This window comes from Komarekiella delphini-convector SJRDD-AB1 (assembly GCF_014831675.1).
GTDB lineage: Bacteria > Cyanobacteriota > Cyanobacteriia > Cyanobacteriales > Nostocaceae > Komarekiella.
Map to the genome: position 1 here is coordinate 57,672 of NZ_VJXY01000019.1, position 57,671 is coordinate 115,342.

A 57,671-nucleotide genomic window follows, 5' to 3' on the forward strand; every position below is an offset into this window, starting at 1 on the left:
CATCATTAATACCATCTCCAATAAAAGCAACCTTACTATGCTTACTGGCTGTGCTGAGTATTTTCTCAATGGCGCTGACTTTTTCTTCTGGTAATAACTCTGCTTGGTAGGAATCTATGCCAATCTGTTGAGCAATACGGGAGGCGATCGCCTGATTATCTCCAGTTAACATTACTGTTTTCTCTACACCCATTTGCTTTAATGCTTGAATAGCTTGCTTAGCGTCTTCCTTCAATTCATCAGCAATCACAATATACCCAGCATAAATATGATCAACTGCTAAATGAACAACTGTTCCTTCTATCTGGCAGATATCATGAGCAATCTTCTCTTTATGTAATAGGCGATCGCTTCCCGCTAGAACTATCCGATTTTCTACTTTAGCTCTAATTCCATAACCTGCAATTTCCTCATAATCTCTCACTTGAGATACTTCGATATTTTCACCATAAGCATCACGTATAGATTGAGCAATAGGATGATTTGAATGTAACTCAACCTTGGCAGCTAATTGCAGCAATCCTGACTTACTAAAACCATTTATTGGCACAATCTGTACTACTTTAAATACTCCTTTAGTCAATGTTCCAGTTTTGTCAAAAACAACTGTTTTGACTGTATTTAACGCATCCAAAAAAGTAGAACCTTTCACAAAAATTCCCCGTTTAGCCGCACCTCCAATACCCCCAAAGTAACCCAACGGGATACTAATCACTAATCCACATGGGCAGGAAATAACTAATAAAATCAAAGCACGATAAACCCATTCTGAAGAGGTTGCTCCAGGAATGAATAAAGGAGGTAAGATTGCAACTGCCAGAGATGCAAAAACTACTATCGGTGTATAATATCGAGCAAACTTAGTAATAAACTTCTCTGTTTCTGCTTTTTTGCTTCTAGCATTTTGCACTAAATCTAAAATCTTGGCGATGGAAGATTCATCAAAAAGTTTTGTTACTTTGATTGTTAAGACACCCATTTTATTGAGCATTCCAGCTAACACCGTTTCTCCTAACTTTACCGTTCGCGGTACAGATTCTCCAGTTAATGCAGATGTATCAACTTGTGACTTGCCTTCTATAATTTCACCATCTAAGGGAATTTTTTCTCCTGGTTTGACGATGATAATATCCCCAATATTTACTGTTTCCGGTGATACTTTTTTCAGTTCTCCCTCTATTTGGATATTGGCATAATCTGGGCGTATTTCTAAAAGCGCTTTGATGGAATTACGGGAACGATTGACGGCAATATCTTGGAATAATTCGCCAATTTTGTAAAATAGCATGACTCCGACAGCTTCGGGTAATTTATGAATTGCGATCGCTCCTAATGTAGCTACAGTCATCAAAAATGTTTCATCAAATACTCTGCCTCGAAGTATATTACGCCCAGCCGTTTTTAAAACACTCCATCCACTCAATAAATAGGCAGGAATAAAAAGTAAATATTCGCCTAGAGAATAAAGTGTATTGTGTAATTGAGCTTCAAAAATTACACCAGGTATATACAAACTTAAAATTATAACTAGAGGAAATACCTCACTTTTAAAATTGAATTCTCCACTATGGTTGTGATTATGACTATCATCATGATTATGATTATGGGCATGGTTACGATTCTCATCATGGTCATGTTCACATCCACAACCACCGGAAGATTCTGAATGTATTTTTTGCTTCATTTTTGTTGAATTTGGATATATGAGCTTTTGTTCAAATTTAATAAACATAATAAGTTTTTACAAGTCATTTAATTTAAGATTCCCGACTTCTTAAAGAAGTCGGGAATCTTGTTGTTGTTTAAAACTTACTTGACCTGCAACAGTTAATCGGATAACCTTAGCATTTAGGTACATTATTCAAGGAAACCGATGAACAGAAAATTAATACTTAATTTACTTTCCAGTTCCTCAATTTTTGTGTCGCTAATGTCTACGTTGGCAGCATTTAATCCTGCCCACGCTAGTATTACTCAGCGATTAATGCACACACAAGATGGTCGTACTTGTATCACTAACCCACATGGTGGAACAAATTTTGTGTGCATTCGAGATTCAGAAAGAAAGCAAGCGTATTCCTCTACACGTTCCTCAACTATTACCACATCAGTATCAGATGAGAATATTGCCATGTTGAACTTTACCGACGAGGAAAGCGATGCTGCAATTAAACTATTTCAATGTGACTGTCCATACTGTATAAATTCTTTGCGTCAGTTGCGTGGTACAGGGAACTTAGTGTACTAAAATTTATTAGCCCTTGTAGCGATCGCTATAAGTTCTGCTAAATAGACGTGATTAATCTGTAAAAAACCAAAAAAAGCATTTTTATTTTTAACCAAGTATCACCACTATATTTTGTCAAACATAATGAGATGTTCGTAGTAAGCACTTTAGTGCTTAAAAAATCAAGGACTAAAGTCCTTAATACGAACACCTATGACCATCAAAATGCATGAGACAGACCACGATTTTTGAGAATCTTGTGACTTTTATCAGGTATTAGGTATTAGTTATTTACCTTGTCCTTAGTCTCAGTCACCTTTATTCAACTACCTCATTGACTGGGAATCTATCAATCAACTGCATCGCCCGATAGGCATTGCGCTGAAAAGATGTCGGCAAATGGGGAACATGGGGAATCTGCGATAATAAATCCAAAGTCCGGCGTAAAATTCTCACTACATCGCCTTCATCTAAGCTGGTATTTTCGCAGAGTTCTGTCCACTCCATTCCCAAAGCCCACTGTTCTACTAGCGCAATTAATTCAAATTCCAACCATATAGGTAGCGCTACGTTATATCGGCGTTGTAGTTGGAACATCTGGCGGCGAATTCCGCGCAATTTTGCCAAAGCTTCAGCTACTTGATTACTCAGCTCGAAATTAACCTTACTGTCTGGACGGGGAGTTTCTGTCACCAAAGCCGCGATAGCAGCTGCTAAATGTTGCGGATCTAAGTTGTCCAATTCACCGCTAGCGAATGCTAAACCTAGCCACAATTCATTTTCTCCCCGAATTGCAGCAGCGATACGTCCTAACTCTGTGGGTACTAAGTTATCCAAACAACCAAAGTGTTGGAGAATTTCAATTAAATTAGTAAATTCTTCCCAATAACGTTGAGATTGTTGCTCTACTTGAGCTTGCATCACTTGAAGTTCAGCCTCTAATTCAACATAACGCGCCCTGCGTTTAAAAATAGTGGCGGCATTGCCTGATTGATGTAAAGGATGAGATTCTAATTGCTCTTGGAGTGCGGTTACTCGACTGAGTTGTTCTGCTACTTCTGGAGCTAGATGCAGAGACTCCTCTGGTTCAGGGATGCGCTGGGCGATCGCAAATGTCTCTTCATTACCACGTCGAGATTGTCCCGGTTTAAAAGGCATCTCTGGCGGTGGTAGTACTTCGGGTGGGATGTCAACTCGTGGTAGTTCGGCATATAAATCGACTACATCTGCTGTGGTGGCTACATACCAGCGGTTATCTAGCCCTAAGCATACCAAGTAAGGAGCTTGACCAGAACCCGGTGTTTTCCCTACTAAAACTGCTGTAACGGGCGAAGGCACGGTAATGTGTTTTCCTTTAAGACTCAACAGGGTTCCCGACACTGCAAAGTCCAACATCATTCCTAATTGTTCTTGTCGGTCTTCCTGCGCTTGCTCTTGTAGGGTTTTTAATATCTGACGTTCAACTTTCAAGCGTTGCCGCAATTTCTCATACACAGCTAGTTCATTTTCATCAACCGCTGCGATTTGCTCCTGTAATTGGACTAACTGATTTTGGAGTTCGGCAATTTCCTCGTAATCTGGTCTTAAATGTAAAGTCGCCATGTACTGCCCAAAACTGCGTTCTATCAGTTCTCTGGCTTGCTCCAGAGTATGAGTTTGCAGTAAGTTCAAGACCATACCGTAGCTGGGCGTAAACTGGCTAACCAAGGGGTCTGGCTTGGATGTAGCCAAATACGCTGCTTCTTTCGCGCCTTCAAAGGGGGTTTGGACTGTTACCACATGACCTTGTTTATCCATACCCCGCCGACCAGCTCGGCCTGCCATTTGCAGGAATTCGGAAGCATTTAACAAGCGGTGTCCAGTGTCAGTACGTTTGGAAAGGGTAGAAATAACTGTTGTCCGGGCGGGCATATTAATTCCCGCTGCCAGTGTCTCGGTAGCAAATACAACTTTAATCAGCCCTTGCTGAAATAATTCCTCTACTAACACTTTCCAAGCAGGTAATATTCCGGCGTGATGTGCGGCAATTCCCCGATATAGAGGTGCAATTTGTCCAGAACGTCCAGCTTCAGGATTGCGGGTTAAAAAGTCATCAATTTGTTGCCGCAAAATTTGGGACTCGTCATTATTTACCAGCCATAAATCACCCACTTCTGCCACTGCTTTATCGCATCCCCGGCGGCTGAAGATAAAGTAAATCGCTGGTAGCATATCCCTTTGCTGTAGCTGGCTCAGGGTGTAAATTATTCCAGGAGCCTCTGGTCTTCCAGCTCTGCCTCTGTCTCTTTCTCCCCCTCTGGCTCTCTTCTTTTGAAGGCGGGGATTGATTTTAGTTTTGCTATCATTCAGTAGAGGAAATAGCCCTTTAGGATTGCAATAGTGAAATTCCAGGGGTACTGGGCGGAAATCAGAGTAAATCAGGTCAGTTGGGCCGTGAACGCGATTTAACCAGTCGGTGAGTTGATCGCTATTGGCAACCGTTGCTGAAAGGGCTGCCAGTTGAACTTCACGGGGACAATAGATAATTGATTCTTCCCAAACTGTCCCCCGTTGGCGATCATTCATGTAGTGGCACTCATCCAACACTACCGCTTCCACGTCTACTAACGAGATACCAATTTGCCCAATGGGTGTCCCATAAAGCATATTCCGAAAAATTTCTGTAGTCATCACCAAAATCGGTGCATCTCTGTTAATGGAAGCATCTCCAGTTAACAGTCCGACGAGATCAGGCCCGAATTTTTCTCGGAAGTCACGTAATTTTTGATTTGACAGCGCTTTTAAAGGAGTAGTGTAAAATACACGTTTTCCTCGCGACAAGGCGCGATAAATGGCGTATTCCCCTACTAATGTTTTGCCCGAACCTGTGGGCGCACATACGACTACGGAACGTCCGGCGTTGATGGACGCGATCGCATCCTGCTGGAATTGATCCAATTCAAAGGGAAATATCGACCCTAGGTTAAGTTCTGGAGAAGGCGCAGGATAATTCACTCAATCAAATTTGCAACCGGATTGTTTACTATATTAACGGCTATTTTGTCAACTTCGGCAGGGGGATTGGGGATTGGGTACTAGGGACTGGGGATTAGGGATTAGGGATTGGTTGTTAAGTATTTAAGTATTGGGTCTTAAAGATCGAATATTTAAGTATTGGGAAACTCTTCCCCAGCCCCCAATACCTCATTTTCCCATCTCTTGCGATCGCTCTGTGGCTGCTTTGACTGCTTCAATTAAAGCTGAGCGAAATCCTGCCTGTTCTAGCTTGACAATACCCGCAATAGTTGTACCACCGGGACTGGTAACACGATCTTTAAGTTCTGCTGGGTGCATTTTGGTTTCTTGCAATAGCCTTGCTGTTCCCAATACAGTTTGCAAGGCTAGTTGATTGGCAACTGTTCTAGGTAAACCTGCGGCTACTCCGCCATCGGCGAGTGCTTCTATCAACAATGCCACATAAGCCGGGCCACTACCAGATAGTCCTGTTACCGCATCCATTAAAGTTTCTGAAACTTCCACAACTTCGCCGACAGCTGAAAAAACTTGCTGTGCTATTTGGTGGTGCTTGATGTTGGTGTAAGCACCGAAACAAACGGCGGTAATTCCTGCGCCTATGGTTGCTGGAGTATTGGGCATTGCTCTAATCACTGGCAATTGCTCAAACGCAGCTTCTAGCTGACTTAAGGGCACACCCGCTAAGATCGAAATAATTAGGGGTGAGTGTTCTATAGTGATTATATCTGCTAATTCTTGGGCGATCGCACTGAAGATTTGCGGTTTCACTGCCAAAAAAACAACTTCTTTTGCTTGTGTGAAAACTAAGCGATTATCTGCCGTTACAGCAACATCATATTGCTGCTTTAAAAAATCCTGGCGCGAGGGTTGCGGTTCGCTGACTATGACTTCTGATGGTTGATAAATTCCACGCGCAGTAAGGCGGGACAACAGCGATTCTCCCATTACCCCACCACCAATTAAACCAAATTTAATAGTCATTGTTTAACAGTCAAGAGTCTAAAGTCAAAAGTCCAGAGTCAAAAGTTTTTGATTCTTGACTCTGGACTCTTGACTCTGGACTAATTTAATTTTATTGTGCCATCCGGTTAGATTCGTTGCCCCAAGTTTGATTGGGACTTGCGGGACGAGAGGGGCGTACTGGTGGTTGTGGTACTTCATGAAGAACTCCACCTTGGGTGCTAACTTGCACACAGCTTGGCGTAAACAAAAAGATGCTCTCACCGATGCGCTCTTGATGTCCATCTAATGCGTAAGTACCACCTGCTACAAAATCTACTGCCCGCTGGGCTTGATCCGGATCCATAATTGTCAGATTTAATACTACTGACTTGCGTTCTCGCAACGCTTGAATTGCTTGGGGCATTTCTTCAAAAGTGCGCGGTTCAAGTACTAAAACTTCTGAAATCCCGTTAATTGCTCCTGGCATACCAATAACATTCCCCATTGGCTTTGTTGAACCTGCTGCTATCTCATCACCCATTGTAGGCACTGGTTCGCGCCAGCGTCGATTTTGAGCTGTGCTTTCTTGTGGTGCTGGCTGGGGATTCTCTTGCTGATACAGATTTTGGTAGCTATCTGTATCTGCTTCTTCTTCGTAATACTCGTATTCTACCTGTTCATTTAGACCCACAAAGTCTCGAAGTTTAGAAAAAATATTGTTCATTGTGTACTCTCCTGGTGCAGAAATCCTTCATTTTTATGGCTGTAAATTAATTGAGCCAGCTACGATCGCTACATGGGTGGATCTATTCAGCAATTCTACTGCTGTTTGTAGCTTCTATTACATCTTATAGTGATGAACAGGCACTCATGAGAAGTCTGTTCAATTTGGGACGGAATAATGAGTAAAGATTATATCCTAAGGATTGCCCCAAAGAAAGTTCTTTTCACCTCATTTTTCCTTGGTGATTGCTCTTGTCAATACTATAGCCTTTGTCTCCTATTGCACCAGTCTGATAAAAAAATTTTGTCCATCAAATCTTTACTATTGATACTCAACCAAAAGAGAAATGTCCAGTATTTAGGGACGAATCGCTAAATAAGATAGTTTTTAATCGTACTATCGTTACACCTGTTAGCACTTAATGCTCTACCGAAAGGTGGATGTACAATATACCTAGCGGCGATCGCCAAATAAAATGGTTCCTAATCGTACCATCGTTGCACCTGCTTGCACTGCTAATTGATAATCACCTGACATACCCATCGACAAGTGCTGCATATTAATGTGAGACCAGCTTTGTTCCTGGATTTCCTTGGCCAAATCACGATTTCGAGTAAACACATTCAGAATTTGGGCATCATCCAACCCTAAAGGCGGAATTGTCATCAAACCCTGAATTTGTAAAGTTTTGCATTGATTTAGTGCGGATAAGTCAGCTAGCAGTTCTGGCACACTCCAACCCGACTTGTTGGGATCAGGAAGAATTTTCACTTGCAGACAGACTTGAGGACTAACTCCTAGCTGTTGCGCCAATTGGTTTAAGCGCTGTGCTAGCTTCAAATTATCTACGGAGTGAATCCAGTGAAAATGTTCAAGGGCTTTTTTGGCTTTATTGCTTTGCAAATGTCCAATAAAGTGCCAGGTAATATCCGATAAGTCGTGTAACTCGGCTTGTTTGCTGGCAGCTTCTTGGATACGACTTTCGCCAAAATCACGAATTCCGGCAGCATACGCAGACCGAATAGCCTCAGCAGAAACTTGCTTGCTAACAGCAATCAACCTGACTGAAGGTGGAAGTGAGGAGCGAATGGTAGCTATACGTTCGATTAGCGAACTACTCATTGGAATGTGCGTTGGAAAACACTCTGAAGCTGATCGTACTCCTGAGATTGCCCAGTGCGCCGCAGAGTACGTAAGCGATTTTCCAGCATCATTCTAGCCTCGGTACGTCCTATAGGCTGAAATTTAATCCCTTTAACGTCATTAACGTCATTTGCTACCAAGAAAAATAAACGTTGGGCATAAAGTGTAGTGAAAAGATCCTGGTTCTCATCAACCATACAGATCCTATAGAGCAGACCCCAAGTTGGATGATTTATGTAAGTTTCTGAGTTCTCTGGATTCATTTAATAGTCAAGGTAGGAGTATATATATCTTTTCGCAGTCAATTACAAACATTCAGACGATAATACCTTCCTTTCGCCAGAATATTTGCTTAAAATGCGAAACTGCGGTGATGAAGACCTTGATCTAGTTGCTAATTGGCAGATAAAGCTAGTGGTAGCAAGGGAAAGTGGTACAAAACAGGCGGGTACTTGAAGCGCCTTTAGAGAGTCCAGAAGAGTCTAAAACCTACGGCTGGGGTGAAAATCTCTACCCAATCTGTTGACTCTGGATTGTTGACTTTTGACTTCACGGAGCGGAGTAAGTCTTGAAAGTTTAGGGTGGCAGAGAAAACGCCCTATGATACCAAAAACAAAAGCCAATCTACTTCTCTCCATAGTGCCACAATTGTCGCTTTATGGCGCAAAATTGCTAACGGTAAATTTGTGAAGCGATTTGCTTTAGTTACCCAGCGTTTAGCTATTTGCTTGACGGATTTATGTTGTTGAACAAGGGTGTACACAAAACACTAACAGCGATCCCCGCCCCTAAGTCCTAATTGTTAGCTCTTTTAAGGTGGTAAAAAATCCTAAAAATTTCTTGAATTTTGGGCTTTTCATTTTCGTGTCTATGTGCATTGGTGAACCCAGAGGGTGGTTTAAAAGTCAATTTTTTAACCACTAAAACACGTTCGCGTTGGCGTAGCCTCTGTCTACGACACGCTACGCGAACGTAGAGAAGCGTCTCGCAGAGAAGACACCAAGATAAATACATTATCAAACCTCGGTTCCGATAATCAGCCGTACTCCCCAAAATAAGATTAAAGTTGCAATGGCAAGCCAGTCCCACGCTCTTAATTTTAAGTCTTGCCACTGCACTCGATGTTCGTTGGGACTGGTAAAACCGCGCACCATCATTGCATTAGCCATTTGCTCAGCTCGTAAGAGCAGATTTTCTAAAAGTCTTTCTGCGATTGTTATCCAAACCTTGACTGCTCCTTTTAATCCCAGCTTTTTCCAATTAATTGCCCTTGTCATCACAGAGCGAAATAAATTCTGTACTTCTTCTAAAACTAGGGGAATAAACCGCAAGGACAAAGTTAAAGTTAAAGTAATTTCCGTGACAGGCAACTTTAGTTTTCGCAGGGGTTGCATTAAGCTTTCCATGCCAGATGTGATTTCTTCTGGTGCGGTTGTTAGTAAGTACAAGTTAGTGCTGTAAATCACAGTAAACAAAATCGTACTCAGTCGCACCGCCAAATCCAAAGAGTGACGAGTTACTTTGACTGGGCCTTTGTGAAATAGCACGTAGCTGTATTCTTTTTGATTAGCTGCTAACTCTTTGGCAACATTGGAAGTGTTAGAAGTTGATGGCTGAGTTAAGATTTGTTCGTTAGCTGGTAGGCGTGGCTGATGGTTTACACCCAGTCCATCAGGACTAATAGCTGCGATCGCTAAGACAAAAAACGACAGCATCAATAGCCAACCCATTTGCTGTCGCCATACTCGTCGGGGAATCCTGGCGACTAAGGTGGCGATAATCAACAGTGCCACTAGCAGTACACGCCAAAAAATATTAGCAAAACTGTAGCTTGTTAAAAAGCTCATCAACCAGGCAAATTTGACTCGCGGATCGATTTTATGTAGCCAAGTTTGTGGTTGTTCTAAGTAAAGTCCAAGTGGCAGCGATCGCAGTAAATCCATTTTTTAGTCATTAATCATTGGTCATTAGTCATAAGGACAAAGAGAGAAGTCTGAGCGGAGGCTTCCTCCGATCAGAACTTCGGAAACAAATGACAAACGATTATTACACGCGTGTAGCACGATTAACACTACCACTTTCGACATCACGGACTTTTTTACTCCGCCAGAGTAGACGAATGGGAGTGCCTTTAAATCCTAATTGTTGGCGGAATTGTCGTTCGATGTAGCGACGGTAGTTATCGTTAAAGCGTTTTGCCTCATTGACAAATAAGGCGATCGTTGGTGGTTGGGCGCTGACTTGTGTACCATAATAAATCTTGCCCTGACGCCCACCGCGTGATGCTGGCGGCGAATGCCAACTAACGGCGTCTGTTAAGACTTCGTTAATCACTGATGTGCTGACACGGCGCTTGTGTGACTCAGCCGCCTGATTTACTAACTCTAAAATCTTGTCTACTCGTTGTCCTTTCAAGGCACTCACAAAAATAGTTTCTGCCCATTCGGTAAAATGTAACCGTTCTTGCAGAGTTTTTTCATAATCGTAGATGGTGTAAGAGTCTTTTTCGACAGCATCCCACTTATTCACAACGATGATGCAAGCTCGACCTTCTTCAATAATCCGTCCAGCTAATTTTTGGTCTTGCTCGGTAACTCCGTCTAGGGCATCTAGTACTAATAAGACCACATCGGCGCGGCGAATTGCTTTAAAGGCACGGTTAATGCTGAAGAATTCCGGGCCGTATTCCACATTTTTCTTTTTGCGAATACCTGCTGTGTCAATCAAACGGTAGGTTTGCTCACCACGTTCAACCACGGTATCAATTGCATCACGAGTTGTCCCGGAAATCGGGCTGACGATTGCCCTCGCTTCTCCAACAAAAGCATTTAGCAAACTAGATTTACCCACATTTGGGCGTCCGACAATTGCGACTTTAATCTCATTAGTTTCCGGTACTTCGCCGACGGGAGGAATGTGATTAATTAACTCATCTAATAACTCACCTGTACCGCTGCCATGAATTGCAGAGACAGGGAAAGGTTCACCCAATCCCAATTCCCAAAATTCAGATGCTTGCATTAAGCCTTGTTCTGGGGATTCACATTTATTTACAGCCAGTAGGACAGGTACGGGTTGTTGGCGCAACCATTCAGCAATTTCCTCATCAGCTGGTGAGGGCCCAGTTTGACCATCAACAACAAAAATCGCAGCACTTGCTTCTGTGAGCGCCGTCATTGCCTGTTGACGAATCAGCGGTAAAAATTCGGTATCATCGTTAAAGACTAAGCCGCCAGTGTCTACCACCAAAAATTCGCGATCGCGCCAGTAAGCCGGCATGTAAGTGCGATCGCGTGTCACACCCGGTTCATCGTGGACAATCGCCGTTTGTTCCCCGGCGAAACGATTAACCAGGGTGGATTTGCCCACATTCGGGCGTCCGATAATAGCAACAATTGGCAGTCCCATAAAACCAGGGTGATAGAGAGACATAATATATCACGTCTCTACATTTTAGCCACTTTAAGTCTTTATTTAATTTTCCGACCACTAAGAGAATTGCCGGTCAAATTTAAACAAACCATAATACAGACAATCTAGTTCAGCACAGCATAATTAACTAGACAGCTAGAAACAAACAAAAAGTTATTTTATGAGCCTTACAGCCTTCTGTGTTACCGTTCTGAACTGCGCCTTCCGCACAAGACAGTTCTCTCTAACTCTTGCCTTCTTGCACTAGTAGTCACGTCGATGGAGATTTTGCTTTGAGAAGTCGTAAGTGGCGCAAAAAAGCTAGAAGATCAGCTTTGCGATTTTTGGTATTGTGCTTAATGTTGGGAATTTGTGCGTTATCTTACGCCAAATACATTGAACCGAATTGGATTGAGATTAATTCTTTACAACTGACTTTGCCACATCTCTCATCAGAATTTAACGGCTATCGCATTGTCCAAATCAGCGATGTTCACCGAGATAAGTGGATGACTCAAGAACGGTTCAAAAAAATTATTAGCTTAGTCAACCAACAAAAACCTGACTTAGTGGCGATTACAGGAGATTTAGTAACGCATTTTTCACCCTCGGTCGTCCCCACTCTTAAGTTTGTCTTGGATAAATTCACTGCCAAAGATCAGACTGTGGCAGTATTGGGCAATCATGATTACCTCAACAACTCAAAGGCAATTATCCAAGCAATAGAAGAAAGCGGTATAACCTGTCTTGATAATGCCATTTACACACTACACCGGGGCAGTGCAATGCTTCATATCGCTGGGGTAGATGATATCTGGCTTGGTAAACCTCGTTTAGATTTAGTACTGAAGCAATTACCTCATGAGGGTGCAGCAATTTTATTAGCACACGAACCAGACTTTGCTGATATTAGTGCTGCGACAGGACGGTTTGACTTGCAGCTATCAGGACATTCCCACGGTGGACAAGTGCATCTACCTTTGCTCACAACAATGGTTCTACCTAGATTTGGTAGAAAGTATTACTCTGGACGTTATCAAGTAGGAGATATGATCCAATACACTAACCGAGGTGTAGGGATGACTGACATGCATTTACGATTTGCAGCTCGTCCTGAGATTACCGTGTTTAACTTGGTTGCACCTAATAAACGTTAAACACATTGTCGAGAGGCGTAAGCAGTATTCTCAATTAGTAACTTCGCCCGCCTGGAACTTCGAGTTCCAGGCTAATAGCTGAAGTCCACTATTAAGTGGACTGAAATTAAATGTCTATCCCAGGGTTGAGTCGTCTTTAGACGACTTGAACCGTTAACTGTAGGTTTCTAACCTGTGGCGGGTGATGGGTTGAAATACAAGATTATGAACTGACGCATTTGAATAATTGCAGAACGTTCGCCTTGCACATAATTTTGCCTGAGAATTCATTATCAGGCTCATAATATAAATCAGCTTAAGCTGACTAAGTTTTAATTATTTACTGGGTTTTGTCCCATCATCTTCATGATTATGCTGTTCCAAAGACAAAATTGTAGTCCCATTTAAATGATGAGCCTTTTGGTTTTTCACATACATAATGGCTTGCTCAAGTTGCTTGCTTCCTAGTGAAAAAACACCATATCCGCGTTGCCAACCAAATGTATCTTGTGAAGGCGAGAGATGATTGAGATAATGAGCGCTGCTACCTTTTATATTTTTGATGAAATCCGAGATAGAAATTCTTGGTGGAATAGAAACTACTAAATGAATATGCTTTTCTCTGCCGCCAATTGCATGAATCATGTTACCAAGTGCATCGGATTTACCAATTATGTAACCATAAAGTTTAGCTTCTAAATTCGGTGTGATTAGCGGCTGACGATCTTTTGTTGCCCAAATGAGATGATAGTAAAGTCGCCACAGAGCCATAAAAGTATTTTTTTAGGAATTTTATTTATTTAGTATTCCCACAGTTATTAAAAATTTTCCATTCGGTTTGCTCTAAAATCTTACACTAGTTCCAACAACCGCCTGAGCATGAATTTTCAGGCTAATAGTCAAAGTCTTCTAAAGAAGACTGCAAAAGCATTTTAGTCTACCTGATTAGCTGGAACTAACACAATTATGCAGTTTGTTCTGGTTCTGTGGTTAACTTCTGTCCAATTTTTGGCTCTGTACCTGCAAATAGCCGTTCAATGTTAGTGCGATGGCGCAAAATTACATACAACCCACCAGCAATACCAAACAGAATATAAGGCAACGGTTGATGCGTAACTAGCATGAAAATTGGAACTGCGATCGCACCCATAATCGAACTCAATGATACAATCCGCGATATCGCTGCACAAACGGCAAAAACACCCGCTGTTGCTAAACCTACCTGCCAATTCATTGCCAACAAAATTCCTAAGCTGATAGCAACAGATTTACCACCAGTAAAGCCCAAAAAAATTGATTTACTGTGTCCGAGAATGGCGGCTAACCCAGTTAAAGTTACTATCCACGGTTGCCACAGTTTTGCATCTACCGTTGGGGGGATCAAATTTTGATTTGCGGCAAAGTTGAACAACCAGTAAACTAAGGCGATCGCTAATACTCCCTTTAAGGAATCAAGAACTAAAACAAATGCTCCAGGCCCTTTCCCTAAAGTTCTGAGCACATTAGTTGCTCCAGTAGAACCTGAACCAACTTCTCGAATATCAATACCTTTTAACTGCTTCACAGCAATGTACCCAGTGGGAAAAGAACCCAATAGGTAAGCTATAACCACAATTGCCACACATCCGGTTAACCAAATAGCCATAATTAATTCAAAATTCAAAATTCAAAAAAGTCAAAAGTCCAGAGTCTTAGCTGTGGACTGATGACTAATGACTAATGACTAATTAAAAGTCATCATCATAGTTTCTCACTGTTTTGGGGTCAGGAGCAAAGGCTAACCAGAGAGGAAATTGCAGCAACGACAGACTAATTTGCTCCTCTGAATCATCAATGATAATCAAGGGGAGTTGATTTGCTTTTACCAATCGGTCTGCTTTTTGAGCGGCGGCTTCCGGTGCTTCAAATAATACCAATCCTCGGTCTGGGCCAAAATCTGGGCGACCAATTCCCAAACAGTCTTGCAAGCCGCGCCGCCATTCACCCAAACGTTCCGGTGTATTTGCTAATACTAACGTGCGGACGCGATCGCCATACAGCTTGTGTAATATCGAAATTGCTGCTGAGGCAATCAGGATATTCTGCAAGCGGCTACCCATTGTTCGTAAAGCACCCCGTCCCCCTTGGCTAAAAAACCAGTTAGAGACTCGTTCAGCGTGGACTGGTTCAAAGGTACGGCGCAGTTGCCATGCAGGGCCGTAGTAATCTGGTTTAGTACGATATTGATCAATTAAGCGACGAATTTGCTTAGTAGTGTCTTGAAACTGCTGTTGGGCAAACTGTGGTGTACCAGGCTGGGATTCAACTGGTTTAGCTTCTCTAACAATTGGTTTTTCTCGTTCTGTTACAGCAGGCACTAACTGCAACTGCTCTGCTGCGGCTGCCAAATCCTGTAAGCTACCCGTGAGATAGTCTTTAAAACCCTGCACCCTAATTGCCAAATCTTGGGATGCTCCTGCAAAAGTGGTTCGCATCTCGTTGCGGATACGGTCTTGACGGCGTTCCAACTGTTCTACAGAAATTTGTAGTGCTTGTTTGCGCTGTTCTAACTGTGCTAACGATTCTTGCACAAGCCGTCCTAGTGCAGTTTGAGTTTCACCGATTTGTGTCTGAAGTGTTTTATAGGATGCTTGCAGTATGGCTATTTCTTCTTTGAGAGTTGCTTCAGTACGTTGCAACTCTATCAGTCGTTGCTCTGTTTGTGCGTATAGTAAATTATCTTGTGATTCTGATGCTATTTCTGACTCCAGCGCGGTAGTTTCTGCTTCTAAGTGCGCCACAAGTTCGTCAGTTGAGTCTTCTTTGAGCTCAGTTGTAGATTCTGTAACTTCTGCATTGGAGATGGGCTGCTCAAAAGTTGCGTCATTTTGATTCTCAACTGATAAACTCAGGGTTTCTGTTTCCACCACTGACTCAACAGGTAGATTTTCTGGATGTTCAATAGCATTGCTCTGTTCTTGTTTTTCTGGCAACCATTCATCAATTGGTTCTGGGGCTTGAGATTCCTCTGGGTTCATAAACAATAGTGTAATTCCTATGACGCGAATAAATAGCTTTCAGAAATATTACAAGACTCTTGAGTCATGAGTGCTGAGTGGTTCCAATCTAGTCTCAGCACTCAGCACTAAATACGTGGACAACGTTGTTCCAGACAAGTTTTTAGAGCATTGGGGTCAAATAAAATCGGCAAAAAGTGAATGCTTTTAATTTCTTTAAAATAAAACAGGATGGGGACTCCATTCCAGAAGATACGCCAGTTTTGCCATTCTTGATAGGGAAAGCGCCGAATTAATTTTTCGCCTCTGTAAATATCTAAGTCGGTGGTGGTAAATTGCAAACGCAGTGTTAAAGCCTGAAACATGAGAAACAAACCAAACAGTGCTAAAGCCAAGCCTACCAAAGGTTGTACTACCAACAGTGGAATAGCGGTGAGTACCAACACTACAGGTATATTGTAACTAGGCTTAAGTTCCACGGTTGATGTGGAGTTAGGAGCAAATGAACTGGTCACAGTCTTAAATCCTGACTTTATTAGTAAACATTTCTCCTATTCTAGAATTTCGAGGGTTAGGAGGCGCGAAGGTAGGGATTAGCATGATTTATTAGTGTCGCGCAGCCACTAAAATTCTGGTAGAAATGCACTGCCAGCTCCTTGAAACATTAACCAAGAAAGAAAGAAGTTGCTAATAAATATAATTAGCAAGGCGGTAACAACAGCCGTTGTGGTTGATTGTCCCACTCCTTTGGCTCCCCCTGTTGTCGTCAAGCCCCAGCTACAACCAATTACGGCAATTAAAATGCCGAAGCAACACGCTTTAATTATGGCGCTCAAAATATCCCAGGTGTCGAGAAAGTTACGGGCTGAGTCTAGAAATACTGTTTCGGAGAGGTTATAGATATTCGTCGCAATTATTAATCCTCCTAACATCCCTGTCACCAAAGACAGGAGAGTTAAAACTGGCAGCATTAAGCAGCAAGCCAGAACGCGGGGGATAACTAGGTAATCAATGGGGTCGGTTTTTAACATCAACATGGCATCGATTTGTTCTGTTACCCGCATTGTGCCGATTTCTGCTGCAAAAGCGGAACCGACTCGTCCCGCCAAAATTACTGCTGTCAGCACGGGCGTCAATTCTCGTGTTAATGCTACCGATAGCACACCACCAACGATATTTCCAGCGCCAAAGTTGATAAATTCCCGTGCTACCTGAATAGTAAACACTGCCCCGACAAAAATAGCTGTTAAGAGGGCAATAAACAGAGAATCTGGCCCAACTGCTGCCATTTGATCTAAAGTATTGCGCCTGTGGATTTTGCCTCTTAGGAGGTGAACTAGTACTTGTCCACCTAAAAAAATTGCCGCCAGCAACCGCTGACTCCATTCTCCTAAACTGGATTTGGATGTAGTCTCGCTCAATGTTCTATAGCTAACTCGGAACTGCCTTAAGAATAGCGAAAGTCGTTGAGAATAGGGAATAGGGCATTGGAAATAGGGGATTGAGGAGCAGGGGGGAAAATAAAAGAATTTCTTCCTAGTCCCTAATCCCCATTCCTCTGCCCCTCTGGTTACTGAGCGCAGTCGAAGTATGCTCCTCTGCCCTCTACCTCATTTCAGGATGAAACATTAACTTAGTTTAAAGCTTCTCTCAGAAAATTCAGCTATTTTCAAGCGTGCTTTGACGCAATAAATAGTAACTACCTCTAGCTCTAACCTTGATTTTTCAAGGATTTTGTAGATTTTGGGTCTTTATGATGTCCCCTCCATCTGGTGTCACAGCTTGCTATTTATTTTAATGAAAACTTAAGATTTTTGACAGTTTGTTTGCTCTGAAGCGATCGCACGTATTGTAGAAAATGACATAAAGCTATCCAGCTATTGTCATCTTTACTCACGGAGGTTGTCTTGGATGACCATTTTTACTAATTTTCTCCGCTCCCTGCTACTAACGATCATTTTCAGTTTTGTTGCTCCCATGTTCCTAGTTGGGGCTGTATTACTGCTTTTATCGCTGATGGGTTACTTTCCTGGTCTAGAAGAATTGACTGAGGCGATCGCAACTCAAATATTACATTTTCTCGCTACCTTTGGCAGTGGAACTTCCCTACGGGGACTATTTGTGATTAGTTTGACTTGTAGTTTCGTGGGAGCACTGTTTGATATGTATGCTTATTATCGCTGTCAAATTTTACGCATAGATTCCTAAGTATCAAAATCAGTTTTGTGAGGTACTCATAGACTGCACAATAGATTAAAAAGTAATATTCCAGAAAGTGTAAGTGTTACTAGTTTTAACCTAGTTAAGGATTGATACTGTCGAATAAATTTGTATTAATTAAATTGAGTGCCGAATTAATTAAATACTTTTTAACTATAAATCATTAGTTATTAGTTACTAATGACTAAGGAATTTACTTCAAGCTGATACATTTATTAAACTGTAATAGCCAAAGCCAGGTGTGTTAAACTATAGCGCTGGACAATAAGCTCTAGCGGAGCATTTTGTTCTGGCTAACATCTTCTATGACTAAATTGACATTTACTAAGATAGCAAAACATAAAAATTTCATTAAAATGCTGATTGGTCTAATGCCTGCTCATGTTTCTTAACAAAGCAAAGGAGGTAGTCTGACCGCTGGGCATTTTATATTGAGTTTATTACGAGGTATTTTAACACTCATGGTTTGGCCGTTTAAGCCCAAGTTTCGTAAACAAATTGCGCGGATTGAAATTACTGGTGCGATCGCCAGTGCTACTCGCAAACGCGTGTTAGAAGCCCTAAAAACTGTAGAGGAAAAAAAATTTCCAGCATTACTGCTACGCATCGATAGTCCTGGCGGTACAGTGGGAGATTCCCAAGAAATCTACAGCGCCCTTAAGCGTTTGCGCGAAAAAATCAAAATTGTTGCCAGCTTTGGCAATATTTCGGCTTCTGGAGGCGTCTACATAGGTATGGGAGCCGAACACATCATAGCTAACCCCGGTACGATTACAGGTAGTATTGGTGTGATTCTGCGTGGAAATAACTTAGAACGCTTGCTAGAAAAAATCGGTGTTTCTTTCAAGGTGATTAAGTCTGGCCCTTACAAAGACATTTTAGCTTTCGACCGGGAACTGACTGCACCAGAAGAAAATATCCTACAAGAGCTGATTGATATAAGTTATCAGCAGTTTGTCCAAACTGTAGCCGAGGCGCGTTCTTTAGGAGTGGAAACTGTTAAAAGTTTCGCCGATGGTCGGATTTTCACTGGACAGCAAGCCTTAGAGTTGGGTGTTATAGACCGTCTGGGAACAGAAGAAGATGCCCGTCGCTGGACAGCAGAATTAGTGGGTCTTGACCCTGAAAAAACCCTCTGCTACACCCTAGAAGAACGAAAACCCTTGTTGAGTCGAGTTTTACCTGGAAGTCGTCAGATTTCATCAGGAATTGGAGCAGGTATTGATTGGCTGGAATTTGAAATGTCTACCAGCGGTTTACCCCTGTGGTTGTATAGACCATAAATGTTTGTTTGTCATTAGTCATTTGTCCTTTGACTAATGACTAATACTAGATATAAGGAGGATTTTGGCGTGGAGTGGCAAATGCGGGCTATTCGTGGAGCAACAACTGTTTCAGAAAATACCGATGAAGCAATCCGAGAGGTGGTGACAGAACTACTAGATGAACTAGAAAACCGGAATCAACTTCAACCAACGGAGATTGTTAGTGTTACTTTCTCAGTAACACGCGATTTGGATGCTATTTTTCCAGCTGCGATCGCTAGAACACGTCCTGGCTGGGATAATGTGGCAATGTTGGATGTGCAGCAAATGCATGTTGAAGGCAGCTTAGAGTTCTGCATCCGGTTGTTAGTCCACGCCTATTTGCCAGCCTCCGCTCCAATTCACCATATCTATTTGCGTAACGCTGCTAGCTTGCGTCCCGACTGGAGTTTACCCCAGACTTTACAATCATCACAGCCAGCAGTTAGGTCAAAAGTGTAATGTTACTTAATTAAGCTTTCTCTTGGATACTAGTGTCGCTAGTCAGCTTCTAGAGCAGTCTTTTTCACTCTTGAGTTCTGAAACCACTATCAAGTTATTCGTTGTATTCGGTTGAAGTTCTCTGGGATGTTCTGTTTGGATGAATTCGTCAAATAGTTTGAAAAACTTCTCCAAGGCAGTGTGTTCATCTTGGGAGAAAAATAGAATAATCTGATCCCAAGTCTGATTGGAAGTCAGATTGAATTTCTGCTGAGTCCAAGTTTGAAATTTTGAAAATTGCTGTTCTTGTGATATTTGAGGGATTCCTATCTGGCGACGGGCAAAGCAGTAACCTGCCAGAAAGGTGCGGAGGTTGGATATAGAAGCTCGTCCCAAATACATAGCAGGACGTTTACGTATATTGTGGATTAGGTCATACAAATCAACCATCTATCTCTCTAGCTGAAAATTCGGTTTCGGTGAAACCCAACCTAGGCATCGCTTTATGCAACATCAACTTTATTCTTGATGATGATGAAATCGAATTCCTAAAAAGATGTCGTAAACAAACTCAAAAAAGTCTTTTCTTTGTAGCAATCCTGAAGTTTGATAACAGCCTTTTTCATCTAAAAGTGGCTTCATCAGATAATAGGTAGGTTGATAATTATACCAGGGAACAGAAGGCCATAGATGATGAACTAGGTGGTAGTTCTGTCCTAAAATCAGGATATTCAGAATTGGGTGGGGATAGACACGAGCATTTTTCCAGCGATCGCGCTCCCCAAAGGGACGATGAGGTAAATAATCAAAAAATAGCCCCAGTGTTATCCCCACTATAAATGTTGGTATGAACCAAAAATTGAGAATGTAACCCAAAAAGTGGTACTGAACTGAGATATAAAAAATTAAAACCACAATCAAGCGGCTAATGAACCATTCGAGTAGCTCATATTTACGCCACAGTTGCCTTTGAAAGAAAAATACCTCGTGATACAAAAACCTGACTGCAATCAGCCATAATGGGCCACCCGTAGAGACATAATGATCTGGATCGTCTTTAGGATGGTTGACATGGGCATGATGCTGTAAATGCACTCGCGTAAACACCGGAAAGGCAAAAGCTAACATCAACGCACTGCCATGCCCTAACATCGCGTTGATCACTCGGTTGCGATGGGCAGATTGGTGACAAGCGTCGTGAATTACCGTCCCACTACAATGCAAGGCAAGAGTATTAACGCCAAAGCACAGCCAGTGTGGCCACTGCCAAAGCCAGTAACCAAAGTTAGATAACACCAGCATCGCTACGGCTGCTAAAAACAGCAGCAGCGTTGGATTAAAATCACCGGGAGGCGCTAAAAATTCCTTGGGCGGGATAGTCAGTGGCTTTTTTGCCTCCGACGTGAGCATTCTTGACTCCTTTTTTTATCAAAGCATTACGAATATACGATAAAGACTAGGGAATAATAAAGTTTTGTATAGCAATATTTATCTCTGGTTTGCATAATCAGCAGATGAATAACGTTATGATTCCAGACGAGACCTAAGTCTTTGCTGATGAGTAGGATATGACCAGTGCCAAAGAGTTAATGGGAGAAACCTCCCTTTACGAAGATTTATTTACAATATCCAGTCTACCTCACAGCCGCCAAGGAAGAGGAGGAGACAAGAAAAGAGGACAAAAGTAATTGTTCTATTTTCTTACTCCACTCCCACTTTGCCACTCCCCTCTCTAACTGTTTAAATCATTGATATAGCTGTGACTGAAAAGGAGATGCCACTTAAAGTTACGATGACTTCCTAGATAGCTCCCTAACTTCAGCCCCTATGCAATATAATATGCAATTAAAAGATTCTCTACGCAGGACAAAAATTGTCGCTACTATTGGCCCCGCCACCAGCAGTTCAGAAATGCTCAAGGCGATCATCGAAGCGGGAGCAACGACACTGCGGCTAAACTTTTCCCACGGAACTCATGCTGACCATCAACGTAATATTCGTTTAATTCGGCAAACCGCTTTTGAACTGAATCAGCCAGTAGCTATTCTCCAAGACTTGCAAGGGCCAAAAATTCGCTTGGGGAAGTTTGAAAACGGGTATATAGTAGTAGCAAAAGGCGATCGCTTCACCTTGACCAATCGCCCGATTATCGGCACGCAGGAAATTAGCTGCGTTACCTACGATTATTTAGCCGAAGAAGTACCAGTTGGCGCGAAAATTCTCCTCGATGATGGACGAGTAGAAATGTTGGTAGAAGAAATTAACCGCGACAAAGGTGATTTGCATTGTCGTATTACCGTGCCCGGTAAACTTTCTAACAACAAAGGTGTAAACTTCCCCGGAGTTTACTTATCGATTAAGGCAATGACCGACAAAGACCGCGAAGATCTAATGTTTGGTCTAGACCAGGGTGTAGATTGGGTAGCACTGTCTTTTGTCCGTAATCCGCTGGATATGATAGAAATTAAAGAGCTAATTTCTAGCACAGGCAAACAAGTACCAGTGATTGCCAAAATTGAAAAGCACGAAGCCATTGAACAAATGGAAGCAGTTCTGGCTTTGTGTGATGGTGTGATGGTTGCCAGAGGTGACTTGGGCGTGGAACTGCCAGCCGAGGATGTCCCCGTATTGCAAAAGCGACTGATTGCCACTGCAAATCGCTTAGGGATTCCGATCATCACAGCTACCCAAATGTTAGACAGTATGGTAAGCAACCCGCGTCCTACTCGCGCTGAAGTGTCGGATGTGGCAAATGCGATTTTAGATGGCACAGATGCGGTGATGCTCTCTAATGAAACCGCTGTCGGTAGCTATCCGGTAGAAGCGGTAGCAACGATGGCACGTATTGCCGAGCGTATGGAGCAGGAGGAATCCCAAAACTCAAAATTACGTTCTTTAAAAGATACTAGGCGTTCCATTCCTAATGCTATTAGTCAAGCTGTAGGTCAAATTGCCGAGCAACTGGGCGCAGCCGCAATTATGACCCTCACGCAAACAGGCGCAACAGCTCGCAACGTTTCCAAGTTCCGTCCGCAGACACCGATTTTGGCCGTGACACCACATGTGAATGTGGCACGGCAGCTACAGATGGTGTGGGGGGTGAAACCCTTGTTAGTACTAGGACTACCTTCCACAGGTCAGACGTTTCAAGCTGCTATCAACGTCGCTCAGGAAAATCAGTTATTGTCTGAGGGTGATTTAGTGGTAATGACTGCCGGCACACTGCAAGGAATTTCTGGTTCAACAGATTTGATTAAGGTTGAAGTGGTGACGGCGGTACTAGGTCACGGAATTGGTCTGGGGCAAGGTTCGGTGAGTGGTCGCGCACGGGTGGCTCAAACTAGCATGGATGTGAGTAATTTTAATCCCGGAGATATTTTGGTTGCCTCTCGCACCAGTGCCGATTTTGTAGAGGTGATTCGTAAAGCTGCCGGGATTATTACCGAAGATGAGAGCCTCACAAGTCACGCAGCAGTGATTGGTTTGCGTCTCGGTGTGCCAGTGATTGTTGGTGTGAAACAGGCGACGCAAGTAATTCGAGATGGAGCAATTCTGACGCTGGATTTGCAACGGGGTTTAGTTTACTCTGGAGCGGTGGGAACGCCTTAAGGCTGGGGACTGGGGATTGGGCACTGGGGACTAGGTGAATAAATAATCAATACCCAATAGCTGATCCCCCATCCCTTTCATTAGAGAGTTGTGAGTGTTACGCCAAGCCATCCAGCAAAATTCTGCTGCTGCGTGGAGTTAGGATGCTCAACAGGTTTTACCTGATACCGAGTGGGACTTGGTGGAGCTAGGGTAATGGAGTAGGTACGCAGTTCATCTTGGTGGAAAACTACGATTTTGATGGTATCGCCTGGTTGATAATCTTTGAGGCGATCGCTTAAGCTACTCACTGTCACCTTCATCCCATTAATTGCTAGCAGTTCATCACCTGTGTCAATTCCCCCTAATTGTGCAGGGGAACTCGTCTCGACAAACTTAATTATCTCTCGCCCATTCTCGGCATTTGTTTTCACACCCAAGTAAGGTTCTTCCTCGTGTTCAGCTACTAACTGCAAGCCAAACGGTTCTAGATAATGATTGAAGGGCAAATCGTCAATGCCATGAATGTAGCGTTTAAAGAAATCAGTCAAATCGATTCCCGCTACCGATTCTATAACTTCCTGCAACTGTTCGGGGGTATAGCCAATTTCAGCTTGTCCAAATTGCTGCCACATTTTTTGCATAACATCGTCAAGGGAACGCTGATTGTTATGAGTAGAGCGAATAAGTAAATCCAGCAACAGCGATACCATTTCTCCTTTCAAATAGTAGGAAATCTGGGAATTACCGCTATTAGCATCTGGGCGATAGAGTTTAATCCAAGCATCAAAACTCGACTCAGCAACGGGTTGTACCTTGCGCCCTGGTGTAGTTTCATATCTAGTAATTTCCTTACCCAGATTATTCAAATACGACTTCACATCATAAATTCCTGCCCGCAAAGGAATTAACAAGTCGTAGTAACTAGTAGTTCCCTCACAAAACCATAAAGATGGTGTGTAGTTTTCCTGGTCGTAATCAAAAACTTCTAGTGCTTTTGGGCGAATTCGCTTGACATTCCACAAGTGAAAGAACTCGTGCGCCACTAATTGGAGAAAGCGATCATACTTATCCTGAGCACGAAACCCAAAACGCTGGTAAATTAAGGAACAGGAGTTTTTATGCTCCAAACCGCCAAAAGCTTGGCTAAATAAATGTAGGAGAAATACGTATCGTTCATAGGGCAAACCGCCAAACATCTGCGCTTCTGCTTGGATAATTTTCTGGATATCAGCAATCATCCGCTGGGCATGAAAGTTACCCTGTCCCCAGATTCCAAGTTCGTGGGGTTTTCCCAACACTTCAAATTTATATAACTGATGGCGACCAATCTCAAACGGACTATCGACAAGAGTGTCAAAATCACCAGCCAGGAAAGTATTCGCTTCCTGCTCTACTGGTGGTAAAGGAGTAGTTATTTGCCATTCTGGGTGCGGTGGCACGATAGTAACGTGAATGGGTTGTTTCTCCCAACCAGGTATCCTAAAAAATAGTGCCGCACCGTTGAAATAAGCATGAGTGGTATCCAAATGATTTGTCCGTACCGATAACTCATTCGCAAAAATACGGTAACGTACAGTTAATTCTAAAACATCAATTTTCTCTACCTGCCAGTGATTCTTACTGATCTTCCGCCAAGGTAAAGGCTCATTCCCTCTAAAAGCTGTAAATTCCTGTAAGTTCTTGGCGTATTCTCGGACTAAATAGGAGCCGGGTGTCCATACTGGCAATTTTAAATCAAGAATTGGTGAGGAGTAATTCCCAAGGTTTAAAGTCACCTCAAACAGATGAGTTTCTGGTGAGGGCATTGCTACTTGGTAATGAATCGTCGGCTCAGTTTGCTGGATGTGGGTGTTAAAACGAGGTGCTGTGGCTTCAGTCATCTTGGGTGTTGAGTTCTGAGTTATTAGTTAATAGTCATTAGTCAACAGTCATTAGTCAATAGTCAAAAACTGTGGACTGTTGACGTAACATTCAATACTTAGCACTCAATACTCAGGACGGGCTAAACCGTTAGCGCAGCCTCTCGTAGAAAAATTAGACTTTCCCAGCCAAATTCATCAACTGTTTGAAATTTACAAGATAAATAATGTTGTTGGCATTGTCAATTTTGATCCACCCTTTTTCGTTGAGCTTTTCCATGATTTTCGTAGTTTCTTCAATACCGATTTCTGTAACCTCTGCTAAATCTTTGAAGGGAATGTTAAAAATTTCTCTTCCTAAATTTGATTCTTGACCATAGCTTTCGCTTAAAGTGACTAGGGTATGGGCAAGTTTGACCGCTGGTGGTGAAGACCGCATTTGCAAGCGCAGGTTAATTTGCCGCAATCGCCGCACCATTAATTGCAGCATCCGGTGATGTAACTGTGGGTCTTTAAACAATATTTGAATAAAGCGCTCTCTGGAAATACTCAGCAAATTTACAGGTGAAAGGGCAATAACATCAGTTGAACGGGGAGATTCATCTAAAATTGCCATTTCGCCAAAAAAATCGCCCCGACCAAAAATTGCCAGAGCTACTGAATCTTCCCCGGAGGTGCGCCGGACTTTGACCCAACCAGAAACCACTAAGTAAACGGCGTTACCCCAGGCATCTTCCATTACAACGGCTCGCCCAGCCGGATATTCATGTTCAATTGCAACATTGAGTAGCCATTCCAACGTCTGTGGATTGGCTGTACTCATTAAGGGGAAAAGTTCACTAAAAACCTCAGTCTGCATGAAATATTAGCAAGAAATGGATTCAAGAGCGGAAAACTAATTTTGCTACTATAAGTTTGTTTAAACCGTAATCTTATGCAGAATACGGGCGCAAAATTTGCACATATTTGATCTGAACCTCTAAGGTCAGTCGCTCTAGGGTTCCATTACAAAATAACAACTATGTATAGGATCGAAATCAGCGGTTTCACTGACAGAGCTATGATTTGCTGATTGTTATTGAGTCGTTATCTAGTGAGAGTATTTTGATTTGTTGGTCTAAATTTTCTACTAGTTGATTGAGTGCAACTAAAGCTTCTAATTGCTGAAAGTCAAGGCTAGGATTCAAGAGAAGCCGTTCTTGTAGTTCATGCAACTTGAAACTTAGTTGCTGAGCAATTCCCAAAGCATCGCGGCCTAGACGCGTCAATTGTTGTTGTTGATAAAACTTTAATGCTGCTCCCCGCAATACTTGTAGTGTAGCCTCTTCGCCATAAATTCCCGGCATGATTCGCAAACGTAATAACAGGCGGTTTTGTTGATACACGCATTCTTTTTCTACTTGCTTTGGTTCTGCAATCGTAGTGACAGGTAGGGAAGCAAACCGCTTTAATTCATTGAGTACTCCTTGGAAAACAGAGAGTGGCAGCTTATCTAAAACAGACTGCAAAACTCCATTGTCACTCCACAGTATTTTGCCTTCGTAAGGTTGTCTTTCTAAATACAGCCGACCAATTCCGCCAGCTAAAATGCGTCCTAGTAATTCTTCTAGTAATTTCTTGGGTGGTAGTGTTGGAAGTACTGCAATAGGACTAAATAAATCGGGAACTTGTGCTGGTAAAATAGGTAAATTATCTGGCAGTGCTGTCTCAAAAGTATTCTTCTCTTGCTCACTATTGCCAGGAGTCAAGAAGTTGGTAATTTTAGACAAGTTATTTAGGTCTGAGATTGAAGAGGCTGGGATTGGGGGTAAATCTACCCGTTGCCAAGAATGTTTAGAATTTTGTGTCTGAGGCATCATCAATATTGGTGGCTGATGTGATTCAGAATCCTTATTTTTAGAGGAAATAGGTTTGTCAGTATTTGTAGCTGCGCTATTTTTTAAGGAAAATTCTGCTGGCTTGGCTGGCACGGATGTGTTTTTGTGGTTGAGGTAGGCTGATAGTATTGTGCGGTGAGTGTCAGATGCGATCGCCTTAGCTACCATTGAGCAATTGATATAAGACAAAATGCGCCCAACATAATCTAATGCCTCACTGTCTTGTGGATGAACCATGCCCAGCAAGAGGCTATTGTCTTTTAATGCAAAGGGCAAAATTTGGTGGTATAGGCAAGCTTCAAATGACAAGAGACTATCAATTAGCTGGAATATTTGCTGGCGATCGCTAAGTAACTCTCTTGAAGTATCGCCTCCTTGTTCCCACTTAGTTTGAGTGGTGGTTAGTACTTGCTTCATAGTTGCTGCGGTATGAGTTGGTTTGCCCTCTGAAGACAACATAAGTATGATTACTTGGTGTTTGCTCTTATACTATATATCTTGCCTTTAATTTAGTAGGCTGTTAATAAAGATACTTTGTTGAGTTGTTAAAAATTAAACTATTTTCATTCCTGATGGGGATGAATACACAAGCCTATCCGTATCAAAAATCTGAATACTGATAAGTATGAGCTACAGGATACACTTCCTATCACCTCGTTGTATTTTATTTAAACGAGTACTGCCATAACTACACATAAAACTACACATAAGTAGAGGTGGGTAGAAGATGAATTTTAGATGTGGATCAATCTAAATTCAAAAATCTTCAATGAAAAACCCCATCCACAATGTCATGGAGCATGGGGAATCACCAATAACGCCAGTTCAACGCCAATCGCTACAACAGATAGCGCAGCGTAAAGCCTTCTCTTTTCTAAGCGAGGTTGCGCCAACGCTAACGGCACAGCTTCTCTACGTCACTTGCTCTTTGAATTTTCCTGCCAACTTTTGATGAATCTAGTTATTCCTGGGTTCTTAAAGTTTGGGCTGTGAGATAGACTTTTGTCCATTCGCCCATTACTTGATGGGTTTTGAGTTTTAACTGTTGAGCTGTTGCTTCTATTGAGTTACCTGCTCTCCGTAAATCTAGGATTTGTCGCCCAAGATGAGTTAATTGTTCATAAAGTTGCTGCCATTGGTTTTGTGTTAGCCCCAAGTTATTTTCTTGCAAAGAAATTGAAAGCCAACTATCCACGAGTTCTGGTTTACTTTTGAGAGCAAAAACACGCACGGCGTGGTAACTAATTTTTTCTCGTAGTCGGTATACGTCCTTAATAGGTTTGTTCAGCCTTTTAGCGATTTCTTCTTGAGACTTACCTTGTAGATAGAGCCGTAGCCACTCTACTGCCTCTGTTCCCAAGTTTTCTTGTAAATAATTTTCAAATTCTTTTTGTACTCCCTGACGCAGCACTTGCTGTTCTTCTATGTGTTGTGCTTCTTGATATTCCGCGATCGCCTGACTATCCACTAGGTTAACTCGGTTGTCAGTGTCGTCTGTTAAAATTTCTTCTGATACTAACCTAATCAAGTCCCGGCTTGGCACTTGGGTTAAACCGCCACGCTGTGTGCGACGCAAGTAATTGACAAAGCGGTAAACTAATAGGGGTTGATTGCGTACTGGTCGTAAACAATACTCTTCTACACTGGCAAATAGCAGAGTATCCCGCAATCGTTTATCGGTGGTGAATTTTGCAATGTCAGCCATTTGCTGCTGCATGTATGTATCGCTTTGCAGCAATTCTTGGAGTACTTCTTGCAACACATCCATAACACTACGCTGGCGATCGCGGCTGAGAGCAATCCAAGTCTGGATTTTATTGCGTAACGTCACTATACTTCCCAGCCGAGTTATTAAGTTGCGATAAGCGCGTTCTCGCCCCATCCCTAAGTAGCGTTGACGTAAGATCCTCCAGCGATATTCCATCGCTTGCTTGGCGATATCGAGTTCCTTGGGATTGAGCAGATCAAACCGCTTGGAGTCAGCTCCCAACAACCATAGAAGAATACTTTGCCTAGCAGCCTCACTTTGCTCTGGACATTCGGCAGCTAGCCGCTTTCGCCAATAGAGTCCCAGTTTTTCCACATCCGTTGCCATAGCGAGATTGCGCTCCTCGAAACTCGATTTTAAAGTTTGCATCACAACCCCCATTTCTCCCACTTAATTTTTTAACTGGCAGTTGCCCCCGATTTCATGAATTTCATGAAAACATCTCAGTGATTCCACTTTTATTACGTCTTGAGTTACTAGATTTATGCAGAAATTTTTGCATTGCATTTTGCTTTTAATTTTCAAGTATCGGAAATCACTGTCTCTAAGGCATTTTCGTAAATTCTGTTTATTTCGAGTTTTTGTAAAGTTATGTTTTGTAAACGAAGAATAGCAATCTTCCCAGAGTCAAGAAAGCGATAGACTTTTGCTGGATATGGGTTGAAAAAATCTGAACATTTCGCACCCAATTCTAAGGAACGAATATAATTTAACTCAGTGTTCAGACGTTGTTTTAACAGTATAAGTTTCATTTCTACGAAACCTCACTGGAAATTGAAAATTTTAGTATTATTTTATACTTTAAAATCTATCTAGGATACTGTCTGTATAGTTATTGGTAGTTAGTATAAAATAACTAAAAAAATTTAATTTTGTAGATAAAGCCTTACTTGAAACTATCTTTGATTGTTATTGGTTACTATGTAATTTTTAAAGAGTAAAACACTTGTTTTTATTCCTTATTAATTTAACTAAAGGATATTAGCTTAAATTTAACGTTAATTAAACCCATAGAACTCATAGAAACCTCATATAAAAACTCATAAACAACTTAATATATATTGATAATTCAAGACTTGACAGAAACAATCAAGTATTTCGTACACATGATGCAAAACGCTTGGTGTTAAGTCCGAAAAATTAAATTATGTATTTTTCAAGCTTTTGTTGGATTGAACGGAGTGAAACCCAACTTTGTATTTTAGAAGAAGTGTTAGACCGTACTTCTTTGGGGAAGCAACAGCATCTCGTTTAAGAGAAGTTATGTTCATCAAGCGAGCTTCTTCGTCGACGCTCAGGGTTCTCGGAAGCCGCAGTTCAGACTTCTCTCTATGATTAGATAAAACTTATTAAGATGTTATTAAAAGAAACTACGATTTAGATATAAGTATAAAATTTACTCTACTGTGCTAAATTGCGATCGCTATTCTAAATAATAGAGATAAATAGCCAAACCAGCTTCACAGACAAATTTGCCTCTGTATCAGAAAGCTTGTTTTAAAACCTTATATTCTCAAAAATCAATAGTCAATATTAATTTTGACTATTGACTATTGACTCTGATTCTATCGCCCGTTAGACGACCTGACGATGGGATTTTCCACAGATTCTCGATACTGTTGGACTGCTTCTGTATAAGCTATTGGCAGAACAGCTTCGACATTTTCATGAGGACGAGGAATAATCACCCAGGATTCTAGGGTACCGCCATAAACATTTTCTGCGGCTTCAACACCAGCAGCCATAGCTGTTTTAACCTCAGAAACATCGCCACGAATATTAACTGTAAAGCGAGCGCTACCTACTCTGATATAACCAACGAGGGTGACTCGACCGGCTTTTACCATAGCATCGGCTGCTGCTAGTACAGCAGGAAAACCTTTAGTTTCCAGTGCTCCAACTGCCTGTAGTGACATTAGTAATCTCCTTTAGGAATAAACTGTATGTGGCGCTATTAGTTAATTGTACGAAGCTTCGCTACAGATTTTGATGGCGAAATTGCTTAGAACATGCGGAAAGGTTCTGATTCTTCAGTAAAGTGGATTGGTAGAATGGTTTCTACATTTTCCGGGGGATTAGGAACAATATAGTGGGTGATTACTGTACCAACCTTTACTTTCTCTCCGGCGTCAATTCCTGCTGCAACTGCTCTTTTGACTTCAGCAACATGTCCTCTGACGGCGACTAACAAACGAGCGCTTTCAGCTTGACCATAATACACAATTGTGACTGCGGCAGATTTGACCATAGCATCTGCTGCGGCTAACACACTAGGGAAACCTAAAGTTTCAATTACGCCAACCGCCATTGGCATGGCATCAACTCCCAAATCAAGGAATAGGCGATATCAATTGTACGTGGCTTTAGTCCCAATTTTGACATTTTGGCAAACTTTCTTTGATACCAATAGCTGAAAGAGAGCCTGTTAGTGCAAGTAGCGTTATGCAGGAGGCGGTTAATACTGTAGACTAAAATCTATGTTTCCTAATTTTCTGCCTACAGCAGTTAGTCAACTTACTGAACCTACCTCGATCGCATTAGCTCAAAGCATTCAATCGTCAGCGATCGCTACCCCTCTAAGTAATCAACCAGTTACCACAACCTATGTACATTTGGGAAGTGGTGGAACGCCTATATTATTAATTCACGGTTTTGATAGTTCTGTATTAGAATTTCGTCGGCTTTTACCACTGCTTTCTCAAGATAATGAAACTTGGGCAGTAGATTTGTTGGGTTTTGGATTTACAAACAGACTTGCAGGAATTGCCTATAGTCCAACCACAATTAAAACCCATCTTTATTATTTCTGGAAAAATCTAATTAATCAACCTGTAATTTTGGTGGGCGCTTCGATGGGGGGTGCAACGGCAATTGATTTCACGCTGGCTTACCCGGAAGTGGTAAAAAAACTAGTGTTAATTGACAGTGCTGGTTTGGCGGGTGGTTCGCCATTGAGTAAATTAATGTTTCCTCCGTTGGATTATTTAGCTACTCAGTTTTTGAGTAATCTAAAAGTGCGCGATCGCGTTTCCCGTATAGGATATAAAAACCAAAGTCTTGCTTCTATAGATGCTTTATGTTGTGGAGCATTACACCTACAAATGCCTAGTTGGCATCAAGCTTTGATTGCTTTTACAAAAAGTGGTGGCTACAGTGCTTTTAGATTTAAGAAATTAGTAGAAATTGTGCAACCAACGCTGATTTTGTGGGGCGATTCTGATAAGATTTTGGGTATTGGGGATGCCAAGCGGTTTAAAAGAGCAATTCCACACAGTACTTTAACCTGGATACAAGATTGTGGTCATCTCCCTCACTTGGAACAACCACAAATCACTGCCCAGTATATTTTAGAGTTTCGGGATTAACTCCCAAACATAACGACTTTTTCAGTAAAAGCTGGATTAGAGTTTAATCAAGTAACCACATCTCATTAGAAGCATCAGCAGAGTCGTTTGGTTGATAGTCTGCTTGATGTTGATTGTCTGGTTGATACTGAGCCAGATTTTCAGATGAGCGGTGTGATTTTTTGTAGTTCAGTGGGTTATAGCTTTCCTTTACTGGTCTTATCGCACTTGTTTTTTCTATTAGCTTAGAGTTAGATTTTTCTACGGGTTTTGCAGCATTTTTTTCTTCTATTAGCTTAGAGTTAGATTTTTCTACGGGTTTTGCAGCATTTTTTTCTTCTATCAGCTTAGAGTTAGCTTCTGCAAGTTGTAGTGCTGTTTTTTTAGCTTCGTGCAATTCTTTTGTTAGCCGTTCTGCTGATGCTTCTTGTTCAGATAACTTTGATTGCAAATCAATAATTTGCTGCTGAAGTTCAGCTTCTTTTTTATGGTTTTTTTCTAGGTTTTCTGTCAATTCTTTGACAGTTGCTTCTAAATCAGCCTTGGTTGGATTTGTGCGCCTAGTAGAAGTTGGTTCAGTTTCCTGTGCTGGCGTTTCTTCAGTTGCGGAAGCATTTTCTTCCACAATTTCCTCAGATGCGATTTCAATTGCATCTTCACCTTCGGGAGGTGTAAATTTTTGTGCCTCCTCTTGTATTAAGTCGGTGAGACGTTTCTTAACCATTATTTCCTCCATTCACGCTGTAATTCGTCAGCCACGCGGCGGTAGTCTAACTCCGCCTCGCGGGCATTTCCCCCTCGCCATTGAGTAATCGCTACACCCTCAAGGGCGGCTCGTTCATGAGCTTTATAGGCACGGATAAAGGTATTAAAAGCTGGAATACCTAGCTTTGTGAGGGTGTTTTTAGCTTCTAGTGCTTCTCCCATACTCCGCGTATCAACTTTAGTTAGCAGTACCCGATGGGGGGTTCCCACAGGGATAATGGCTGCCTTTACTGTCTCCACGAGCACGGCTAAATCCATTGCTGCTGGGGGTGTAGGCAAAACTAGATAATCTGCGATCGCAACTACCGCCGCCAATGCTTCAGAGCGTAGCGCCGGAGGCGTATCCACCACTACTAAATCGTAACCTTTTATCTTTCCTAAATCACCTAAAAGTGTAGGATCGGTTTCTTGAGATAAATCAAATCCTATTTCCTGTTGATTGCGCCCAACCCACCAACTTGCAGAACCTTGAATATCTGCGTCAATCAGAATCACCTTTTTTTTCTTTGCAAAGTTTGCAGCCAGATTGACTGCGGTAGTCGTTTTACCGACTCCTCCTTTACCGTTAAGAATAGCGATGATTTTTGGCACTGCTTACTTCCGATGCTGCCTCTTGAGTGCTGAGTAGTGAGTGCTGAGTGCTGAGTTAAGAGTTAAGAGTTATTATTCTCCTCTTTGTCCTCCTTCCAGTCCTCAGCCCCCAGTTCCGAGTCCCCAATGATGAATATACCGCTTTGTGTAACCCTCAAGAACATGAAAACTCGTAACAATAAAATTCAGAAGCCGTCAATTCTACAAACTTCTATGACAGTAACTTCTAATCTACCCGATGGGCCAAAAATGCCGCGTTTTCTGCGGATGCTCAAGTTTATTGGTCAGCCAGTGAAATATGTGGATGATTTTGCCAAACTCTACGGTGATACCTTTGCCATCAGGAGTAGTCGCGGGAATAACCATATTGTCTACTTTAGTCAACCCCAAGCACTTGAGCAGATTTTTACTGCTGATTCTAGTCATTTTGAGGTTGGCAGAGGGAACGTAGGACTGAGATTTTTGCTTGGTGATCGCTCTTTTATGTTAACGGATGGCGATCGCCACCAGCGCCAACGTCAACTATTAGCGCCTCCCTTTCATGGCGAAAGAATGCGGGCTTATGGTCAGGATATCCGTAAGATAACGCAACAAGTGAGTGACGAGTGGCTAATTGGCAAACCTTTTGATATCCGTGAGTCGATGCAAGAAATTACCTTGCGTGTTATTTTACGGGTTGTATTTGGTTTGGATGAAGGACAACTTTTTGAGGAACTAAGGCGATCGCTAAGTGACTTACTAAACTTTATCAGTTCGCCTTTAATGTCCAGCGCCTTCTTTTTTGGGTTTATGCAAAAAGATTTAGGTGCTTGGAGTCCGTGGGGTTGGATTCTCCGACAACGACAAAAAATTGATCAACTTATTTATGCTTTACTTCGGGAACGTCGGGCTGAATCTCACCAAAATCGCCAAGATATTCTGAGTTTGATGATGGCTGCTCGTTATGACGATGGTCAAGCGATGTCAGACGAAGAATTACACGACGAATTAATGACACTGCTAGTTGCGGGACATGAAACTACCGCTTCTGCATTGACATGGGCTTTTTATTGGATTGACCACTTACCAGAGGTGCGTGAGAAGTTACTACAAGAACTCGACACCCTTGGCGTTAACCCAGATCCAAGTAGTATGGCTAAATTGCCCTATTTAACGGCAGTTTGCCAAGAAACGTTGCGGATTTACCCAATTGCTATGAATGCTTTTTTGCGGATTGTAAAAACCCCAATTGAAATTATGGGCTACAAACTGCCAGAGGGAACAGCAATAATTCCCAGTATTTATTTAGCGCACCATAGAGAACAAGTCTACCCACAGCCCAAGCAGTTTAAACCAGAACGCTTTTTAGAAAGGCAATTTTCGCCATACGAATACTTACCCTTTGGTGGTGGTAGCCGTCGTTGTATTGGTATGGCATTTGCTCAGTATGAAATGAAAATCGTCTTGGCAACTATTTTGTCAGATTTTCAAGTATGCCTAGCGAATAAGCGTCCTGTGCGTCCTGTGCGTCGTGGTTTAACTCTCGCTACACCAGCAGGAATGCGGATGGTAGCAACACCTCAAGTAAAGCGTGCTAATACGCCAGCACTAGTTTAAGGAATTGGGTAGGCATTGTAATGTCTACCCTACTTAATTTTGAATTATTCCGAAGGGGGTTGACTCTCTTGCTCATTAGCAAGTCGTTTATAATGTTCTTTATCGCGGTATTTGATTGTTCTTATCGGTTGATTTCCGACAATTGCTAAAGGTTCGACATTAGCAGTTACAACCGTACCAGCCGCCACAATTGCACCGTCTCCTATAGAAACTCCTGGAATAATTAAGACATTTCCACCAATCCAAACATTGCGACCGATAACAACGGGTTTATGAATGTAGATATTATGTTCATAAGGAAGACCATTACTTTGATAGTCGTGGTTTGCAGATAGGATCACAACATTAAATCCAAGTGTTGTGTTATCGCCAATTGTAATCCCACCACGACCATCTAATAAGACATCTGGGCCAATATACACCTTATTTCCTAGAGATATATTTTGAGGGTTATCAATTCTAATATCTCGCTTGAATCGAACACCTGAGCCACAAAATTTTAATTTACCCTTCAGTTCCAGATGCTTATATCGTCTGATTTTGGTTTCCAGGTATTCTCCCCACTGTATCAGACGAGGTACTAACCGTTGCTCAAATAGTCGCTCTAATTTATTAGTAATTTTATCTTTGATCTGTTTCATAAAATCTCACGTAAGTTTAAAAACCCTGTGGGTTTAACCAAGGGAGGGATACAACATGGGTATTTTGGCACCCTTTACATTTGTTAGGTTTCCCAAATTGGAGTATTTTCTACCGTGTGAATCGAGCATAATCCCTAAGTTATAGTTAATCGAAATCTCTATTAGATATTGCTAGAACACCGATTCAGTATTCAATATATCTGTAATCAATAGTTACTAGATATTATCAATATGTAGTTAAATAAAATTTATTATGAGTTTTTATATGAGTTTTTATATGAGTTTAAAAGGTTTTACAAATCTAAAATTGAAGATAATATTTTATCTACAGAAACAAATTATTTTTAGGCGATTCTCATTCTGAAGTATCTAAATTTTGACTACTTTGTCAATGCCTAAACGCTGTAAAATTTTCAGCAATGCAGACTTTGATAAAATTACGGCACGGTTTAGGTATTTGTGAAAACATATATTGATTGACATAAATTAGTAATTTTTGAAGTCTAATAGAGATATTTATGATGAAAAAACTTTATAAAACAGTTGCAATAGTTTCTGCAATAGCAGCATTAATAACTGGTTGTCGGTCTGCTGAAGAGTATAAACAACTTGCTGATGCTGGTGATCAATATGCTAAAGCTGCTGACAAAGTATTCATAGAAGCTGGTGATATTAAAATTGATTTAACGTCTGAGAATTTATTACGTAAAATAGTAACAAATACTCCTTTTGATCAGGCTGCATACGACAATAATGCTAATGATGCAAAAGCAAGGCTTGAACTTATTAATGAACTTCGTAAACATAACCAACTTTTATTACAATATTTTTCTACACTTTTAGATTTAGCTGAATCTGATACTCCTGGTAGAACTAAAAAACAAATTGATAACATTGCCAACAACTTAGAAGATAGTGGTTTAACACTCGGTAGATTACATAATCCTATTAAAAAACTTATTTCGGAAGGGACGAAAATCCAACTTCGTGCTGAAATTCAAGGCGCACTTAGAGAAGAGTTAAATAAACGCCAACAAACAATTTTTAAGGAAATAGCAATACAAGAAGAATTGCTGGATTTCCTTGGTGAATCAATGAAATCAGATCTTGATGAAATACAGCAACTACAGGAATATCGTCTTGTTTTTTTACCTCTTAAAGAGACAGATCAAATAGGAAGCATAAATGAGTGGATTGAGAATCGAAAGCAGATTCTCACAATGAAATATAGCAAGATAGAAGAAATCGAAAATGCAAATAAATTATTAGGAGATTTTAAAACTCTTTTCAGAGCTTCATTAACAGAAGAAGTTTCTTCTGAAGAACTCAAAACTGTTTTGCAAGATGCTAACTCTTTTTTAACCCTTGTTTCAAACAAAAAATAACTATAAATTAAGAGTACACCTATTATGGCTAGCCAATCTGAAGATAGCACTACAGAACTTAATAGATTAAGAGAAGTTCGCAAAGCGCTTAATAGTATTAAGATTCAGGAAGCACTTCGTACAGAACCAGACCAGAACAAGAAAAGGGCTTTTGAAACAGTTCGAGATAAAATTGACCATCGCATTAATCAACTAGAGGGAGATGTTCTTACTGAATTTTTAATAAAACTACAGCAGAATGAATCTTCTTTCAAAAAAGGAATTAAAAACTTAGAAGAAAAAATAACCAACTTTGAGGATGTCGCCAGACTCACTGAGGAAGTCAACGAATTTCTCGGTATAATTATTCCTTGGATACCATTTCTCTAAATAATTTTAATCAGCTTTGTAACTGTTCGTTCATGCGCTGTTCCAGCAGTTCTAATAAGTTATCGACATCTTTACCTAATTGCTCAAAACAAGCGGGTGGTGATGGTTCTGGTGCAAACTGAATTAACTTAATTTCACCGCTACCAATACCAATCATCACAACTTCTACTTCTGGTTTATGGTTCTCGACTATTCCCAAAATTTCTTGAAGCCGATTTTCAACTTTAGTATTTAGTTTCTCTATCTGCTCTTTCGGACAATAAACAAAATGCGGTGTTGGTTGCAAATCAATGCCAATAGTACCCTGGCTATCGCCATTTTCTAACCATAATCCCCAAAACAGTGCCGCTAATTCTGGTTGATTTGCTTTGACAAATTTATCCAACTGACGACGCCACTTGTTATCTCCTGATTCCGACTGGGTACTACCAAACATCATAAATAATTCGTAATTCGTAATTCGTAATTCGTAATTCAGATATCAAAGAATGGCTGATACTTATCTTAAACCACTCTGTACAAACCAAAGACTGGCGTAAATACTATTTTTCTCTAGTAGTTGTTCATGGGTTCCCGACTCTACTAATTTCCCATGTTCCATGACATAAATGCAATCGGCGTTGCGGATGGTGGAAAGACGATGAGCGATCGCAATTGTAGTCCTATTGACGGTAATCCGTTCGAGCGATCGCTGGATTGCGGCTTCTGTTTCATTATCTACTGCTGAGGTAGCTTCATCTAAAATCAAAATGGGCGGATTCTTTAATACTGCGCGGGCGATCGCAATCCGCTGTCTTTGTCCACCAGATAACTTTTGTCCTCTTTCTCCCACAATTGTCTCATAACCTTGGGGCAGGTGCATAATAAATTCGTGTGCCTCAGCCACTTTAGCCGCCATGACAATTTCTTGAGTTGTGGCATCAAAGCTACCATAGGCAATATTCTCTGCTACAGTGCCATGAAATAAGAACACATCCTGACTTACTAAGCCAATACAGCGGCGTAAATCTTGCAAATTCAAATTTTGTAAGTCAATGCCGTCCAGGGTAATGCTTCCCGTTTGTACCTCGTACAACCGTAACAAAAGTTTAACTAGAGTGCTTTTACCCGAACCAGTAGAACCGACAATTGCGATCGTTTTTCCTGCTGGAATCTCTAAAGATAGATTTTTAATTACTGGTAATCTATCTCTATAAGCAAAATAGACATTTTTAAATTCTACTTCACCACGTACTTCATCTACAGGCAATACTATCTTTCCTGGATGAATAGCGATAGGAGTATCTAACAAGTCCATCACTCGATTAGTAGAAGCCATTGCTCGTTGATATTGGTCAAAGGTTTCTCCTAATCTGGTTAAAGGCCACAGTAAGCGCTGAATTAAAAACACCAATACACTGTAAGTGCCTACAGACATTTTTCCTGAAACTGCTGCCATTCCTCCATACAATAGTAACGCGGTAAAACCTACCAAAATCAACATCCGAATTAAGGGTATAAAGGCAGCAGAAAGTTTAATTGCCTTGCCATTACTTTGGCGATAAGCTTCACTATCTACTTCTAAACGTGAGGCTTCATGAGATTCAGCAGTAAAACTTTTAATAGTAGTAATGCCGCTAATGTTATTTGCCAAACGCGAATTTAAAAAACCTACTTTATCACGGACATCAGCGTAGCGAGGTGCTAGCAAGCGTTGATAAGCCAACGAACCCCAAAGGATAAATGGCATCGGCGACATTGCCATCCATGCCACGCTAGGAGCCAAAATAAAGAAAGCACCACCAATAATTAAAACAGTTGTAGCAACTTGGATAATGTCATTTGCTCCCACATCCAAAAACCGCTCTAATTGGTTAATATCATCACTGAGGATAGACATTAAACCGCCAGTGCTACGTTCTTCAAAATAAGCTAGTTCTAAATCTTGCAAATGTTTGTATGCATCCAAACGCAAATCATGTTGAATATTCTGGGCCAAATTGCGCCAAAGTCGAGCGTAGGCATATTCAAACATCGATTCTAGTATCCAAACAATAACAGTGAGAAAGGAAAGAATCAAAAATTGCCAAAAGACATCCTTGACTCCTAACTGTGCAATGATGGAATTCTGCTGCTTGACTACCACATCCACCGCAATACCAATTAATCCAGGCGGTGCTAAGTCAAAAAATTTATTCAGGATAGAATAAGTAGTTGCTAGCCAGATTTGTTTACGATACTGGTGTCCATACTCAAGCAGGCGCCGGAGAGGATGTGTTGAGTGCTTACGCCTTCTTGATACCCGATGAGATTTCAATACTGTAGCCACGGCTTTTTGCAGTTGCGTGTGAATGATATTACCACAAGAATAAGGAGTATCTTCACTTTATGTAGCCTTTAGCCCGCACATGCCAACATAATACAGGAGTCGCCTGCGGAAAAAAAGGAGATCAAAACTTGAAAGATCAGCAATTAGGAAATTGGCAAACCACAGTTCTCGGAATTGTGTTGGCAATACTGGTGATTGTAGGACTAAATGCTTTTATTATCATCAACCCAGGACAAGCAGGAGTAATTAGCATCTTGGGTAAAGCTAGAGATGGTGCTTTGTTGGAAGGTATTCATGTCAAACCACCATTCATCTCAGTGATAGATGTGTATGATTTGACTGTACAAAAGTTTGAAGTACCAGCAGAAAGTTCTACTAAAGATCTGCAAAATTTATCTGCAAGATTTGCGATTAACTTTCGCCTCGATCCCACACAAGTAGTTCAAGTAAGAAGAAAACAAGGAACCTTAGAAAACATTGTATCAAAAATCATTGCACCTCAGACACAAGAAGCATTTAAAATTGCAGCTGCTAGAAGAACAGTAGAAGAAGCAATTACCAAAAGAAGTGAATTGAAAGAAGATTTTGATAATGCGTTAGGCGATCGCTTAGACAAATATGGGATAATTGTGTTAGATACTAGCGTAGTTGACTTGACGTTCTCACCAGAGTTTGCTAGAGCAGTTGAAGAAAAACAAATTGCTGAACAGCGAGCACAAAGAGCCGTTTATGTAGCGCGAGAAGCTGAACAAGAAGCCCAAGCAGAGGTGAATCGTGCTAAAGGTAAGGCAGAAGCTCAAAGACTATTAGCAGAGACTCTCAAAGCCCAAGGAGGACAGTTAGTTCTGCAAAAAGAAGCAATTGAAGCTTGGAAGACTGGCGGTGCTCAGATGCCAAAAGTTCTCGTTATGAGTGGTGACTCAAAAGGCAGCGTCCCTTTCATTTTCAACCTAGGGAATGTTTCAAATCAACCTTGATTGGAGTAAATAATATTAGTAAGTTGGGCTATGCCCAACTCAGACACAAAAGAAACATCATCTAGGAAATAATCCAAGCTTATGTCAACTCCTAATCATCAGAATCTCACCGCTGAAGAAGCGAGAAAAATCCTGAATAAATTCAACTGTCTAGACATTGCACCTGTACTTAAGCCATCAGAAAAAGCGATAACTCGTCATGCTTTAATTTTGCTTAGTAGCCTTTCTGATTATCAAATTTTAGGCATTTGCGCTGATACAGCAGAGGAAGGAATTTTGGCTATGAAAACTTATTCTCTGGCTTTTGGTTATGAAGCGCCTAACAATTTACCTACATCTGAAGGGCCAGTTTATATAAAATTAAATGGCAAAAATGGCTTGTGTTATCTAGATTCCTATCTCGGACATCATCGAGGCGTACTAGTATCTTGCCAATCTTACCAAGAAGGAGGAGTCAACGAAATGTATGGACACTTACCTTTGGATTTATTTGTATAGAATTTGGCAAATGTAGGTAGGACGTATGTCTTGCCTACTGAACTAATAACTAATAAAAGATTACTAAATATTATGAGTATTATTACACTACAATCAGTTAAAAAAGACTTTGGCATCAAAGAAATTCTCATTGATGCTAGTTTTAGTCTTGATGCTACAGATAAAGTTGGTTTAATTGGTACTAACGGTTCTGGTAAATCGACATTATTAAAGATGATAGCAGGACTAGAACCAATCGATAGTGGTCAAATTTTAGTCAACTCTGGTTCTAAAATTATCTATTTACCCCAACAACCAGATTTAGATGAAAATCACACAGTTTTAGAACAAGTTTTCGCTGATAGTGGCGAACACATGGCTTTGGTGCGTGAGTACGAAGAACTTTCAGATAAACTAGCTCATTATCCAGATGACAGTCAGTTAATGTCTCGCCTTTCTGCGGTAATGCAAAGTATGGATGCAAACGGCGGTTGGGAATTAGAAACAAACGCCAAAATTATCCTCACTAAGTTAGGAATTTCTGACTTTGACGCCAAAATCGGTACTTTGTCTGGAGGCTATCGCAAGCGCATTGCTTTAGCATCAGCACTGCTATCAGAACCCGATGTTTTACTCATGGATGAGCCAACAAACCATCTTGATGCTCTTTCTGTGGAATGGTTACAAAGTTATTTGAATCGTTATCGTGGCGCACTTTTTCTGATAACTCACGATCGCTACTTTTTAGATCGTGTTACCAATCGCATCGTTGAAATTGACCGAGGCGACATTTACACTTACACAGGCAACTATTCATATTACCTCGAAAAGAAAGCCTTAGCTGAAGAATCTGCCGTTAGCAGTCAACGCAAACATCAAGGCGTGTTGCGGCGCGAGTTGGAATGGCTTAAACGTGGCCCAAAAGCTAGAAGTACTAAGCAAAAAGCTAGAATTGACCGCGCTCATGCTCTGCGAGACACTGAGTTTAAGCAAGTTCAGGGTAAAGTTGATATTTCTACAGTTGGTCGTCGTATAGGCAAAAAAGTTATTGAACTAAATCAAATTTCTAAAGCCTACGATGGCCGCACTCTAATTAATAATTTTAGCTATGAATTTAGTCCAGAAGACCGCATTGGCATCATTGGCGGTAACGGTGCAGGTAAATCCACACTAATGGATATGATTACCGGGCGGGTTCAGCCTGATTCTGGCAGTGTAGAAATTGGTGGTACAATTCATATCGGTTATTTTGACCAGCATTCTGAAGAATTACTCACAGCATTGAACGAAGATCAGCGCGTGATTGACTATATCAAAGAAGAAGGAGAATTTGTCAAAATAACCGACGGTACTCAAATTACTGCTTCTCAAATGCTGGAGCGGTTTCTGTTTCCAGGAAACCAGCAATATGCACCAATTCATAAACTGTCTGGTGGAGAAAAACGCCGTTTATTTCTATTGCGGGTGCTGATGAGTGCGCCCAATGTTTTGATTTTAGATGAACCGACAAATGATTTAGATGTACAAACATTGGCAGTCTTAGAGGACTATTTAGAAGATTTTGTAGGCTGTGTAATTGTAGTTTCTCACGATCGCTACTTTCTCGACCGTACTATAGACACAATTTTTTCTTTTGAAGAAGGCGGCAATCTCCGGCAATATCCAGGTAATTACTCAGTTTATCTAGACTATAAAAAAGCCGAAGAAGCACAGCAACAAGCCGCTAATACCAAGGAAAAGCAAAAAAATGTAGAAGTTCAAAAAGCTGCATCTGTGCCCAAAGAAGTAGAGAATAAAAAGCGGCGTGGTCTATCAAATTGGGAAAAAAAAGAATGGATGCAGTTGGAAGGTAAAATTGCTCAGTTAGAAACAGAGAAAGCAGAAGCCGAAAAAATGTTAACAAACGTTTCTCCAGGAAATTATAGCCAAGTTCAAAAACTCTATGAACAGGTGGAATCGCTCAAGCAAGCGATTGATGTGGCGACTGAACGCTGGTTAGAATTGGCTGAGATAGAGTCTTAATAATTAGGTGGTGAAGCAGCAACGGCAGAAATTGCCCGCGTTATTCAAGATGTGGCGCGATGGTAGCGGTGATTTAACAGTTATCAGTTCTTTACACATCACCTAGTTACAGCTATTCAACCCAGTTCTCTAATAACAGCATAGGAATGCGAGAGAATTCTCGGACGTTATTGGTGACGAGAGTAACTCCTAAACTTAGAGCATGAGAGGCGATGAGCATATCCATTGCACCAATGATCAGTCCTCGACTTTCGAGATCACTTCTAATACTGCCGTAAATAGTCGCAGATGCTTGATTGAATTCAACAATTTCTAAAGGTAGCAAAAATTGTAGCAGGGCGGTGCGGTTCTTCTCTTGTTGTCGGCTTTTAGCGACTCCGTATTCGAGTTCAGCAACAGTGATGGAGGAGATACCCACATCAGGAATGTTAAGGGTTTGAAATCTATCTAGCACTTTTTGGGGTTTTTGCTTGATGAGGTAAATGCAGATATTGGTATCAAGCAGGTATAGCATTTACAAACTTTCTCTAGTGTCGATTAGTGGCTGGTCTCTAGTAGTCATGAAATCATCGGAGAAATTGTCTAGACTCTCAATGAGAGATTGCCAGGGGTTATCTTTGGCAATCAGAACAATAGCGTTACCAATTTTTTTGATATAGACTTCTGTGCCAGTGAGTTTAAAATCTTCAGGCAAAATAACAATTTGGTGAGTACCATCAGTGCTGAGTTTAGCGGTGTTCATAATCTGACTTTTCTTCTGTTGTAGTTGCTCATCGTTAAACTATAGCGCTTCTCATTTGGATGTCATACACTACAATCCAGTTTTATCGTAATAAAAATTATCAAGCATCTATGAAAAATGCGATCGCTGTTAAGCGTGCCGCAGGTATCGCCTTTTGCTCAACTTTATCCATCTTCTATGAACGCGATATTCATCCTTAACATCGCGACATTCATAAGCAATATCACAATATTTGTCATTAACATTGCGATTTTAGTTATCGATATCGCGATATTCATCCTTAACATCGCGATATTCATAAGCAATATCACGATATTTGTCGTCAACATTGCGATTTTAGTTATTGATATCGTGATATTCATCCTTAACATTGCGATTTTTGTCACTAACATTAAGGCAATGTCTACGACGAGCTTCTCTACAAAAGGCTTTGCCAATGCTTACGTAAATAAGACCAAGTGCAAAATACGAATCAAGAAAAATTACTTATATTTCTGGGCTAATCTTATTCAATAAAGTATATGTATTCACTAATTTTACTGCACCAGAAAACAGCTTCATTAGGTCAAAATAGTTCTTAATCTTCCTCTAAGGAGTATATTTATGCCACGTCAGAAACGTACATCTCGTGTTCTAGAAAAAGCTGAATTCAGATCTGCTGGACTAAAAGCAATCGATCCAAATATGAATTTTGATGATAGTTGCAATTTACAAAACCTGGCTCAATCAATTGAGCAGTTACGCACTATGCTTGATGCTTATAACGCCGCTCTCGCTGTGGTTGACTCTTCCAAAACTAAGATTGATGAGATGGAAAAAAGCTTGAGTAATCTTTCAGACAAGTTGCTGAGGGGAGTTGCTTTTAAGTACGGCAGAAACAGCAGCGAATATGAAATAGCGGGTGGCATTCGTGACAGTGAACGTGTACGCAAAAGCAGGTTAACCCGCTTTAAAGCTGGTACAGGGCAAATATTAGATGAAAATGCGAAAACTGCATAGATGGCAATAGAATTTTCGATTTTGGATTGAACAAAACCCTGTAGAGACGTTGCATTGCAACGTCTCTACTTAATTACAAATTACGAATTAGTATTGGGTGTTAGTATGCTAGCAAAATCAGCACATAATACATATAACCAGTAACCAGCTAGCGTCCACCAAAAGCCACCCATGCCGCAAAATAATCAAATAGCTGTTGAATTTCGCCATGTCACCTTTAGCCGCAATCATCGCCCCTTGGTATCGAATCTCAATTTCAGCATCCGCCAAGGAGAAGCATTAGTATTACTCGGACGCAGTGGTAGCGGCAAAACTACGACAATGAAGTTAATTAATCGCCTATTTACACCCACACAAGGCGAAGTTTTATTTGATGGCATTCCTACAACTCAATGGAACGAAATTAAATTGCGGCGAAAGATTGGTTATGTAATTCAAGAAACTGGTTTATTTCCCCATTTTAGTGTTGAACGTAATGTAGGTTTAGTCCCCGCGTTGGAAGGTTGGCAACCTAAACAAATCAAAACGCGGGTTTATGAATTGTTGCAATTAGTAGGCTTAGAACCAGCACAATTTGCCCAGCGTTACCCTCATGAACTTTCGGGAGGGCAAAAGCAAAGAGTCGGTGTCGCCAGGGCTTTAGCAGCAGACCCGCCAGTATTATTAATGGATGAACCCTTTGGCGCACTCGACCCAATTACGCGCCTAGAACTCCAACAAGAGTTTCGGCGTTTGCAACAGGAATTAGGCAAAACAGCTGTTTTTGTCACCCACGATATTCAAGAAGCCTTTGTTTTGGCATCGAGAATTGGTTTAATGTATGGGGGAGAATTGGTAGTATTAGGGACAACAGATGAATTTATGCGATCGCAACACCCAGAAAGCCTAGCCTTTCTTCAATGTCTGCGTTCCCTGAAAGATACTTTATGAAAGATTTCTTCCTTGTTAAGTATGCTCCAGAAATCCTTCAGCATACTCTAGAACATTTATTTTTGGTGGGTATTGCTATCAGTATTGCCATATTTGTAGGCATTCCACTAGGTATTTTGATTACACGCAAAACCTATCTTCGCCAACCAATTCTTGGGATAGCAAATGTTTTGCAAACTATACCTAGTTTGGCACTGTTTGGTTTACTCATCCCTCTTGCTGGAATTGGTGTAGTACCAGCAATTATTGCTTTGACTTTATATTCTTTTTTACCAATAATTCGTAACACCTACACAGGTATCACTAATGTAGATCCAGCTATTCGAGAAGCTGGTAGAGGGATGGGAATGACAGATACACAATTGTTGTTGCAAGTTGAGATTCCCTTGGCAATGGGAGTGATTTTAGCAGGGGTACGAGTAGCAACTGTAATTGCTATTGGTATTGCAACCATCGCCGCTGCAATTGGTGCTGGTGGTTTGGGAGTGTTTATTTTTCGTGGAATATCAGTAGTCAATGATCAGTTAATTCTAGCTGGGGCGTTTCCAGCGGCAGTAATTGCCTTACTGGCTGACTTAATAATTGGATGGATAGAGAATAAACTAAAAATTAAAAACTAAGCAAGTCATGAAAAGATTTTTAATATTTTGCTTTTTAAGTTTTGCTTTGTTACTACTAATCACCAGCTGCAAACCTAACTTAAGTAATAGTAGCAGTGGTGGTAATATTATCGTTGCTTCCAAAGATTTTACTGAACAAGATATTTTGGGAGAACTCTTAGCACAGCAAATTGAGGCGACAACTAATTTAAAAGTAGATCGTCGTCCTCGTTTGGGTGGTTCTTTCATCTGTCATAGTGCTATTACTTCCGGCAAAATTGATGCATATATTGAATATACAGGCACAGCTTTTACTGGGATTTTAAAACAAAAAGTAGTTAGCAATCCCAAAGAAGTTTATGACAAGTTAAAACAAGCTTATGCCCAGCAATTCAATTTGGAAGTAATGCCATCTTTAGGTTTTGAAAACACTTTTGCGATGATTATTCGCGGTGAAGACGCTAAGCGCTACAACATTCAAACTCTTTCTCAAGTTAGTCAATATACACCGCAGTGGCGTGGCGGTTTTGGCTATGAATTTTTGGAGCGAGAAGATGGTTTTCCAGGATTAGCTAAAACTTATGGCTTACGTTTTGCCAAACCACCCCAAATTATGGACTTGGGTTTAGTATATCGTGCTCTGGTGCAAAAGCAAGTGGATATGGTGGCGGGTAGTTCTACAGATGGTCAAATTTCTCGCTTGGGTGTAGTGGTGTTAAAAGATGATAAACAGTATTTTCCTCCTTATGAAGCAGCACCAATTTTTCGTCAAGAAACTTTACAGAAATATCCAGAATTAAGAAAGGCGATCGCTCAACTTGCTGGTAAAATTTCGGCAGATGAAATGCGACAATTAAATAATTTAGTTGAGGGTGAATTACGCAACATTAAAGATGTTGTCCAGGAGTTCCGCAAGTTAAAAGGATTAGATTCTTTTAAAAACACTAAAAAACCTGTTTCTGCTTAGTATGATGGTGTTAATAAGGTTCGGATGAGCGCTTTTCACTTTTATAGTGATCTGGGAAAAGGTTAAGGGGTCAAGGGTAAAGGATGTATTTAAAACATCAGTCATTTATCCTTTAACTAAACTGTATTGATAGTGGTATGATATGAATTTATTTAATTGATTTAGCTATGAATAACACTTTCTTAAAATCTACCAAAACATTACTTAAAGCTTCAATTATTGGGTTGTATATCTCTAGTGGAACTGTTTTATCTCAAACATTATCTCTTTCACCTAATTTGATTAGTTTTAATTCAGATGAAGGAGAAAAGCTATTAATTGACAGCAAATCGAGAGAAGATTTTTTTCCACTGAGTATGCAGTTTATTACCCAAAATAATCAAGCATATTGTGGTATTGCTAGTATTGTTATGGTGCTGAATGGCTTGCAAATTCCTGCACCAGAAGCACCACAATACAAGCCTTATCGAGTATTCACTCAAGAAAACTTTTTTAATAATGAAGCTACAAAAAAAGTATTAGCTCCTGAGATTGTCTCTCGTCAAGGAATGACTCTAGAGCAATTGGGAGGATTATTAGCTAGCTACGGTGTTAAAGTTAATGTTTACCACGCAGCCAACACTAATTTAGAACAGTTTCGTAAATTAGCAGCAGAAAATTTGAAACAGCCGAAAAACTTCGTTTTAATTAACTATTTACGTAAAGAAATTGGTCAAGAAAAAGGCGGACATATTTCCCCATTAGCAGCATATAATGAGCAGACAGATAGATTTTTAATTATGGATGTTTCTCGTTACAAATATCCGCCAGTTTGGGTAAAGACAACAGATTTATGGAAGGCGATGGCAACCACTGATTCTGATTCAGGTAAAACACGCGGCTTTGTATTTGTGAGTAAAGGGTCTTAATATAGCGTTTCCGAATCTGCTGAGGTACGAATTTATCTGTCTTGAAAAGTTTTAATAGTTAATAAAAGTGTGTAGGCGTAGCCAGCCGTAGGCATCGCTTGTTATGGAAAAGTAGTGCTTTAGCGGAGTCTTACTGGAGCGATCGCCTTTCAGAAAGCTTCAAAAACACAGTGTAGAGGCATAGCGGCTTTCGTCTGTCCACTTGATTGCAATGTTAGGTTCTCGTACCAACTGTACGCTTCATTGAATTCTTCCTGAACTTCTGGGCGAAATACCAGGACATAATTCATTGCTGTCCCTTAATTGATGCTTTGATTTCTTCCCAAGTCAGCACATTATCTGGATTTGAATCGTAATCAGCTATTCGACAATCAAGCTCTTGCTTCTGTGCATCGGTTAAATCAGGGTAAACTTGCTCTGCTGCGATGCTATCCCAAATTGCCTGCACAATACGGATTCTATCTTCAACACTCAGAGTTGCAATCTCGTTCAAAGTAGCTGTGATGTCCATGCTGATTCATTTGGAGGAACAAGTAAGCGACTGATACACCTCAAATATAACGGAGAAGATTTTCTCCATCAAATTGAACGCTGTAATTGACAATGTTACTATCAAAAATTTCACAACAAGCCGCTTTGCATCTATGCTCGTTTGTAAAATAAAGAAATGCATTCTGTCTGTGTATATTTGACTTAGAATCCAGAGAAATAAAAGTGTAAATTTTATGTCTAATTATCAAGAAGTACTATTCCAAGCTCAAAGCCTAACTCCTGAGGAGCAAATACGCTTAATTGAAGACTTGTCAAGTTTAATTCGTCAACAGGTGACGATGACACCCAAGCAAAAACACAGCATCCTCGAATTACGTGGGTTAGGTAAAGAAATCTGGAATGGTATTGATGCTCAAGAATACGTTAATCAGGAACGGGATTCATGGAATGGCTAGTCCAGCTACAGGGACAAATTGTGGGTTTGGATACTGCTCCACTAATTTACTTTATTGAAGAAAATCCCAATTATTTGGATGTTGTAGATGCTTTTTTTGAAGCGATGTTTCGTGGTGAGTTTAGGGTTGTAACATCAGTTTTGACTATTACGGAAGTGTTAGTCTATCCCTTGCGACAAGGAAACACAGCATTAGCTCAACAATATCGTGAAATTCTATTTAATTCCCAAGGTTTGACTACTATCGAAGTTTTTCCCGACATTGGTGAAAATGCTGCATAATTAAAGGCAGATTATAACTTAAGAACCCCAGATGCTATTCACATGGCTACTGCTATTCGTGGAGGTGCATCATTATTCTTAACAAATGATGCGCGGTTGCCATCGTTACCAAGATTAACCGTGTTAGTGTTGGAGCAATTAATAGTTTGAGTATTTTTTGTATTGCGTAGGCGTAGCCCGTTGTAGACTTCGCCTTGCAGAAAATTTCAAAAACACAGCGTAGACGCGTAGCAGCTTGTCTTTAGACATCGCCTGTTGTGGAAGAGTAAGTGCGTTAGCGTAGCTTACCGGAGCGATCGCTTTATATAGACATTCAATAATCACACTTCTTAACTTAAATTTATCCAGACGCAGATACCCACAGAATAAGAATATGTGTATATTTAAATTAGGTTAACAACTATATAAGCAGAATTTTATCACAGCAAAAATCATGTTTCAATCAATTGAGGGAGTTTACAAACACGGTAAAGTAGAACTTACAGAATTACCATCCGATATTTCAGAAAGTCGTGTTATTGTCACTTTTTTAGAGCCAAAAAAGAATCCACTAAAAAAGCAAATAATGCAATTTGGTATGTTCTCTGGAAATCAACAGTCAACGGAAGCAGATTTTCAAATTACTGAATTTCATGGGGATAGTGAGGACGGCTTAGACTGGTCATAAGTAGTTATGAAATACGTCATAGATACTCATGCTCTCGTCTAGTTTCTCGAAGGTAATTCACGGTTAAGTACAAATGCTAAAGCTATCCTTTCTCACCCTGATTCTGAGTTAGTTATTCCTGCAACTACGTTAGCCGAGGCTGTTTGGATTGTGGAAAGAGGTAGAACATCTATTGTTGATCCTAAAAATCTCATTTCAGTAGTGGAAGCTGACCTTCGTGTAGTCATTTATCCACTTGATAAAGAGGTAATTGAAATGACTATGAGCTTAGTTGCTATTAATGAAATGCACGATAGGCAAATTGTAGCAACTGCGCTGGTCTTAGCAAGTAAAGGTGATATAGTGCCGTTATTGACGTGTGACCAAAACATAACTGCGTCAGGTTTAGTTGCTACTATTTGGTAGTTTGTAAATGAAGCCCATCGCAGTGAGCGACATAATTCATTGCTGTCCCTTAATTGATACTTTGATTTCTTCCCAAGTCAGCACATTATCTGGATTTGAATCGTAATCAGCTATTCGACAATCAAGCTCTTGCTTCTGTGCATCGGTTAAATCAGGGTAAACTTGCTCTGCTGCGATGCTATCCCAAATTGCCTGCACAATACGGATTCTATCTTCAACACTCAGAGTTGCAATCTCGTTCAAAGTAGCTGTGATGTCCATGCTGATTCATTTGGAGGAACAAGTAAGCGACTGATACACCTCAAATATAACGGAGAAGATTTTCTCCATCAAATTGAACGCTGTAATTGACGATATCACTGTCTAAAAACTTCATAACAATCCTATGAGCGATCGCTTTATATAAGCATTTAATTCTCAATCAAGCTTGCTAGTTCGAGAGTTGCCACGCCGAATAGTCCGTCGTAAACATCGCACTTCATATTTTCATCAATTCACCAGATGTTTTCAAGATTAAGTACAAATTCAGACAGTATATCTTCTCCTGATAAACTAGCAGGAGATTGCAGCACTTCAACATCCCTAGCAGAGCGATAAATTTCTACTTGCCGAGTCTCTAAATCAATTAACCAACTTAATCTAGCACCATTGTCTTGGTACTCCTGCATTTTATTTTGTAGTCTTATTAAACTATCAGGGGCAGAACGCAATTCTACTACAAAATCAGGACATACAGGCGGAAATCTTTCTTTTTGCTCCTGTGTAAGAGAATCCCATCTCTCACGTTTTAACCAAGATGCGTTAGGAGAACGAACTGCCCCATTTGGTAAAATAAACCCAACCGAAGAACCAAAAGCTATACCTAATGACTCATTACGATTCCATACTCCAAGTTGAGCAGTTAAATTAGCATTGCGGTTGCTGGTTAAACCTCCGACTAAAGGCATTAGTAGCAATGTGCCATTAGCATTACGCTCAAATCTGATTAATTCATTTATCTGACATAACTGGAAGAATTGCTCATCTGTTATTTGAAGAATAGGAGCAAAGTTGATAGTTAACGCATCCATAGAAAAACTTAAACTTGAATGTTTTATGAACAGTCATGTTTTGATTTTATGCTTGGATGCCTAAAAGAGCGATCGCTTTTCAGAAAACCTCAAAAATAGAGCGATCGCGTGTTATGGAAGAGTAAGCGATCGCACCTTACATACCCAAAATCTTCCAAAGTGCAATCACGCTACCATACTCCCAAAATCGCACTTTTTAAATTACTCTAGCAAAACATTTTCTAATATAAATGTGACAAAATCTTTTTGTTTAATGCCAATGTTGATTGGTATTTCTTTGGGGATTACATAATCATTAGCTAATTTAATTAACTATTTAGTAAAACTCGTGCAGACGATCTAAATTATCCTCGTTCATTCGTGACAGTTTAAGACAAAATCAGTTTTGTCGCCAAGATGTATTGGCCTTACTAATCTATCATCAGTTTATTCTAAACCAATGTCATGACTTGCTCATATTCTTCTTTATGGCTTTGCAAAGCATCCCAAAGATCAACTTTTTGCTGAAGATTAAGCCAAAGTCTTGGCCCATTTCCTAAAGCTTTACCAAGACGTATTGCTATATCTACTGTAATTGCTCTTTGACCATTAATAACTTCCTGAATTGTTTGATTAGATACTCCTAAAATTTCTGCAAAATTTGCGGTATTAATATCTAAATCATCTAAAATATCTGCAATTACTTCGCCAGGATGTATTGGTCTTACTAATCTATTATCAGTAATATCTTGCCAATTATCCATAATTAATACTTCTTATTTAAGAATTTGGTTAACCTTACATAGCATTTTCTAGCCAATTAATATTATATTAACACAGAACTTAATGATAATCTTCCAGATTGACAGCATAAGCATCACCATCTTCAAATTTAAAAGTTATACGCCAGTTTCCTGATACCTTTATTGACCAAGTTCCTTTCCTATCTCCTTTTAATTCATGCAAATCATAACCTGGTAATCTAATATCTTCTACAATTAATGCTGAGTCTATAACTTCAAGTCTGATTCTAATTTTCTTTTCTAAGTTTGCAGAAACTCCTTTATTAAAATTTTCTCTAAACAAATTTTCTAATGCTTTATTTTGAAATGTTTGAATCATTTACATTTCATTTTTTAATTTTATCTCATTGTTAAGGCAGGCATAAAGCCTGCCCATGTAATCCTATTCAATCCCTTCAATCCGGTCTTCAACTTCTTGATACAACTCGCGCAGGCGATCTAAATTCTCCTCGCTAGTCTCCCAATAACCGCGTCCATTTACTTCCAATAAAGTTGATACAACCTTGCGGAAAGAATGGGGATTAAGGTTCATCAACCGTTTCTGCATTTCTTCATCTTTGATGAAGGTTTCGTTAGTATCCTCGTAAATCCAGTTATCCACAGCGCCAGCTGTCGCACTCCAACCCATTGTATTTACCAACCGCTTGGAGAGTTCGCGTACACCTTCATAACCATGATTCAACATCCCTTCGTACCATTTGGGATTTAATAATTTGGTACGAGCATCTAAGCGCACGGTTTCTGATAATGTCCGCACCTGAGCGTTAGCTGTGGTGGTATCTGCAATGTAAGATGCTGGTGTCTTACCATCACCCCGCAGACTTGCCACAAGTTTAGTGGGATCTGAATCGAAGTAATGGGAAACGTCCGTTAAGCTAATCTCGGAAGAATCCAGATTTTGGAAAGTTGCATCAGCAGTTTTCAATGTACTTTCAAAAATCCCGCGCGATTCGTCCATGATTCCAGGGTTATCGGAATTGAAGGAGAAGGATTTCCGGTTAAGATACATTTCCTGCAACTCGGCTTCGCTGTCCCAAGTGCTGTTTTCTACTGCCAAGTTGATATTTGACGAGTAGGAACCAGAAGCGTTGGAGAAAACGCGCGTTGCGGCTTGACGCAGATTAATCCCCATGTCTTCAGCTTGTTGCAAAGCATGTTTGCGAACAAAGTTCATTTCTAAGGGTTCATCCGCCTCAGCTGCCATTTTCACGCCTTGGTCTAGCAGGTTCATTTGGTTGATGAACAAGTCGCGGAATACCCCAGAACAGTTGATTACCACGTCAATTCTGGGGCGTCCCAACTCTTCTAAAGGAATTAACTCCAACTTGTTCACCCGTCCCAAAGCATCGGGAACTGGACGCACACCCACCATCCACATGATTTGGGCTAGGGATTCACCGTAAGTTTTGATGTTATCGGTTCCCCAAAGGACGCAGGCGATGGTTTCTGGCCATTTTCCTTCATTTTCAGCTTTGTTACGTGCTAAAAGCCTGTCTACAACGATTTTAGCTGATTGGACTGCTGCTGTGGTCGGGATAGATTGGGGGTCGAGTGCATGGATATTTTTACCTGTGGGTAATACATCTGGGTTACGAATAGGATCGCCACCAGGCCCAGGTAGGATGTACTCGCCTTCTAACCCTTTGAGTAATGCTCCGAGTTCGTTATCAGCACAAACTTGCTGCAAGCAGAATTCCAAATACTCAAACAGGGGTTTCAGGGCTGTGCTATCGACTTTGGGATAGCCTGCTTTATGCAATGCTTCTACCCAAGGTTCTTTTTTACCCATGTTGAAGAAATTGAGCCGAGAAACTAGAGAAACTCGCCCTTCAGCGTCGGTTTGCTCTTGAACAAGGGCGCTAACTGCTGCACGGGTTGCTAAGGTGATGTCTTGCAATAGCTGGACATCTTCTAAAATGCCTCTGTCATTATTTTGGTAAATATCGTCAATATTACGCCCAATGCTATTAGCGATAATTCCCGGTAAGCCTTGAAGTCCTTCTTCTTGACGATCTAGACTAGCTATATTGACGAGAGTTGCGATCGCTTCTTCTGCACTTGGAGGTTTACCAATGACGTGCAACCCACAAGGCAATAATCTGGACTCAATCTCCATCAACTTCCGGTAGACGTTGCCAACAATATTATCCCGCTCCTCGGCAGTCATATCCTTGGCATCGGTTTCTGGCAGGTCGATATCCTTATCCAGATTCACGATCCGGCATTTATCCATGATGCTATTAACAATGGGAATGCCGCGCCCAGTATCTTTCAAGGTTTGGTAAGAAGCAATTAACTCGCTAAGCTCCTTCAAACCCTTATACAAACCAGCATTTTCTGCCGGAGGTGTCAAGTAGGAAATTGTTTCGGCATAACTCCGACGCTTGGCAATTGTCGCCTCACTGGGATTATTTGCTGCGTAGTAATACAGGTTGGGAATTGAGCCAATCAAGTTATCTGGATAGCAGTCACCAGACATCCCCATTTGCTTACCAGGCATGAATTCCAAGGAACCGTGTGTACCAAAGTGAAGTACGGCATCAGCTCCCCAAATTCGCTCTAGGTAGGTGTAATATGCTGCAAAACCGTGGTGAGGACTGGCTGAACGCGAGAACAACAGCCGCATCGGATCACCTTCATAACCGAATGTGGGTTGCACACCGATGAAGACGTTACCGAATTGTTTACCGTAAACTAGCAGGTTTTGCCCATCGCTGTTGAGATGTCCGGGAGGTGGGCCCCAATTCTCTTCTAGACGTTGGGAGTAGGGTGTCAGTGCTTCATATTCTGGCACAGACATTCTGTAAGCAATGTTGAGTTCGGGGCTACTGTACTGTGCTTGAGCGTCATGAATGACTTCTTGCATCAGCGCTTCGGCGGATTCTGGCAATTCTGGTAAGTCGTAGCCGTTATTTTTCAGTGCTCTCATTACCTCGTAGATGGAGCCGAATACATCCAAATAAGCGGCGGTTCCTACGTTGCCTTTATCTGGCGGGAAGCTGAAAACGGTGATGGCAACTTTTTTGTCAAGCTTCGGCTTGCGGCGGAGGTTCGCCCATTTTAAGGCGCGTTCGGCTACAGCTTCAACCCGATCGCGTAGTGCGATCGCTTTCCCTGTAGTCCCATCTCTACCCGATAATATAATCGGCTCAATTGCTCCATCCAATTCGGGGATCGCAATTTGCAAAGCGACTTGAATTGGATGCAAGCCCAAATCACTATCCATCCACTCTTCTGTAGTTTGGAAGACTAAGGGCAACGCTACCATGTAAGGACGATTTAAGCGTTTGAGTGACTCAATTGCTTTAGGATGATCTTGTCTAGCTGGGCCACCAACGAGGGCAAAGCCAGTCAGTGATACCACTGCATCTACTAGTGACGTATTGGTATTCGGTTCGTAGAAGTAGGCATCCACAGGCTTGGAGAAATCCAAACCACCGGCAAATACGGGAAGTACTCGTGCGCCTAGTGCTTCCAACTCCTGCACCATCGCCACATAATGGGCATCATCGCCTGTAACTAGGTGGGTGCGCTGCAATACTAACCCAACACAAGGAGCTAGGGGATCTTTGAGATCGTTAGAGATATCCTTACGAGCTGTATACCAATTGAGGTACTCTCTGACATCCTCAAACATACTGGGAGCCAAAGGATGCCAAATCCCTAAATCGGGATAAACCACCGGCGCTTGATATGTAGAAGATGCAAAATTTTGTTTCTCTAAACCTTTAAATACGTATTTATCAGCTAGCATCAGCAAGAAGTTTTCCAGGTTTTCTGGAGAACCACCTAGCCAATACTGAAAGCTGAGCATGAAATTTCGGGCATCTTGTGCCTTGTCCATTGGCAGGAATTTCAGCACTTGCGGCAGGGTTCGCAAAAGCTTCAGCATTCCATCCTGGAATCCCGCACCGGATTTTTCTTTGCGTTTCCGCATGAATTGGGCGATCGCACTTTTCGACTGACCCAACTGTGCCAAAGAAAAGCTACCCATTTTGTTCAGGCGCATTACTTCTGGCATGGAGGGAAACACAACAGCAACGTCAAGGCGATCGCGGTGTGGTTCTACAGCTGCTACTACTTTCTGTGCTAAGTCTTCGATGAAAATGAGTGAAGCGATGAAGATATTCGCACTCTCGATTTCCCGTTTGAACTCCTCATAGTTCTCTGGGTCGCGGAGTTCCTCAATTAAGTACCCGCTGATTTCAATCGCCAAGTTGGGATTGCTCGCGTTAATCGTGCGAACCGCTTGCGACAATGCACTCTGGTACTGGGACTCAAGCACGACATAGACCACCTTAATTAAATTACGTCCGCGCAGGTTATCAGGCGCAATGTGTCTAATGGTGGACTTGACGTGGGTGAACATGCAGGTAGGCTCCTTTGATGCGCGTTCTCTACTGGAAGTTATTTAGTGACTAATGCTGCCACAAGTGACTTCTTCTCTTCGGCAATATGAACTTTTTATCAGAAAACGCTTACCTGCTAGGCATTTTGTCGTCTATATGACACAAATCGATATAAAAAATGAAACATTTGTTAATGCATATTGACAACTGATAAAAGTGATTACTCTAGTTTATGTAACGAAGATGTAATATTTGGGATTGGGGACTGGGGACTGTTGGCTGGGGAATGGGGCAAGGGGAAAGGAGAACTTTTGACCCTTGTACAGACGCGATTAATCGCGTCTCTCCTAACAAATGACAAATGACAAATGACAAATGACAAATGACTAACCAACCATCTGATATTTTGATTCTCTCGAATGGCCCTGGTGAAATAACGACTTGGGTACGCCCGGTTGTAAAGGCATTGCGGCAAAAGTTGGGAGATGACCGCTCTGTTGTTAGGATTTCTGTAGTATTATCACCTTGTCCAAATGCCAGTGGCAAAGAAGCAGCGATCGCGCTTTCTTACCCAGAAGTAGACAGAGTGCAGGGAGCAGAGCATTTTTGGCAATTTTTGCTTTGGGGAAAAACATTTGAGAATTGGGACTGGAGAAGTCGCGGTGTAGTAGTTTTCCTTGGTGGTGATCAAATTTTCCCCGTAGCGATCGGCAAAAAACTCGGATATAAAACAGTTGTCTATGCTGAATGGGAAGCGCGTTGGCATAACTTGATTGACCGATTTGCAGTCATGAAACCCGAAGTTGCTAAAGGCGTATCTCAGAAATATGCTCACAAATTCACCGTTGTTGGAGATTTGATGATAGAAGCACAGGGACAAATCAATAGTTCCCAGT

Annotated in this window: 60 protein-coding genes and 3 pseudogenes (2 of these 63 cut by a window edge); 27 read left to right on the top strand and 36 right to left on the bottom strand. The window is 41.1% G+C overall.

All coding sequences use genetic code 11. The annotated features are described in order from the left end of the window. Positions 1-1,684, bottom strand: partial view of a heavy metal translocating P-type ATPase gene (locus FNW02_RS18115; RefSeq protein ID WP_191758906.1) — the 5' portion only. 299 nt of this gene lie to the left of the window's left edge; only the first 1,684 of its 1,983 coding nucleotides appear in the window; its start codon is at positions 1,682-1,684; its stop codon lies off the left edge, out of view. 189 nt (positions 1,685-1,873) lie between these two features. Here FNW02_RS18115 and FNW02_RS18120 point away from each other — a divergent pair, with 189 nt between their 5' ends. Beyond that, positions 1,874-2,248: a hypothetical protein gene (locus tag FNW02_RS18120; protein ID WP_191758907.1), complete on the top strand. Its 375-nt coding sequence runs from the start codon at positions 1,874-1,876 to the stop codon at positions 2,246-2,248. Between the two features lie 297 nt (positions 2,249-2,545). Here FNW02_RS18120 and FNW02_RS18125 read toward each other — a convergent pair whose 3' ends face one another. The 5 genes from FNW02_RS18125 to pipX form a co-directional block, all read right to left on the bottom strand. Continuing rightward, positions 2,546-5,221 carry a DEAD/DEAH box helicase gene (locus tag FNW02_RS18125; protein ID WP_191758908.1) on the bottom strand — a complete coding sequence of 892 codons (2,676 nt, stop codon included), beginning with the start codon at positions 5,219-5,221 and terminating at the stop codon, positions 2,546-2,548. A gap of 189 nt (positions 5,222-5,410) precedes the next feature. Beyond that, positions 5,411-6,223 carry a pyrroline-5-carboxylate reductase gene (gene proC, locus FNW02_RS18130; RefSeq protein WP_191758909.1) on the bottom strand — a complete coding sequence of 271 codons (813 nt, stop codon included), beginning with the start codon at positions 6,221-6,223 and terminating at the stop codon, positions 5,411-5,413. 91 nt (positions 6,224-6,314) lie between these two features. Then, on the bottom strand, positions 6,315-6,908 hold the full coding sequence (locus FNW02_RS18135) for a cell division protein SepF (protein ID WP_162398614.1): 594 nt from the start codon (positions 6,906-6,908) through the stop codon (positions 6,315-6,317). Between the two features lie 453 nt (positions 6,909-7,361). Then, a complete protein-coding gene (locus tag FNW02_RS18140; protein WP_191758910.1) occupies positions 7,362-8,030 on the bottom strand; it encodes a YggS family pyridoxal phosphate-dependent enzyme in 669 nt (222 codons plus the stop codon). After that, positions 8,027-8,314, bottom strand: a complete 288-nt coding sequence (pipX, locus tag FNW02_RS18145; protein WP_191758911.1) for a transcriptional coactivator PipX — start codon at positions 8,312-8,314, stop codon at positions 8,027-8,029. Before pipX ends, FNW02_RS18140 begins: the two co-directional genes overlap by 4 nt. A 318-nt stretch (positions 8,315-8,632) precedes the next feature. On the opposite strand from pipX, the gene FNW02_RS38760 reads away from it, so the two are divergent. Then, entirely contained in the window at positions 8,633-8,800 is a 168-nt protein-coding gene (locus FNW02_RS38760) for a hypothetical protein (protein WP_225225740.1), read from the top strand. Between the two features lie 267 nt (positions 8,801-9,067). Here the strand turns inward: FNW02_RS38760 and FNW02_RS18155 are convergent, their stop codons facing one another. Continuing rightward, positions 9,068-9,994, bottom strand: a complete 927-nt coding sequence (locus FNW02_RS18155; protein WP_191758913.1) for an energy-coupling factor transporter transmembrane component T family protein — start codon at positions 9,992-9,994, stop codon at positions 9,068-9,070. A gap of 103 nt (positions 9,995-10,097) precedes the next feature. Next, complete coding sequence (gene der, locus FNW02_RS18160) at positions 10,098-11,459, bottom strand: ribosome biogenesis GTPase Der (protein WP_191758983.1); 1,362 nt, start codon at positions 11,457-11,459, stop codon at positions 10,098-10,100. A gap of 296 nt (positions 11,460-11,755) precedes the next feature. On the opposite strand from der, the gene FNW02_RS18165 reads away from it, so the two are divergent. Beyond that, entirely contained in the window at positions 11,756-12,619 is an 864-nt protein-coding gene (locus tag FNW02_RS18165; protein WP_225225741.1) for a metallophosphoesterase, read from the top strand. Positions 12,620-12,934: 315 nt separating this feature from the next. Here the strand turns inward: FNW02_RS18165 and tnpA are convergent, their stop codons facing one another. From tnpA to FNW02_RS18190, 5 genes are all read right to left on the bottom strand, one after another. Beyond that, positions 12,935-13,369: an IS200/IS605 family transposase gene (tnpA, locus tag FNW02_RS18170; protein ID WP_191758914.1), complete on the bottom strand. Its 435-nt coding sequence runs from the start codon at positions 13,367-13,369 to the stop codon at positions 12,935-12,937. A 193-nt stretch (positions 13,370-13,562) separates the two neighbouring features. Next, positions 13,563-14,243, bottom strand: coding sequence for a glycerol-3-phosphate 1-O-acyltransferase PlsY (plsY, locus tag FNW02_RS18175; RefSeq protein WP_191758915.1), 681 nt, complete (start codon positions 14,241-14,243; stop codon positions 13,563-13,565). An 82-nt stretch (positions 14,244-14,325) separates the two neighbouring features. Beyond that, positions 14,326-15,615, bottom strand: a complete 1,290-nt coding sequence (locus tag FNW02_RS18180; protein WP_191758916.1) for a DUF3086 domain-containing protein — start codon at positions 15,613-15,615, stop codon at positions 14,326-14,328. A gap of 107 nt (positions 15,616-15,722) precedes the next feature. Then, positions 15,723-16,109 (bottom strand): DUF3119 family protein, encoded by a 387-nt coding sequence (locus FNW02_RS18185; protein WP_191758917.1) that lies wholly within the window; start codon positions 16,107-16,109, stop codon positions 15,723-15,725. Between the two features lie 108 nt (positions 16,110-16,217). After that, the gene (locus FNW02_RS18190) at positions 16,218-17,015 is read right to left on the bottom strand and encodes an MlaE family lipid ABC transporter permease subunit (protein ID WP_191758918.1); all 798 of its coding nucleotides are present in this window, start codon (positions 17,013-17,015) and stop codon (positions 16,218-16,220) included. Positions 17,016-17,505: 490 nt separating this feature from the next. Here FNW02_RS18190 and FNW02_RS18195 point away from each other — a divergent pair, with 490 nt between their 5' ends. From FNW02_RS18195 to aroH, 3 genes are all read left to right on the top strand, one after another. Next, positions 17,506-17,802 (top strand): hypothetical protein, encoded by a 297-nt coding sequence (locus tag FNW02_RS18195; protein ID WP_191758919.1) that lies wholly within the window; start codon positions 17,506-17,508, stop codon positions 17,800-17,802. A gap of 473 nt (positions 17,803-18,275) precedes the next feature. Beyond that, positions 18,276-19,097, top strand: a complete 822-nt coding sequence (gene sppA, locus FNW02_RS18200) for a signal peptide peptidase SppA (protein ID WP_191758920.1) — start codon at positions 18,276-18,278, stop codon at positions 19,095-19,097. 69 nt (positions 19,098-19,166) lie between these two features. After that, a complete protein-coding gene (aroH, locus tag FNW02_RS18205; protein ID WP_191758985.1) occupies positions 19,167-19,580 on the top strand; it encodes a chorismate mutase in 414 nt (137 codons plus the stop codon). 42 nt (positions 19,581-19,622) lie between these two features. On the opposite strand, the gene FNW02_RS18210 is transcribed toward aroH, so the two are convergent. Both FNW02_RS18210 and crtR read right to left on the bottom strand, forming a co-directional pair. Then, on the bottom strand, positions 19,623-20,009 hold the full coding sequence (locus FNW02_RS18210; protein WP_191758921.1) for a hypothetical protein: 387 nt from the start codon (positions 20,007-20,009) through the stop codon (positions 19,623-19,625). A gap of 69 nt (positions 20,010-20,078) precedes the next feature. Beyond that, complete coding sequence (gene crtR, locus FNW02_RS18215; RefSeq protein ID WP_191758922.1) at positions 20,079-20,969, bottom strand: beta-carotene hydroxylase; 891 nt, start codon at positions 20,967-20,969, stop codon at positions 20,079-20,081. Between the two features lie 429 nt (positions 20,970-21,398). Between crtR and pyk the strand changes: the two genes are divergently transcribed. Next, complete coding sequence (gene pyk / locus FNW02_RS18220; protein ID WP_191758923.1) at positions 21,399-23,168, top strand: pyruvate kinase; 1,770 nt, start codon at positions 21,399-21,401, stop codon at positions 23,166-23,168. 80 nt (positions 23,169-23,248) lie between these two features. On the opposite strand, the gene FNW02_RS18225 is transcribed toward pyk, so the two are convergent. From FNW02_RS18225 to FNW02_RS40155, 3 genes and pseudogenes are all read right to left on the bottom strand, one after another. Beyond that, on the bottom strand, positions 23,249-25,030 hold the full coding sequence (locus FNW02_RS18225; protein ID WP_191758924.1) for a M61 family metallopeptidase: 1,782 nt from the start codon (positions 25,028-25,030) through the stop codon (positions 23,249-23,251). Positions 25,031-25,184: 154 nt separating this feature from the next. Next, entirely contained in the window at positions 25,185-25,868 is a 684-nt protein-coding gene (locus FNW02_RS18230; protein ID WP_191758925.1) for a Crp/Fnr family transcriptional regulator, read from the bottom strand. A 1,246-nt stretch (positions 25,869-27,114) separates the two neighbouring features. Continuing rightward, positions 27,115-27,345, bottom strand: a pseudogene (locus FNW02_RS40155) (hypothetical protein); the annotation flags it as partial. Positions 27,346-27,655: 310 nt separating this feature from the next. On the opposite strand from FNW02_RS40155, the gene FNW02_RS18240 reads away from it, so the two are divergent. Then, a complete protein-coding gene (locus FNW02_RS18240) occupies positions 27,656-27,838 on the top strand; it encodes a hypothetical protein (protein ID WP_191758927.1) in 183 nt (60 codons plus the stop codon). A gap of 9 nt (positions 27,839-27,847) precedes the next feature. Here the strand turns inward: FNW02_RS18240 and FNW02_RS18245 are convergent, their stop codons facing one another. The 4 genes from FNW02_RS18245 to FNW02_RS18260 form a co-directional block, all read right to left on the bottom strand. Next, positions 27,848-29,035, bottom strand: a complete 1,188-nt coding sequence (locus FNW02_RS18245) for a HetZ-related protein 2 (RefSeq protein WP_191758928.1) — start codon at positions 29,033-29,035, stop codon at positions 27,848-27,850. Positions 29,036-29,175: 140 nt separating this feature from the next. Then, a complete protein-coding gene (locus FNW02_RS18250) occupies positions 29,176-29,406 on the bottom strand; it encodes a hypothetical protein (RefSeq protein WP_191758929.1) in 231 nt (76 codons plus the stop codon). A gap of 813 nt (positions 29,407-30,219) precedes the next feature. Next, positions 30,220-30,570, bottom strand: coding sequence for a carbon dioxide-concentrating mechanism protein CcmK (locus tag FNW02_RS18255; RefSeq protein WP_073645596.1), 351 nt, complete (start codon positions 30,568-30,570; stop codon positions 30,220-30,222). Between the two features lie 86 nt (positions 30,571-30,656). Next, entirely contained in the window at positions 30,657-30,968 is a 312-nt protein-coding gene (locus tag FNW02_RS18260; protein ID WP_191758930.1) for a carbon dioxide-concentrating mechanism protein CcmK, read from the bottom strand. 163 nt (positions 30,969-31,131) lie between these two features. On the opposite strand from FNW02_RS18260, the gene FNW02_RS18265 reads away from it, so the two are divergent. After that, a complete protein-coding gene (locus tag FNW02_RS18265) occupies positions 31,132-32,019 on the top strand; it encodes an alpha/beta fold hydrolase (RefSeq protein WP_191758931.1) in 888 nt (295 codons plus the stop codon). A 43-nt stretch (positions 32,020-32,062) separates the two neighbouring features. Here FNW02_RS18265 and FNW02_RS18270 read toward each other — a convergent pair whose 3' ends face one another. Both FNW02_RS18270 and FNW02_RS18275 read right to left on the bottom strand, forming a co-directional pair. Next, positions 32,063-32,722, bottom strand: a complete 660-nt coding sequence (locus FNW02_RS18270; protein WP_191758932.1) for a hypothetical protein — start codon at positions 32,720-32,722, stop codon at positions 32,063-32,065. Beyond that, complete coding sequence (locus FNW02_RS18275; RefSeq protein WP_162394124.1) at positions 32,722-33,354, bottom strand: ParA family protein; 633 nt, start codon at positions 33,352-33,354, stop codon at positions 32,722-32,724. The genes FNW02_RS18270 and FNW02_RS18275 overlap by 1 nt, the downstream gene beginning before the upstream one ends. A 213-nt stretch (positions 33,355-33,567) precedes the next feature. On the opposite strand from FNW02_RS18275, the gene FNW02_RS18280 reads away from it, so the two are divergent. Further along, entirely contained in the window at positions 33,568-34,950 is a 1,383-nt protein-coding gene (locus FNW02_RS18280) for a cytochrome P450 (protein WP_191758933.1), read from the top strand. 44 nt (positions 34,951-34,994) lie between these two features. Here FNW02_RS18280 and FNW02_RS18285 read toward each other — a convergent pair whose 3' ends face one another. Next, positions 34,995-35,591 carry an acyltransferase gene (locus FNW02_RS18285; protein WP_191758934.1) on the bottom strand — a complete coding sequence of 199 codons (597 nt, stop codon included), beginning with the start codon at positions 35,589-35,591 and terminating at the stop codon, positions 34,995-34,997. 518 nt (positions 35,592-36,109) lie between these two features. Here FNW02_RS18285 and FNW02_RS18290 point away from each other — a divergent pair. Then, positions 36,110-36,976 (top strand): hypothetical protein, encoded by an 867-nt coding sequence (locus tag FNW02_RS18290; RefSeq protein WP_191758935.1) that lies wholly within the window; start codon positions 36,110-36,112, stop codon positions 36,974-36,976. Between the two features lie 24 nt (positions 36,977-37,000). Continuing rightward, positions 37,001-37,345 carry a hypothetical protein gene (locus FNW02_RS18295; RefSeq protein WP_191758936.1) on the top strand — a complete coding sequence of 115 codons (345 nt, stop codon included), beginning with the start codon at positions 37,001-37,003 and terminating at the stop codon, positions 37,343-37,345. Between the two features lie 10 nt (positions 37,346-37,355). Here the strand turns inward: FNW02_RS18295 and ccmS are convergent, their stop codons facing one another. Both ccmS and FNW02_RS18305 read right to left on the bottom strand, forming a co-directional pair. Continuing rightward, complete coding sequence (gene ccmS / locus FNW02_RS18300; protein ID WP_191758937.1) at positions 37,356-37,784, bottom strand: beta-carboxysome assembly chaperone CcmS; 429 nt, start codon at positions 37,782-37,784, stop codon at positions 37,356-37,358. A 60-nt stretch (positions 37,785-37,844) separates the two neighbouring features. Next, positions 37,845-39,653 (bottom strand): ABC transporter transmembrane domain-containing protein, encoded by a 1,809-nt coding sequence (locus FNW02_RS18305; protein ID WP_191758938.1) that lies wholly within the window; start codon positions 39,651-39,653, stop codon positions 37,845-37,847. A 128-nt stretch (positions 39,654-39,781) separates the two neighbouring features. Between FNW02_RS18305 and FNW02_RS18310 the strand changes: the two genes are divergently transcribed. The 3 genes from FNW02_RS18310 to FNW02_RS18320 all read left to right on the top strand — a co-directional run bounded on the left by FNW02_RS18310 (position 39,782) and on the right by FNW02_RS18320 (position 43,129). Continuing rightward, on the top strand, positions 39,782-40,630 hold the full coding sequence (locus tag FNW02_RS18310; RefSeq protein WP_191758939.1) for a prohibitin family protein: 849 nt from the start codon (positions 39,782-39,784) through the stop codon (positions 40,628-40,630). Between the two features lie 81 nt (positions 40,631-40,711). Continuing rightward, positions 40,712-41,128 (top strand): DUF1824 family protein, encoded by a 417-nt coding sequence (locus FNW02_RS18315; protein ID WP_191758940.1) that lies wholly within the window; start codon positions 40,712-40,714, stop codon positions 41,126-41,128. A 72-nt stretch (positions 41,129-41,200) separates the two neighbouring features. Further along, a complete protein-coding gene (locus FNW02_RS18320; RefSeq protein ID WP_191758941.1) occupies positions 41,201-43,129 on the top strand; it encodes an ABC-F family ATP-binding cassette domain-containing protein in 1,929 nt (642 codons plus the stop codon). Positions 43,130-43,241: 112 nt separating this feature from the next. On the opposite strand, the gene vapC is transcribed toward FNW02_RS18320, so the two are convergent. Continuing rightward, positions 43,242-43,643, bottom strand: a complete 402-nt coding sequence (gene vapC, locus FNW02_RS18325) for a type II toxin-antitoxin system tRNA(fMet)-specific endonuclease VapC (RefSeq protein WP_191758942.1) — start codon at positions 43,641-43,643, stop codon at positions 43,242-43,244. Further along, positions 43,644-43,871: an antitoxin gene (locus FNW02_RS18330; RefSeq protein WP_191758943.1), complete on the bottom strand. Its 228-nt coding sequence runs from the start codon at positions 43,869-43,871 to the stop codon at positions 43,644-43,646. Between the two features lie 59 nt (positions 43,872-43,930). Here FNW02_RS18330 and FNW02_RS18335 point away from each other — a divergent pair, with 59 nt between their 5' ends. The 6 genes from FNW02_RS18335 (at position 43,931) to FNW02_RS18360 (ending at position 48,274) form a co-directional block, all read left to right on the top strand. After that, complete coding sequence (locus FNW02_RS18335) at positions 43,931-44,071, top strand: hypothetical protein (protein ID WP_191758944.1); 141 nt, start codon at positions 43,931-43,933, stop codon at positions 44,069-44,071. 403 nt (positions 44,072-44,474) lie between these two features. Next, on the top strand, positions 44,475-44,870 hold the full coding sequence (locus FNW02_RS18340; RefSeq protein WP_191758945.1) for a hypothetical protein: 396 nt from the start codon (positions 44,475-44,477) through the stop codon (positions 44,868-44,870). Between the two features lie 171 nt (positions 44,871-45,041). Further along, positions 45,042-45,800: an ATP-binding cassette domain-containing protein gene (locus tag FNW02_RS18345; RefSeq protein WP_191758946.1), complete on the top strand. Its 759-nt coding sequence runs from the start codon at positions 45,042-45,044 to the stop codon at positions 45,798-45,800. After that, positions 45,797-46,420 (top strand): ABC transporter permease, encoded by a 624-nt coding sequence (locus FNW02_RS18350; RefSeq protein WP_191758947.1) that lies wholly within the window; start codon positions 45,797-45,799, stop codon positions 46,418-46,420. Before FNW02_RS18345 ends, FNW02_RS18350 begins: the two co-directional genes overlap by 4 nt. A 7-nt stretch (positions 46,421-46,427) precedes the next feature. Continuing rightward, complete coding sequence (locus FNW02_RS18355) at positions 46,428-47,366, top strand: glycine betaine ABC transporter substrate-binding protein (RefSeq protein ID WP_191758948.1); 939 nt, start codon at positions 46,428-46,430, stop codon at positions 47,364-47,366. Between the two features lie 167 nt (positions 47,367-47,533). After that, on the top strand, positions 47,534-48,274 hold the full coding sequence (locus FNW02_RS18360; RefSeq protein WP_191758949.1) for a phytochelatin synthase family protein: 741 nt from the start codon (positions 47,534-47,536) through the stop codon (positions 48,272-48,274). 149 nt (positions 48,275-48,423) lie between these two features. On the opposite strand, the gene FNW02_RS38765 is transcribed toward FNW02_RS18360, so the two are convergent. Next, the gene (locus FNW02_RS38765) at positions 48,424-48,564 is read right to left on the bottom strand and encodes a hypothetical protein (RefSeq protein WP_225225742.1); all 141 of its coding nucleotides are present in this window, start codon (positions 48,562-48,564) and stop codon (positions 48,424-48,426) included. After that, positions 48,561-48,785, bottom strand: a complete 225-nt coding sequence (locus FNW02_RS18370) for an addiction module protein (RefSeq protein WP_191758950.1) — start codon at positions 48,783-48,785, stop codon at positions 48,561-48,563. Before FNW02_RS18370 ends, FNW02_RS38765 begins: the two co-directional genes overlap by 4 nt. Before the next feature lie 214 nt (positions 48,786-48,999). Here FNW02_RS18370 and FNW02_RS18375 point away from each other — a divergent pair, with 214 nt between their 5' ends. From FNW02_RS18375 to FNW02_RS18390, 5 genes and pseudogenes are all read left to right on the top strand, one after another. Then, a complete protein-coding gene (locus FNW02_RS18375) occupies positions 49,000-49,221 on the top strand; it encodes a hypothetical protein (protein ID WP_191758951.1) in 222 nt (73 codons plus the stop codon). Then, positions 49,209-49,502, top strand: coding sequence for a type II toxin-antitoxin system VapC family toxin (locus FNW02_RS18380; protein WP_225225743.1), 294 nt, complete (start codon positions 49,209-49,211; stop codon positions 49,500-49,502). The genes FNW02_RS18375 and FNW02_RS18380 overlap by 13 nt, the downstream gene beginning before the upstream one ends. A 15-nt stretch (positions 49,503-49,517) precedes the next feature. Beyond that, a pseudogene (locus FNW02_RS38770) lies at positions 49,518-49,652 on the top strand (PIN domain-containing protein); the annotation flags it as partial. Between the two features lie 283 nt (positions 49,653-49,935). Beyond that, a complete protein-coding gene (locus FNW02_RS18385; protein ID WP_191758952.1) occupies positions 49,936-50,169 on the top strand; it encodes a hypothetical protein in 234 nt (77 codons plus the stop codon). Positions 50,170-50,238: 69 nt separating this feature from the next. Further along, positions 50,239-50,574 (top strand): annotated as a pseudogene (locus FNW02_RS18390) (type II toxin-antitoxin system VapC family toxin); the annotation flags it as partial. 36 nt (positions 50,575-50,610) lie between these two features. Here FNW02_RS18390 and FNW02_RS18395 read toward each other — a convergent pair. From FNW02_RS18395 to FNW02_RS18415, 5 genes are all read right to left on the bottom strand, one after another. Further along, positions 50,611-50,835, bottom strand: a complete 225-nt coding sequence (locus FNW02_RS18395; RefSeq protein ID WP_191758953.1) for an addiction module protein — start codon at positions 50,833-50,835, stop codon at positions 50,611-50,613. Between the two features lie 233 nt (positions 50,836-51,068). Continuing rightward, complete coding sequence (locus FNW02_RS18400; protein ID WP_191758954.1) at positions 51,069-51,644, bottom strand: Uma2 family endonuclease; 576 nt, start codon at positions 51,642-51,644, stop codon at positions 51,069-51,071. 431 nt (positions 51,645-52,075) lie between these two features. Next, entirely contained in the window at positions 52,076-52,387 is a 312-nt protein-coding gene (locus FNW02_RS18405; protein ID WP_191758955.1) for a HigA family addiction module antitoxin, read from the bottom strand. Positions 52,388-52,466: 79 nt separating this feature from the next. Beyond that, on the bottom strand, positions 52,467-52,745 hold the full coding sequence (locus FNW02_RS18410; RefSeq protein WP_191758956.1) for a type II toxin-antitoxin system RelE/ParE family toxin: 279 nt from the start codon (positions 52,743-52,745) through the stop codon (positions 52,467-52,469). A 63-nt stretch (positions 52,746-52,808) separates the two neighbouring features. Further along, positions 52,809-56,795: a magnesium chelatase subunit H gene (locus FNW02_RS18415; RefSeq protein ID WP_191758957.1), complete on the bottom strand. Its 3,987-nt coding sequence runs from the start codon at positions 56,793-56,795 to the stop codon at positions 52,809-52,811. A 362-nt stretch (positions 56,796-57,157) separates the two neighbouring features. Here FNW02_RS18415 and FNW02_RS18420 point away from each other — a divergent pair, with 362 nt between their 5' ends. Beyond that, on the top strand, positions 57,158-57,671 hold the 5' end (the start) of the coding sequence (locus FNW02_RS18420; protein ID WP_191758958.1) for a glycosyltransferase family protein. It continues 773 nt past the right edge of the window; only the first 514 of its 1,287 coding nucleotides appear in the window; the start codon lies at positions 57,158-57,160; its stop codon lies off the right edge, out of view.

Coding starts and splice junctions, on each gene's coding strand:
- FNW02_RS18120 (WP_191758907.1), top strand. CDS start 1,874: ATGAACAGAAAATTAATACTTAATTTACTTTCCAGTTCCTCAATTTTT.
- proC (WP_191758909.1), bottom strand. CDS start 6,223: ATGACTATTAAATTTGGTTTAATTGGTGGTGGGGTAATGGGAGAATCG.
- FNW02_RS18135 (WP_162398614.1), bottom strand. CDS start 6,908: ATGAACAATATTTTTTCTAAACTTCGAGACTTTGTGGGTCTAAATGAA.
- FNW02_RS18140 (WP_191758910.1), bottom strand. CDS start 8,030: ATGAGTAGTTCGCTAATCGAACGTATAGCTACCATTCGCTCCTCACTT.
- pipX (WP_191758911.1), bottom strand. CDS start 8,314: ATGAATCCAGAGAACTCAGAAACTTACATAAATCATCCAACTTGGGGT.
- FNW02_RS18155 (WP_191758913.1), bottom strand. CDS start 9,994: ATGGATTTACTGCGATCGCTGCCACTTGGACTTTACTTAGAACAACCA.
- der (WP_191758983.1), bottom strand. CDS start 11,459: ATGGGACTGCCAATTGTTGCTATTATCGGACGCCCGAATGTGGGCAAA.
- tnpA (WP_191758914.1), bottom strand. CDS start 13,369: ATGGCTCTGTGGCGACTTTACTATCATCTCATTTGGGCAACAAAAGAT.
- plsY (WP_191758915.1), bottom strand. CDS start 14,243: ATGGCTATTTGGTTAACCGGATGTGTGGCAATTGTGGTTATAGCTTAC.
- FNW02_RS18180 (WP_191758916.1), bottom strand. CDS start 15,615: ATGAACCCAGAGGAATCTCAAGCCCCAGAACCAATTGATGAATGGTTG.
- FNW02_RS18195 (WP_191758919.1), top strand. CDS start 17,506: ATGACCATTTTTACTAATTTTCTCCGCTCCCTGCTACTAACGATCATT.
- sppA (WP_191758920.1), top strand. CDS start 18,276: ATGGTTTGGCCGTTTAAGCCCAAGTTTCGTAAACAAATTGCGCGGATT.
- FNW02_RS18210 (WP_191758921.1), bottom strand. CDS start 20,009: ATGGTTGATTTGTATGACCTAATCCACAATATACGTAAACGTCCTGCT.
- crtR (WP_191758922.1), bottom strand. CDS start 20,969: ATGCTCACGTCGGAGGCAAAAAAGCCACTGACTATCCCGCCCAAGGAA.
- pyk (WP_191758923.1), top strand. CDS start 21,399: ATGCAATTAAAAGATTCTCTACGCAGGACAAAAATTGTCGCTACTATT.
- FNW02_RS18225 (WP_191758924.1), bottom strand. CDS start 25,030: ATGACTGAAGCCACAGCACCTCGTTTTAACACCCACATCCAGCAAACT.
- FNW02_RS18230 (WP_191758925.1), bottom strand. CDS start 25,868: ATGCAGACTGAGGTTTTTAGTGAACTTTTCCCCTTAATGAGTACAGCC.
- FNW02_RS18240 (WP_191758927.1), top strand. CDS start 27,656: ATGAAAAACCCCATCCACAATGTCATGGAGCATGGGGAATCACCAATA.
- FNW02_RS18245 (WP_191758928.1), bottom strand. CDS start 29,035: ATGGGGGTTGTGATGCAAACTTTAAAATCGAGTTTCGAGGAGCGCAAT.
- FNW02_RS18250 (WP_191758929.1), bottom strand. CDS start 29,406: ATGAAACTTATACTGTTAAAACAACGTCTGAACACTGAGTTAAATTAT.
- FNW02_RS18255 (WP_073645596.1), bottom strand. CDS start 30,570: ATGTCACTACAGGCAGTTGGAGCACTGGAAACTAAAGGTTTTCCTGCT.
- FNW02_RS18260 (WP_191758930.1), bottom strand. CDS start 30,968: ATGCCAATGGCGGTTGGCGTAATTGAAACTTTAGGTTTCCCTAGTGTG.
- FNW02_RS18265 (WP_191758931.1), top strand. CDS start 31,132: ATGTTTCCTAATTTTCTGCCTACAGCAGTTAGTCAACTTACTGAACCT.
- FNW02_RS18270 (WP_191758932.1), bottom strand. CDS start 32,722: ATGGTTAAGAAACGTCTCACCGACTTAATACAAGAGGAGGCACAAAAA.
- FNW02_RS18280 (WP_191758933.1), top strand. CDS start 33,568: ATGACAGTAACTTCTAATCTACCCGATGGGCCAAAAATGCCGCGTTTT.
- FNW02_RS18285 (WP_191758934.1), bottom strand. CDS start 35,591: ATGAAACAGATCAAAGATAAAATTACTAATAAATTAGAGCGACTATTT.
- FNW02_RS18290 (WP_191758935.1), top strand. CDS start 36,110: ATGATGAAAAAACTTTATAAAACAGTTGCAATAGTTTCTGCAATAGCA.
- FNW02_RS18295 (WP_191758936.1), top strand. CDS start 37,001: ATGGCTAGCCAATCTGAAGATAGCACTACAGAACTTAATAGATTAAGA.
- ccmS (WP_191758937.1), bottom strand. CDS start 37,784: ATGATGTTTGGTAGTACCCAGTCGGAATCAGGAGATAACAAGTGGCGT.
- FNW02_RS18315 (WP_191758940.1), top strand. CDS start 40,712: ATGTCAACTCCTAATCATCAGAATCTCACCGCTGAAGAAGCGAGAAAA.
- FNW02_RS18320 (WP_191758941.1), top strand. CDS start 41,201: ATGAGTATTATTACACTACAATCAGTTAAAAAAGACTTTGGCATCAAA.
- vapC (WP_191758942.1), bottom strand. CDS start 43,643: ATGCTATACCTGCTTGATACCAATATCTGCATTTACCTCATCAAGCAA.
- FNW02_RS18330 (WP_191758943.1), bottom strand. CDS start 43,871: ATGAACACCGCTAAACTCAGCACTGATGGTACTCACCAAATTGTTATT.
- FNW02_RS18335 (WP_191758944.1), top strand. CDS start 43,931: ATGTCATACACTACAATCCAGTTTTATCGTAATAAAAATTATCAAGCA.
- FNW02_RS18340 (WP_191758945.1), top strand. CDS start 44,475: ATGCCACGTCAGAAACGTACATCTCGTGTTCTAGAAAAAGCTGAATTC.
- FNW02_RS18345 (WP_191758946.1), top strand. CDS start 45,042: ATGCCGCAAAATAATCAAATAGCTGTTGAATTTCGCCATGTCACCTTT.
- FNW02_RS18350 (WP_191758947.1), top strand. CDS start 45,797: ATGAAAGATTTCTTCCTTGTTAAGTATGCTCCAGAAATCCTTCAGCAT.
- FNW02_RS18355 (WP_191758948.1), top strand. CDS start 46,428: ATGAAAAGATTTTTAATATTTTGCTTTTTAAGTTTTGCTTTGTTACTA.
- FNW02_RS18360 (WP_191758949.1), top strand. CDS start 47,534: ATGAATAACACTTTCTTAAAATCTACCAAAACATTACTTAAAGCTTCA.
- FNW02_RS38765 (WP_225225742.1), bottom strand. CDS start 48,564: ATGAATTATGTCCTGGTATTTCGCCCAGAAGTTCAGGAAGAATTCAAT.
- FNW02_RS18370 (WP_191758950.1), bottom strand. CDS start 48,785: ATGGACATCACAGCTACTTTGAACGAGATTGCAACTCTGAGTGTTGAA.
- FNW02_RS18375 (WP_191758951.1), top strand. CDS start 49,000: ATGTCTAATTATCAAGAAGTACTATTCCAAGCTCAAAGCCTAACTCCT.
- FNW02_RS18380 (WP_225225743.1), top strand. CDS start 49,209: ATGGAATGGCTAGTCCAGCTACAGGGACAAATTGTGGGTTTGGATACT.
- FNW02_RS18385 (WP_191758952.1), top strand. CDS start 49,936: ATGTTTCAATCAATTGAGGGAGTTTACAAACACGGTAAAGTAGAACTT.
- FNW02_RS18395 (WP_191758953.1), bottom strand. CDS start 50,835: ATGGACATCACAGCTACTTTGAACGAGATTGCAACTCTGAGTGTTGAA.
- FNW02_RS18400 (WP_191758954.1), bottom strand. CDS start 51,644: ATGGATGCGTTAACTATCAACTTTGCTCCTATTCTTCAAATAACAGAT.
- FNW02_RS18405 (WP_191758955.1), bottom strand. CDS start 52,387: ATGGATAATTGGCAAGATATTACTGATAATAGATTAGTAAGACCAATA.
- FNW02_RS18410 (WP_191758956.1), bottom strand. CDS start 52,745: ATGATTCAAACATTTCAAAATAAAGCATTAGAAAATTTGTTTAGAGAA.
- FNW02_RS18415 (WP_191758957.1), bottom strand. CDS start 56,795: ATGTTCACCCACGTCAAGTCCACCATTAGACACATTGCGCCTGATAAC.